Raw genomic sequence first — 51,897 nt, forward strand, 5'->3', positions numbered from 1 at the left:
AGGTTGGCCCGGCGGTTCAGTTCGCCGTAGGTCATGACGCCCCCGCGCCAGCGCAGCGCGACGGCGCCGGGGCGGCCGCGCGCCTGCCGTTCGAAGAGGAGGTGGACGGGGCCCTCGGCCGGGTAGGGGCGGGCGGTGTCGTTGGCGGCGCGCTGCAGGCGGTGGCCGGCGCCCTCCGCCGCGCCGGAGCCCGTGGCCCGGGCGGGAGTTGTGGCCCGGGCCGGGCTCTCCCCGAGATCGGCGTCCGGCTCCGTGCCGGTCTCGCGCGCCAGTGTGGTGAGCAGGTCGGTGTAGCGCTCGAACGCCTGGTCGAGCACTCCGTCCTCGAACCGCTCCTCCAGCGCGTCCCAGGCCAGGTGCAGCGCCTCCCCGTCATCGACCGTCACGCAGTCGAGTGCGACGTCCGTGGTGGCGGTACCGGCGGGGCCGGGGCGCACACCGGCGGGCAGGGGCCGGGCCGAGACGTCGAGCACGGTCGTGAAGACCACGGGCAGTTCGAAGTCCCCCTCCCTGCGGCGCCGCACGACGAGGGAGCGCATCGCGGCGAGACCGGCGCCGCCGCCGTGCTCCAGGTCGGCGGCGAGCCGGCGGTGGTAGTCGCGGGCGAGGGCGGCCGGGTCGGTGCCGGGTGCCGGTGAGCGGACCCAGGTCAGTTCGCTCTGCTCGGCGGGCCGCCGCGTGTCCGGGCCCGTGAAGCAGACCACGGCCAGCGCGAACGGCGCGTCGTGGACGGCGCCTAGGGCGAGGCAGTAGGCGGCGAGCAAGGTGGCGTCCAGGCTCACCCCGTGACGGTCCGCCCACGCCAGCAGTGCCCGGCGCTCCGGGAGAAGGCGTTCGCGGCGCCGGGGACGCGACGGCCCCCGCGCCTCGCGCAGCGGCGGCCCGGCGGGCAGCCCCGCGAGCCGGTCCCGCCAGTGCGCGCGCGCCTCCTCGGTCACCGGCCGGGGCGCGCGGGGCAGCCGGGTCGGGAGGGGCGGGGCCGCGCCGGGGCCGGCGTACCGGCGCAGCAGGTCACGGGCGAGCAGCACGATGCTGCGGGCGTCACCGACGAGGAGATCGACGGCCAGGTGCACGGTGGCGGGGCGGCCCGGTGCCCGGACCACGCGCAGGTCGGTGTGCGCGCCGCGTCCGAGCCCGAACGGCTGATGCGTCATGTCGGCGCGTACGGCGCGGTCCACCGCGTCGGCGTCCACGCCCTCCGGGACGTCCAGGACCGGTATCCGGAGGCCGGGGGCCGAGGACAGCACGCCGAGCGTGCCGTCGGCGCCGGTGCGCAGACGCAGCGCCTCGTGCGCGGTGACGAGTTCCCGCCAGCTCTCGCCCAGCCGTTCGACGTCCAGGTCGTCCACGTGGAAGCTCTGGTGGTACTGGCAGCCCCGGTCCGCCGGTCCGTCGAGCCGGGTCACCAGGTACGACTGCTGGAGTTCCCTGGCGGGCACGGCGGTGTCGGGCGCGGGTTCGCACACTCCCTGCAGCAACCGCCAGAAGCGGCCGAAGAGGGCGTCGGCCGCGCCGGGCGGGAAGAGAGCGTCGGCGACGTCCCAGCGGAAGTCCAGGCCGTCCTCGCGCTCCCGCATCTGGTGGTCGAGGGCGATGCCGGAGGTCTGGCCGACGGCATACCGCTCATGGCCGCTCATGCTGCCCTGCCCGGCACCGTCGAAACCGAGGTCGAGCAGGCTCGTGAAGACGACGGGCAGTGCGGGCGCGCCACCGCCGCGGGCGCGCAGTTCGCGCAGCACCTCGACACTGCCCGCGTGCGCGTGCGACAGCGCCTCCCACACGCGCTGGTGGACGGCGCGGGCGGCGTCGTCCGGTGCGAGCGCGGGGGTGTGCGCCTCGACGGGGAGCAGGCATCCGGAGGTGTAGGGCCCGACGAGTCCTTCGGCCGCGGGCGGCAGCCTGGGGCGGTCGGTGGTGGTCAGGACGAGGGTGAACGGCTCGTCCGCACCTGCCGGGGTGAGCGCTTCGGTGAAGGCGGTCAGCACGAGCGAGGTGGGCGAGACACGCAGTGCGGCGGCCCGCGCGCGCAGGCCCGCCCATTGGCCCGGAGTGAGCCGGCCCCGGCGCGGGGTGCGCAGGTGGCCGTCGAGGCCGGGCGGAGGCTCGGGCGGCTCGGCGCGCAGTACGGGTGGTCCGCCCGGCAGGCCCTCCAGCCGTCCGGCGGCCTGCGAGACGGCGGACCTGTGGGCGGCGGACTCGCGGTCGCGGGCGAGCGCGTCCAGGGTGTCGCGGAGGCTGAACGGCACCTCGGGCAACCGGTGCCGCTCGTCGACGCAGAGCCGCCACCAGTGGTGCAGCAGCAGTTGGGTGCCGTGGGCGTCGGTGACCGTGCCGTCGAGGCTGAGATGGACCACGGAGCGTCCGGCCGGTTCCCGGCAGATCTCGACCTGGAACGGCGGCCAGTGGCCCGGCGGGTAGCGGTGGTGGGACAGCCGGCGGCGCACGGCGCCCGCCTCGGTCTCCAGCGCCTTCGCGTCCGCCGCCTCGTGGAGGACGGGGTCGGGCACCCGCACGCTCTCCTGGACGCGCTGGCCACGCCCGACGCCGGTGAGCCGGAGGGCGTCGAAGTGCTCGACGAGCCGTCGCCAGGCGCGGGCCACCCGGCCGGGGTCCAGGCCGTCGAGCGAGAACTCGTGGTAGTGGTGGCAGCCGAAGGCGTCCGGGTCCAGTTCCGGGTACTTGCCGACGACGTACGCCTCCTGCATGGGGGTCGCCGGGACGGGTTCGTGGCGGGAGGCGGGGGCGGGGACCACGTCCAGGGGCCCGGCGGCGCCGTCGCCCTCCTCCCCGTCCGCGTGGTCGATCCGGCGGGCGAGGTCGCGCGGGGTGCGGCACTCCAGGAGCAGGGCGAGCGGAACGTCGACGCCGAACTCGCTCTCGATCTCGAGCATGAGGCGAACGGCGGGAAGCGAGGTGAGGCCGGCATCGGCCAGGTCGGTGTCCGGGCCCAGCGGCCCGGTCCGGGTGACCAGGGGCTCAAGGATGCCGAGCAGCCGTGCGCAGGTGGAGTCGGCGGTCACCTCCGCGGGTGACACGGGGACGGTCACCTCCGCGGGTGACACGGGAACGGTCTCGGCGGGCTTCAACGCTCCCCCTCGTCTCGGTGCGGTCTCGGCTGTGCCGGTTCACCACTGCCAGCGGCCCAGCACCGGGTACGGCGGCTGGAGCATGGGGTGGTCGTCCTCCTGCGAGGCCGTGGTGGTGAAGCCGGCGGCCTTCTCGACGTTGCGGGTGAACGCCGTGCGGAAGCGGTCGTCGTCGGGCAGCCCGACCTCGTCCGCCGCCCGGAGCATCAGGGCGACGAAGCGCTCGCGCTGCTCGGGCGTGATGCGCAGCCTGGTGTGGGCCCTCAACAGCGCGATGAAGCCGCCGAGTTCGTCCGTGAAGCGGGCGGGGCCGCCCAGCATCTCGGTGAGGAAGGCCGTCAGCCGGTCGGCGTGGTACGGCGATCCCGCACGGAACATGTCGCCCAGCAGGGGGTCCTCCAGCACCAGGTGGTGGAAGTGCTCCGCCAGCCGCCGCAGCGGCTTCTCCCCGCCGACGTGCTCGTACATCGTCGTCATGCGTCCGCCCTCCGGTGTGCCGCTCGACCGGCCGAGACGGTACGCCCGGACGCTCACGGCCGGCTGCTCAACTTTGTGCACGCCCCGGACGGCCGGGCCACCGGTGAGCCGCGGACACCGCCGCGCGCCCCTGCCTCGCCCGTCGCCGGTTCGTGGCCCCGTCGTCTTCGCCGCCGTCTCCGGCGACCTCGCCGTCCAGGCCATCCCCGCCCCAGGAAACAGCTGACGCTCCGTCGGGGAGGATGGTTGACCGGCCCGAGGGGGTGGGATTTCATGGCGTCCATGTCCGAGGGAACAGGAAAGTCGCCGGAGCCGGTCCTGTCGTTCGCCACGCGGGAGGAGTGGGAGGAGTGGCTGGAGGAGAACCACCAGGACTCTTCGGGGATCTGGTTCCGGATTCCCAAGAACGCCTCGGCGGCCGAGGGCGTCGGCTACGCCGAGGCGTTGGAGTCCGCCCTGTGCTACGGCTGGATCGACGGGCAGAAGAAGAAGCAGGACGAGCGGTACTGGTTGCAGCGCTTCACCCCCCGGCGAGCGGGCAGCAAGTGGTCGAAGGTGAATCGCGAGAAAGCCACCGCGCTCATCGAGGCCGGCCGGATGCGGCCCGCCGGGCAGCGCGAGGTGGACAAGGCCAAGAAGGACGGCCGCTGGGAGGCGGCGTACGCGGCGCAGAGCAAGGCGACGGTGCCCGACGACCTCCAGGCCGCCCTGGACGCCGCGCCCGAGGCGGCGCGTGACTTCTTCGCGGGCCTGGACAGCCGCAACCGCTACGCGATCCTCCACCGGGTCGAGGACGCCAAGAAGGCGGAGACCCGGGCCGCCCGCATCGAGAAGTTCGTCGCCATGCTGACGGAGGGCAAGAAGCTGTACTGAGCGGCGCGGGCGGAGGGGAGGGCGGTGCCCGACCCCGCCCTCGCGCGCCCCTCCGGACGGCGTGGGCCTCCCCGGCTCGCCCCACCTGCTCGTGGACGGCGCCGGAGCGGGGGCATCTGAGCCGCGGAGGGCGCGGCACCCTGTCCGGCCTGCTGCTCAGCGGGCCGGACCAGGGGGCGGCGGCATTCCAGGGGCCTCCGGGCTTCGGGCAGGAAACCGGCCGCACTCCACCCCGGTGCGGCGCCTCGTGCCCCACACCGCCGCCGGTGAACGGCCTCCGGCCCTTCGGTTTTCCGCGATGCCCACGGCAGAGGCCGCCGCGCCCACACCGTCACGCGCGGCCCCCTCACATCGCCGGAGGAGTCGCCGCACGGGCGGAAGGAGAGGTTCGGCGTGCGGGCCCGCTCCACCGACGCAAGGGGCCCTCGCGTCCGGGCTCACTGGGCGCGGCAGGTCCTGAGGTAGCTGAGGAACGACGCCTGGAGCCCGGTCACATGGGTCTCGTGCAGGAGGGCGCTGGTGACGGCTGCGCCGCGTGAGGTGAGGCGGTGGAGGAACGTCGCCGCGTGCTGCGCGAGATTCTGGTAGACCGCCAGGTCGCCGAGCATCTCCCGCTCGTTGAGGGTCACGTGCAGCTTGGTGTCGGGCAGGGTGTCACCCAGGGCTTCGAGCAGGGGGAAGACCTGGCTCTCCGTGTTGATGACGCCGGGGCTTCCCGCACCGACGCTCTCGAAGAAGGTGCTCCTGGTGAGCCAGGCGTAGAGGCTGAACAGGCCGCCGTAGGAATAGCCGAAGAGGCCGTGACCGCTCGGGGCCGCGCCGTAGTCGCGGGCGATCCGCGGGTGCAGGTCGTCGACGAGGAAGTCCAGGAACAAGTCCCCGCGGCCCATGCGGACCCAGCGTGAACCCCGGACAGGGGCGGGAGCCCGCGCCGCCGCGCGCACTCCTGGCGCCTCCGGACAAGCGCCGCGCCGGACTTCGGCCCGGGTCGCTGGGCGAGGGCGCGAGGTGGGGAGGAGGTCAGGTATTGGCCCCGGAGCGTGCGCGTCGGCCCTCGGTCCGGGGGCCGTGCCAGTCCAGGCACATCACCGTGGCGTCGTCCTCCAGGTGGCCCCCGCAGGCGTCGGCGACCGCGGCGGTCAGGATGCGCACGACCTCGCGGGGGTGCTCGGTCGTGGTGGCGCGCATCAGGCTCGGGAGATCGACGGATTCCGCCTGGTGCTCCTGCATGCCGTCCGTGTACAGGACGAGCCGGTCCCCGGGGCGCAGGTCGAACTCCTGTACCTGGTAGGCGCCCTGAGCGGTGACGCCGAAGGGGAGGTCGGCTTCGAGGGGGATCTCTTCGACGGTGCCCTCGCGCAGGCGCAGCGGCCAGGGGTGGCCCGCGTTGACGAGCCGGGCGCCGCTCCCGTCCAGGGCGACGCGGAGCAACTGTCCGGTGGCGAAGGTGTTCCGGCCGTGGTCGAGGAGGGCCTGGTGGGTCTCGCGGGCCTGTTCCGCGAGGCCGGCGCCCGCGCGGCGCGCTCGACGGGAGGCGTTGACGAGGACGGTGGCGATGAGGGAGGCGCCGATGTCGTGGCCCATGGCGTCGGTGATCGACAGGTGCAGGGTGTCGTGGTCGAGAGAGAAGTCATAGGTGTCGCCCGCGCAGTCGTCGGCGGGCATGAGAGCGGCCGAGAACGTGAACTGGGCCGCCTCGCACGAACGGGCCGACGGCAGGAGCTGCGTCTGGATCTCGGCGGCCAGGCTCATCGGCGTGGTGCGCTGCCCCCAGTGGTAGAGGTCGGTGAACCGGCGATCGGTGACGAGGATGTAGGCCAGCGCGTGCGCGGCCTCCTCCACCCGCTCCAGGGTGTCCTGGTCCGGCTCGGGCAGGAACACCTCCAGAACACCGATCGTGTCCCCGCGGTTGGTCACCGGCGCCAGGACCCGCTGGTCGTCTCCGCCGTCCCCGGCCCGCACCAGCTCCTGACGGCGCAGCACCTCGTCGTAGACGCTGCCCGCCAGCGGGATCTGTTCGGCCCTGCGGCCCTGTTGGGAGGCCCTCTCCTCGCTGACACGCACCATCGTCCGGCCGAGCACGTCCACGAAGAGGAACGAGACATACCGAGCGCCGAACCGCTCCCGCAGGTTCCGCGCCACGACGTCGAGGGACGACACCGGGGCGGCGTCCTCCGCGGCCGCCAGCACCTCGGCCAAGCCGCTCCGTATTCCTGTCACGCCGCCTCCCGGCCTCGCCGCTTCCGCTGACGCCGTCAGCATCACAGAAGCCGTCCCGCGCTTCCGCGAGGCTGGCGCGGCGCGAACCCGAAACGAGTAACGCCATCTCGCGGGAGCGCGGGACAGGCCGGGTGCCGTGTGCCGCTGAGGCCGGATGCCGCCTGTGCCGCCCGGTCGGCTTCCGCGTCACCGGCGGCGGAGTCGTCCCCCGGGACGACGGCGAGGCGGCGTCCCTCGCCCGGCGACGGCTGCCCCGCCGCCTTCGTCTCCACTCCGCCGCGCCGCCGTGGGAACCACCTCGCCCGTTCCCGCCGTGGGCGCGAGCGGGTGGCCCCGTGGTGACGAAAGCGCTGAGCCGCGCCGGGCGCGGTGAGCGCGAGCAGGACGGTTCGGGCCGTGCCTAGGACGAGCTGCCCGAAGGGGTGAGCGCGCGCATCCGCTGGTCCAGTTCCCGCTGGTAGAAGTCCATGAATCCGTCCGGGTCGGGGCCGGCGTTCTGCATCACCAGCCGGTCGAAGCCGGCGTCGGCGAAGGGCTGGGCGACCTCGACGTAGCGCTCCGGGTCCGCGCCGCAGGCGAACTGGGACAGGATGTCCTCCTCGCGGACGGTGGCCGTCGCGGCCTCGAAGTTGGCCGGGTTGGGCAGTTCGCTCATCACCTTCCAGCCGGTCACCGCCCACCGGGAGGTCTGGAGCGCCGCCTGCGCGGCGGTGTGCTCGTCGGCCGCCCAGGCCATGGGCACCTCGGCGTAGCGCGGGCCGTCGCCCCCGGCCGCGCGGTAGGCGTCCACCATCCCGCCCTTGGGTTCGGTCGCGAACAGGCCGTCCCCGAGTTCGGCGGCGATACGGGCCGAGAGCGGGCCGCTCGCGGCCACCGCGATCACCGGTGGCGTCCGCGGCAGGTCGAAGACCCTCGCGTCGTCCAGGCGCAGATGGCGGCCGTGGTACGACTGGTAGCCACCGCGCCACAGCAGCCGGATGATCTCCAGGGCCTCCCGCAGCCGGGCGTGGCGTTCCGGTACGGAGTTCGGGAAGCCCTCGCCGGTCACGTGCTCGTTGAGGCGTTCCCCGGCGCCGACGCCGAGGGTGAACCGGCCGTCCGAGACGAGGGCGAGGGTCGCGGCCGCCTGGGCGATGATCGCCGGGTGGTAACGCACCGTCGGGCAGGTCACGCCGGTGGCCAGCCCGATGCGCTCCGTCTTCGCCGCGATCGCGCCGAGGACCGTCCAGGTGAAGGACGAGTGCCCCTGGACGTCCAGCCACGGGTGGTAGTGGTCGCTCATCTCGACGAAGTCGAACCCGGCCTGCTCCGCGAGGACCGCCTGCCGGATCAGTTCCTCGGGCCCGAACGCCTCGGAAGCCAGCTTGTAGCCGATCAGCACCGTTTCCTCATTCCTGCCGGGGTCCGTGTCGATGCTCCGCCGGTGGAGGAGCGAGGGTCCCGGCCCCCGTGGCGCGGGCGGGAGGGGGCGAGGCCCTGTCGGCGAAGGCGCCCCACCCTGGCAACGGGGAAGGACCGGACGGCGCCGCCACTCTGCGGACGGCCAGAGATCACCGGAACGGCCTCGGCGGCCCGGCTGACGGGCCGGAAGGCGCGGCGGGACGTCACCGTCCCGCTCCGTCCGCGCCCCTCCGCCGGGCACACGGGTGTTCGTCGCGCGGTCACGGCGGGGCGAATGGCGAGGGGCCGTCGCTCCCCCGGTCGTCGGCCCGCCGGAACTCACGGAGGCGTCCGCCCGCCTCGGTCCGCGACCAGGGGGAACGGCGATCGGCTCTTCGTGACGGAGTCGCCTCTTCCGGAGGGCCCCGCCCCGGTGCCGGGACAGCGGTTGCCGCCCTCGCGGACCCGGGCCGGGGCCGGTGGCCGCGAGGGCGGGACGGGCTCACGCTCTGTCCACGCCCGTCAGGTGGGCGAAGACGACGACGTTGGCGGAGTACCCGGTCTTCCGGTGGAAGGTGCCCCCGCAGGTGAGCAGGCGCAGTTCGGGTCTGCCCGCGCTGCCGTACACCTTCTTGTCGGGGAACTCCTTCTTCGGATAGGTGCGGACGGCGTCCACGGTGAAGACCGCCGTGCTGCGGTCGGCCCGGGTGACGTCCACCGTGGCACCGGGACGCAGCGCGTTGAGGTTGAGGAAGACGGCCGGTCCCGTGTGCGTGTCGCGGTGTCCCACCATGACGGCCATCCCCGGTTGTCCCGGGCTCGGTCCGTCCCCGTACCAGCCCACGAGCTTGGGCGCGCTCATGGGCGGGGTCTCGAGTGCGCCCTTGGCGTCGACCGAGAGTTCCGTCACCGGGGCCTCGATCATGATGCCGGGGATGGACAGCTTGGTCGGTGCGGAACGGGGCAGCGGGGCGACGGCGGCGTGCCGGGGTGCGGGGTCCTCGTGCGCGACGACGGCCGGTGTGTCCGCACCGCCGCCGCACGCCCGCAGGAGGCCCACGCACAGCGAGGCCGTGACGGTGAGCGTGAGCGTGAGCCGTACGCGGCGGCTGGGGCCGCGCCGCCGGGGCCGGTACCGCTCAGGACGCGTCATGACGCCGGCGTACCCAGCGCGCGAGGACCACCCCCGCCGCACCTGCGGCCACGGCCACGAGCAGCGGGCCGCCCACACCCCCGGCGTCGTCCTCCTCGCTCGCCGTCGCGGTGGTGTCCGCGACGTTCGCCGCCGCGCCGCCGCCGGCCGCGACCGCGCCGGAGGGCTTGCGGGGGCCGTTCTCGCCGATGGGGCAGTCGATGCGGAACTGCTTCTTCTTCGGCACGCCGCCCGGGATGGTCCAGCTGAGTTCGTAGGTGCCGTTGGGCAGCGCGTAGTCGGGGGTGTGGCCGGTGCCGTTGAGCAGCGCCAACTGCCCGGTCAGGACGGGCTTGTCGGGGGACTTGGGCTGCGGAGCGACGGTCCACGTGGCCGCCTTGACCGTCTCGAAGTTGAAGGCCGCGAGCGAGAACTTGCAGACCGCCTTCTCGTCGCGGGTGTCGCTGGGCGCGGTGCCCGCCTTGTGGACGGCGATGTCGCCGCTGTCACCGGGGGCCGCGACGGCGGGAGACGCTCCGAGGCCCGCGAGGGCGAGGAAGGCCGTCGTGGCGACCGCGAGAGCGGCGCGGGGGGTGCCGGGCATGGGAACCCTTTCAGGGGAACGGAAGTGTGATTGTCGTATTAATTCAGTACGACAGTTCCTTTCCTGCCAGCCAGGACGCGGCGCCATGCCATCGCCGCGCAACACCCACCCGGACGGGCGCGGCTCATCGCGGCAGGCGGCGTGACAGGGCGCACGGGCGGGCTTCGTCCGGCCGCGTGCCGGGGCTTCGGGGTGCCTTCGGGCCGGAGTTGGGGGCTCGGATGATGACCCGCGAAACTTAGAATAGGCTTGCCTAAGTTGAACCGTCCTCGGAGGGTGCGCGGTGGGAGCAGAGGCAGTGTCGGGGCGGGATGTCCTGAGGGGCACCGTCAGGGGGCAGGGGCGTCGTGTCTCCGTGGCCGCCGTGCTCGGGTGTGTGCACCAGTTCGGCGAGGCGATGACCCCGGTGCTCATCGGGGTCGTCATCGACCAGGCGGTGGCGGGACGGGACGGGGGGCGGCTCGCGCTGTGGCTCGTGGTCCTCGCCGTCGTGTACGGGTGCCTGTCGTGGAGCTTCCGCCTCGGGGCGCTCGCCGGGGAGCGCAGCGCCGAGGAGGCCGGGCACGCGTTGCGGCTCACGGTCGTGCGGCGGGTGCTCGACGCGCGCGGGGGTGCCGGGAGCGACCGGCTCTCGGGGGAGCTGGCGAACGTGGCGACCGAGGACGCCAAGCGCGTCGGCGCCGTCACCATGGCGCTCATGAACGGCGTCTGGGCCCTCGCCGGAATCACCGTGAGCGCTGTCGCGCTGCTCCTCACCTCCGTTCCGCTCGGGCTCGTCGTACTCCTCGGCACCCCCGTGCTGCTGTGGGTGGGTCACCTGCTCAGCAAGCCCCTGGAGCGGCGCAGCGAGGCCGAGCAGGACCAGGCGGCGGCCGCCGCGGGCGTCGCCGCCGATCTCGTCGCCGGGCTGCGGGTGCTGCGCGGGCTCGGGGCGCAGGGGGCCGCCGTGGAGCGCTACCGCCGTACGAGCCGCCTCTCGCTGGTGGCGACGCTGCGCGCGGCGCGCGCGGAGTCCTGGCAGTCGGGACTCGTCCTCGCGCTCACCGGCTGCTTCCTCGCGCTGATCGCCTGGGTCGGCGGGCGCCTCGCGCTGGAGGGCTCGCTCAGTCTCGGGCAGCTCGTGTCGGCGGTGGGACTCGCGCTGTTCCTCGTGGGCCCCCTGGAGACCTTCGCGTGGGTCAACGCCGAGCTGGCGCAGGGGCGGGCCTCGGCCGCCCGGATCGCCAAGGTGCTCGGCGCGGGGCCCGCGGTCGCGGGCGGCGAGGAGCCCGTACCGGCGGAGACCCGCGGGGAGTTGCGGCTCGCCGGGGTGCGGCTGCGGGGGCTCGACGGGGTGGATCTGCGGCTGCCCGCGGGGCGGCTGACCGGGGTCGCCGTGAGTGATCCGGCGCTCGCCGACGCCCTGCTCGACTGCCTGGGCAGAGAGGCCGATCCGGAGGCGGGCGCGGTCGAGCTGGACGGGGTGCCGCTGACCCGTATCGACCCCGCCGCACTGCGCGAGGCGGTGCTCGTCGCGCGGCACGACGCCGCGCTGTTCGAGGGCTCCCTCGCCGCGAACGTCGTCGCGGCGGGCGAGGACCCGGACGGGGCGAGGACCGAGGCCGCGATGGCGGCGGCCGACGCCGACGAGGTGGCGCGGGCACTCCCCCACGGGGCGGACACCGATGTCGGCGAGGGCGGCCGGTCGCTCTCCGGCGGGCAGCGGCAACGCGTGCTGCTCGCACGGGCCTTGCGGGCCGCGCCGCCCGTGCTCGTCACGCACGACCCGACGACCGCCGTGGACGCGGCGACGGAGGCGCGGATCGCGCGCGGGCTCGCCGAGTTCCGGCGGGGCCGTACGACGGTCGTCGTGACCAACAGCCCGGCGCTGCTCGCCGTGACGGACCACGTGGTGTTCCTGGACGGCGGGCGGGTCGGGGCGGAGGGGACGCACGAGGAACTCGCGCGGACCCATGAGACGTATCGCGGGACGGTGTGGGCATGACGACCGAGGACGGCACCCGAAGGGACCTCCTGCCGACCGCCACGCCCGCGCGCACCCGCGCGGCCGTGCGCGCACTCCTGCGCCCGCACCGGGCGCTCGCGGGCGCGGCCTTCGCCGTGCTCGTCCTCGCCACGGCGGTGGGGCTGCTCACGCAGCCGCTCCTCGGGCGGATCGTCGACCTCGTGACGCAGCACCGCTCCCCCGGCGCGCTGACCTGGCCCGTGCTGGGGCTCGCCGGGATCGCGCTCGTGCAGGGCGCCTCGACGGCGTGGGGCATGGCGCTCGTCTCGCGGCTCGGCGAGACGGCGCTCGCGCGGCTGCGCGAACTCTTCGTGGAGCGGGCCCTCTCGCTACCGCTCGACCGGGTGGAGCGGGCGGGCTCGGGAGACCTCAGCGCGCGCGTGACGCGGGACGTCTCGCGGGTCGCCGAGGCGGTCCGCACGGCCCTGCCTGAGCTGGCCAGGTCCGGGCTGTCGATCGTGCTGACGCTGGGCGCGCTCGCGCTCCTCGACTGGCGGTTCCTGGTGGCCGCGCTCGTCGCCGTGCCCGTGCAGGCGTGGACGGCGCGCTGGTACGTGCGCCACGCCGTGCCCCTGTACGCGCGCGAGCGGATCGTGACGGGGGCCCAGCAGCAGCAGTTGCTCGACACGATCGGCGGGGCGCGCACCGTGCGCGCGTACGGGCTCCAGGCGGAGCACGAGCGGCGGGTCACCGCGCGTTCGCGCGCCGCCGTCGACCTGACGATGCGCGGGGTACGGCTCGTGCTGCGCTTCTACGGCCGGCTGCACGTGGCCGAGTACCTGGGCCTCGCCGCCGTGCTCCTCACCGGGTTCCTCCTGGTGCGCGACAACGCGGTGTCGGTGGGCACGGCGACGGCCGCCGCCCTCTACTTCCACAGCCTCTTCACGCCGGTCAACACGGCGCTCGTGCTCCTCGACGACGCGCAGTCGGCGACGGCGGGGCTCGCGCGGCTCGTCGGCGTGGTCGACGTACGGGCCGGACAGGACGCGGCGGACGGCCTCGCACCCGTCACGGGCCCGCCCGGGGTTGTGGTCTCGGGTGTCTCGCACGCGTACGTGCCGGGGCGGCCGGTGCTGCACGACGTGGACCTGGAGGTACGGCCCGGCGAGCGCGTCGCGCTCGTGGGGGCCAGTGGCGCGGGCAAGACGACGCTCGCCAAGCTCGTCGCGGGGCTGCACCGCGCGGAGTCCGGAAGCGTCCGCGTCGGCGGCGCGGAGCCGGACGCCTCGGGGCGGCTGGTGGGTCTCGTGACCCAGGAGGTGCACGTCTTCGCCGGGCCGCTCGCCGAGGACCTGCGGCTCGCCCGTCCGGGCGCCGGGGAGGCGGAGGTGCGGGAGGCACTCGCCGCCGTGGGGGCGCTGGAGTGGGCGGAGCGGCTGCCGGAGGGGCTGGAGACGGTCGTGGGCGAGGGCGGGCACCGGCTCACCACCGACCGCGCCCAGCAACTCGCGCTCGCCCGGCTGCTGCTGGCCGATCCCCCGCTCGTGGTGCTCGACGAGGCGACGGCGGAGGCGGGCAGTTCGGGCGCGCGGGCTCTGGACGCGGCGGCCGAACGGGCCCTGCGCGGCCGTACGGCGCTCGTCGTGGCGCACCGGCTCGGGCAGGCCGCGGCGGCCGACCGCGTCGTCGTGATGGACGCCGGGCGGATCGTGGAGCAGGGCACGCACGAGGAACTCCTCGCCGGGGGTGGTCCGTACGCGGCCCTGTGGCGGGCCTGGTCCGGCAGCCGCTCCCCGGGCGGAGACGTCCCGGCGGCGGACACCGCGACCGGGAGCGTTCCCCCGGCGCAGGACGGCACCGCGACGGGCGGTGTCCCCGCGGCGGAAGGCCGCCCCGCGCCCGTACCGCCCCCGTCCCCCTCCCCCGCGCGTCCCGAGGTTTCCGAAGCCCCCCACTGACCGAAGTCCCCCGTCTCCCAGGGCCCTTCGGGCCCTGCCGAACCGACGACCAGAAGGATCACCTGATGTCCCGCGCCCCCCGAGCCCTCCGGCTGACCGGCCTGCTCGCCTCCACCGTGCTGCTGACGGCGACGGCCGCCGCCTGCGGCTCCGACTCGGACTCCGCCGCCGGCACGAAGGGGCCGGAGGGCTCCTCCGCGTCCGGCGGTGCCTTCCCCGTGACCCTCGCGCACAAGTTCGGCAGTACGACGGTGAAGTCGGAGCCGAAGCGGATCGTCACCGTCGGGCTGACCGACCAGGACGCCGTCCTCGCGCTCGGCAAGGTGCCGGTCGGCACGACCGAGTGGCTGGGGGGCTACAAGGGCGCGATCGGGCCGTGGGCGAAGGAGGAACTCGGCGGCGCCAAGGCACCGGTCGTCCTCAAGGACAGCGGCACGGGCCCGCAGGTGGAGCGCATCGCCGCCCTCAAGCCCGACCTGATCCTCGCGGTGTACGGCGGGCTCACGAAAACGCAGTACGAGAGCCTGTCGAAGTTCGCGCCCGTCGTCGCGCAGCCGAAGGAGTTCAACGACTACGGCGTGCCGTGGCAGCGGCAGACCGAGGAGATCGGCAAGGCGCTCGGCAAGCCCGCCGAGGCGAAGAAGCTCGTGACGGGCGTCGAGGACAGGTTCGCGGCGGCGAAGAAGGAGCACCCCGAGTTCGCCGGGGCCACGGGTGTCGTGGCGACCCCGTACGAGGGCACGTTCGTCTTCGGCAGCCAGGACCCCCGCTCGCGGCTCCTGGCCGACCTCGGCTTCACCCTGCCGAAGGACCTGGACAAGGTGATCGGGGACGAGTTCGGCGCCAACATCAGCAAGGAGCGGCTCGACCTGCTCGACCAGGACGCGGCGCTGTGGATCGCGCCGGACACCACCTCCTCGGTGCGGAAGCTGCACGCCGACAAGATCTACGGGGACCTGGGCGTCGCGAAGCAGGGCCGCGAGGTCTTCGTCAAGGAGACGAGCGACTACGGCAACGCGGTGTCGCTCTCGACGGTGCTGAGCATCCCGTACGTCCTCGACCGCCTGGTGCCGCAGCTCGCGGCGGCGGTGGACGGCAAGCCGTCGACGAAGGTGGAGAACCCGGCGTCCTGAGCCCGGGGCGCGGGCACGGCGAAGGGGGCGGACACCGGGTGTCCGCCCCCTTCGCCGTGCCGGTCGGCCCGTCGGCGCGCGCCCGCCGCCGGCCGGGTACGCACCGGCGGCGGGCGCGCGCTCAGTCGCCGTCGACGAGGCTCTTGGGGCGCATGTCCGTCCAGTGCGTCTCGATGTAGTCGGTGCACTCCTGCCGGGGCGCCGGGCCGTGGACGACGCGCCATCCGGCCGGGACCTCGACGAAGTCGGGCCACAGGCTGTGCTGGTTCTCGTCGTTGACGAGGACGGAGTACTGGCCGTCGGGGTTCTCGAAGGGGTTGCTCATGGTGCTCGCTCCTTGATGGGTCGGGGTCAGGGGGTCAGTCGCGGGTCCCGGCGTGGCGCACGAGCGCTTCCAGTGCGCGGAACCACGTCTCGCCCAGGTCGCGGACGGCGTCCTCGCCGAGGAGACCGGCGGCGAAGGACCAGTGCGCGGCGAGGCGCGGTCCCTCGGGGCGGTCCTCGGTGAGGGCGTTGAGGGTGAGGGCGTGGGACATCGGCATGTCCGGGTCCGCGTCGAGGTCGGCCGCGTCCTCCTCGGGGGCGTAGGACCAGTCGGCGTCCTCGGCGTGCCCGAAGCGGCCCATGTAGTTGAACTCGATCTGCGGTTCGGCCAGTCCGGCGAGCATGGAGGCCGTGGTCGGGTTCAGGTGGCGCAGGAGCCCGTGGCCGGTGCCCGCGGCCGGGAGGGTCGTGAGGTGCGCGCGGACGCGGGCCACGGCGGCGTCGAGGTCGCCGTCCGCGAGGACGCCGGGGTCGAGGCGGACGGGGATGACCGTGGTGAACCAGCCGACCGTGCGGGAGAGGTCGGCGTCGCCCGCGATGCCCTCGTCCCTGCCGTGTCCCTCCAGGTCGACCAGGACCGGGCCGCCGGGCCCGCCCGGCGCGCCGAGCACACGCGCGCGCCAGTCGCCCACCGCGAGGGCGAAGGCCGTGAGCAGCACGTCGTTGACGCTCGCGCCGAAAGCGGCCGGGACGGAGCCGAGCAGGGGCCCCGTGAGGTGCGGGGGCAGGGTCAGGGAAAGGGAGCGGGTGGTCGCCACGGTGTCGCGCGCCGCGTCGAGCGGGCGGGACAGCGGGAGGCCCGCGCCCTCGGCGAGCACCTCGGTCCACCACGGCAGTTCGTCGGCTGTCGCGGGGTCGGCGGCGCGCGCGCCGAGCAGGCGCGACCAGCGGGCGAAGGACATCTCGACGGGGGCGAGCGCGGGCGCCCGGCCCTCCCGTACCGCCTCCCAGGCGGCGGCGAGGTCCGGGAGGAGCGCGCGCCAGGAGACGCCGTCGACGGCGAGGTGGTGGACGAGGAGGAGCAGCCGCCCCGCCCGTCCGGGCCCCGCGTCGTACCAGACCGCGCGCACCATCGCCCCGGCCTCGGGGTCGAGACCGGCCCGCGCCTCCTCGGCGTGCGCGGCGATGGCGGCGCGCAGCGCCTCCGGGTCGTCCGCCTCGGCCCGTACGTCCGCGCGGCGCAGCCAGTCGCGTACGTCGCACTCTCCCGCCGCCGGAACCGTGAGGGCGGGCCCGGGTGTGCGGACGAGGCGGGCGCGGAGCATGTCGTGGCGGGCCGCGAGGGCGCCGAGCACGGTCAGGAGGCCGTCCTCGGTGAGGTCGGCGGGGGTGCGGACCAGGGCGGCCTGGTGGTAGGCGGCCAGCGGGCCGCCGCGCGCGAGGAGGGACCGCATGATCGGGGTGAGCGGGATCGTGCCCGTGCCGTCGTCGTGCGTGGCGCCGCGCTCGCCGGGAGCGAGCGCGCGGGCGTGGGGGGCGAGCGCGGCGACGGTGCGGTGCTGGAGCAACTGGCGCGGGGTCAGGCGCAGTCCGGCGGCACGGGCGCGGGCGACGACGCGCATCGCGATGATGCTGTCCCCGCCGAAGGAGAAGAAGTCGTCGTCGGTGCCGACCGCCTCGGCGGGCAGGCCGAGCGCCTCGGCGAAGAGGTCGCGCAGGGTGTGCTCGGTGGCGTTCTCCGGGGCACGGCCGCCGCTCGCCGCGGTGAAGTCGGGGGCGGGCAGCGCGGCGCGGTCGAGCTTGCCGTTGGGGAGCAGCGGCAGGCGGTCGAGGACGACGACGGCGGCCGGGACCATGTACTCGGGGAGTGTCGCAGCGGCGTGGGCGCGCAGTTCGGCGGGCTCGGGCGCGGGGCCGTGCGCGGCGGCGTAGGCGAGGAGCTGGTGGACGCCGGGGCGGGGTTCGCGCGTGACGACGACGGTCCGCGCCACGGCGGGGTGGCTGTCGATCGCCTTCTCGATCTCGGCGAGTTCGACGCGGTAGCCGCGGATCTTGACCTGGTCGTCCGCGCGTCCCGCGAAGCGCAGCAGCCCTTCCTCGGTCCAGCGGGCGAGGTCGCCGGTGCGGTACATGCGCTCGCCCGCCGGGCCGTACGGGTCGGCGAGGAAGCGTTCGGCGGTGAGCGCGGGGCGGTCGAGGTAGCCGCGCGCGAGGCCGGGGCCCGCGAGGTACAGCTCGCCCGTGACACCCGGCGGCACGGGGCGCAGCGCGGTGTCGAGGACGTAGGCGCGCGAGCCGTGCACGGGGCGGCCCACGACGGGCTCCCCCGGGCTGTCGGCGACGCGGCCCACGAGCGCGTCGACGGTGGACTCGGTGGGCCCGTACAGGTTGACGGCCTCGGTGTCCGGGAGGGCCGCGAGCCTGCTCCACAGGGCGGGCGGCACGGCCTCGCCGCCGAAGCCGACGAGCGCGAGGGGGCAGTCCCCGTCGGGGCCGGTCAGTCCGCTGTCGGCCATTTGGGCGAGGAGGGACGGGGTGACCTCGATGAAGTCGATCGCGTGGTCGCGGACGAAGGCGGCGAGGAGTTCGGGGTCGCGGCGGGTCTCCTCGTCGGCGATGTGCAGGGCGTGGCCGTCCAGGAGCCACAACTGCGGCTGCCAGGAGGCGTCGAAGGCGAAGGACCAGGCGTGCGCGACGCGCAGGTGGCGGCGGCCGGTGCGGCGGCGCGCCCTCTCGTGGAGGTCGTGGCGGTGGCTGTGGAAGAGGCTCGTGAGGTTCCGCTGTGTGATGACGACGCCCTTGGGGCGGCCGGTGGAGCCCGAGGTGTAGATGACGTACGCGGGGTGGTGGGGCGCGGGCGGGGTGGGTTGCGCCTGGGGCAGGTCGGCGAGCGGGGTGTCGACGAGGAGGACGGGCACCCCGGTGTCCGGGAGCGCCGTCCGACGGGTGGCGAGGACGAGGACGGGGCGGGCGTCGGTGAGCTGGGCGGTGAGCCTGGCTTCGGGGAGTTCGGTGTCGAGGGGCAGGTAGGCGGCGCCCGCGCGCATGACGGCGAGGATCGCGACGAGGTGCTCGGTGGTGCGGGGCAGGGCGAGGGCGACGGTCCGCTCGGGCGCGGCGCCGTGCGCGGCGAGGACGCGGGCCAGCTCCTCGGTGCGCCGGTCGAGTTCGGCGAAGGTGAGGCTCGTGCGGCCGTCCGTGACGGCGAGGGCGTCGGGGCTCTGCGCGACCTGCGCGGCGAGGAGGGCGGGGACGGTGTGCGGGCCGACGGGTGCGGGCAGCGCGGTGTCGTTCCAGGTGGTGAGCACCTTGTGCCGCTCGGCGGGGGCGAGCAGGTCCAGCCGCCCGACAGGCAGTCCTGGCTCCTCCGCCATGCCGGTCAGCAGCTCCACGAGGGCGTCCGTGAGGCGCCGCGCGGTCGCCCCGTCGATCAGGTCGGGTCGGAACTCGGCGGTCAGCCGCAGGTGTTCGCCCGGTTCGACGGCCCACGCGAACGGGTAGTGCGTCGAGTCCCTGTGCTCGCGCACGGTGGCGCGCGGGGCGTCGCCGCGCGCGGGCTCCTCCGCGACGGGGTACGACTCGAAGACGACGAGCGTGTCGAAGAGTTCGCCGAGTCCGGCCGCGCGCTGGATGTCGGCGAGGCCGAGGTGCTGGTGCGCCAGGAGCCGGGACTGCTCGTCCTGGAGGCGCGCGAGGAGTTCGGCGGCGCTCTCGTCCTGGCGCAGGCGGACGCGCACGGGGACGGTGTTGATGAAGAGCCCGATCATCGACGCGGCGCCCGGGAGTTCGGGCGAACGACCGGCGACGGTGGCGCCGAAGACAACGTCGTCGCGCCCGGTGAGCCGGCCGAGGAGCACGCCCCAGGCGGCCTGCACGAGGGTGTTGAGGGTGACGCCCCGGGAGCGGGCGAAGGTCTCCAGCGCGGCGGTGCGGGCCCGGTCCAGTTCCCGCGTGTGGGTGTGCGGGACTGCGGCGGCCCGGTCGGGGTCGGCGGGGGCGAGGCGGGTGGGCTCGGTGAGCCCGGAGAGCGCCTCGGCCCACGCGGTCGCCGCGGCTTCCGCGTCCTGTGCCGCGAGGTGGCGCAGGTGGGCGCGGTAGGGGGTGGGCGGGGGCGGGGTGCGGCCCTCGTAGCGCTCCCAGAGTTCGGCGGTGAGCAGGGGCAGGGACCAGCCGTCGAGCAGGAGGTGCTGGTGGGACAGGACGAGGCGGTGGCGGTCCGGGCCCGTGCGGGCGAGGAGGAGACGCAGGAGCGGGGGGCGCCGGGGGTCGAAGCGGCGGCGCTCCTCGGCGAGGAGGCGGTGCCAGGTGGCCTCGGCGTTCTCGGCGGGGCCCGTCAGGTCCACGGTGCGCCACGGCAGCACCACCGTGCGCGGGACGACCGCGACGGCGTGGCCCGTGGCGAGGTGGCTGAAGCCGCTGCGGAGGTTGTCGTGGGCGTCCAGGACGTCCTGCGCGGCGGCGCGCAGGCGTGCGGCGTCCAAGGGGCCTTCGAGGTCGTACGAGACCTGCACGGTGTAGACGTCGGGGCCCTCGTCGCCGGAGTCGAGCGCGGCGTGGAAGAGGAGACCCGCCTGGAGCGGGGACACGGGCAGCACCTGCGTCCCGGCCGGAAGGCCCGCCAGCTCGGCGCGCTCGGCCTCGGTGAGGGCGAGCAGCTCCGTGTCCTCGCCCGCCTGAGCGAGGGGATCGGCCGCCGTGGCGACGGCGGCGAGTCCCGCGACGGACTTGTGGCGGAAGACGTCGCGCGGGCTGAGGGCGAGTCCGGCGGCGCGGGCGCGGGCGACGAACTGCATCGCGACGATGCTGTCGCCGCCGAGCGCGAAGAAGTCGTCGTCGACGCCGACGCGCGGCAGGCCGAGGACGTCGGCGAAGAGCGCGGCGAGGGTCTCCTCGCGCGGGGTGCGCGGGGCCGCGTCCCCGGTCCCCGCGGCGAAGTCCGGTGCGGGCAGGGCCCGGCGGTCGAGCTTCCCGTTCGGGGTGAGCGGGAGGGCGTCCAGGAGGAGGACGGCGGCGGGCACCATGTGCGCGGGGAGCGTGGCGGCGGCGTGGGCGCGCAGCGTCGCGGGCTCCACGGTGGCGCCCGGGGCGGGGACGACGTACGCGACGAGGCGCTCCTCGCGCAGGACGACGGTGGCGTGCGCGACGCCCTCGTCCGTGCTCAGGGCGGCCTCGATCTCGCCGGGCTCGACGCGGAAGCCGCGCAGCTTGACCTGCTCGTCGGTGCGGCCCAGGTACTCCAGCACGCCGTCCCGGTTCCAGCGCGCGAGGTCGCCCGTGCGGTACATCCGCGTGCCCGCCGGGCCGTACGGGTCGGCGACGAAGCGCTCGGCGGTCAGCCCGGGGCGGCCGAGGTAGCCGCGCGCGAGCTGGACGCCCGCGAGGTACAGCTCGCCCGCGACGCCCGGCGGGACCGGGCGCAGCGCCGCGTCGAGCACGTAGGTGCGGGTGTTGCGCACGGGGCGTCCGATCGGCACCGCCGCGCCGGGGGCGGCGGCCACCTCGTGCGCGGTGACGTCGACGGACGCCTCTGTGGGCCCGTACAGGTTGTGCAGGCGGCGCCCGGGCAGGACCTCGTGGAAGCGGGCCGCGAGGGGCGCGGGCAGCGCCTCGCCGCTGCACATGACCTGGCGCAGCGAGGCGCAGCCGGGCGCGGTCGGCTCGGCGAGGAAGGCGCGGAGCATCGAGGGCACGAAGTGGGCCGTCGTGACGCGTTCGCGCCGCATCAGCTCGGCGAGGTAGGCGGGGTCGCGGTGGCCGCCGGGGCGTGCGACGACGAGCGTCGCCCCGGTGACGAGCGGCCAGAAGAACTCCCAGACGGAGACGTCGAAGCCCGCGGGGGTCTTCTGGAGCACGCGGTCCCCGGCGCCGAGCCGGTAGTGGTCCTGCATCCAGCGCAGGCGGTTGGCGATGCCCGCGTGGGGCACGATGACGCCCTTGGGACGGCCGGTGGAGCCCGAGGTGTAGAGGACGTAGGCGGGGTGGCGGGGGTCGGGCGCGGGAGGAAGGGGCGCGTCGGCGGGGTGGGCGGGGACGCCGTCGAGGTCGACGCGCAGGCGCGGGACTCCGGTGGCGGGGAGCGCGACGCCGTCCGTCGTGACGAGGCACGTGGGGCGGGCGTCGTCGAGCATGTACGCGAGGCGGTCGGCGGGGTAGCCGGTGTCGAGCGGCAGGTAGGCGGCGCCCGCGCGGTGCACGGCGAGGAGGGTGACGACGAGGGCGAGGGAGCGCGGGAGGGCGACGGCGACGGTCGTCTCGGCGCCCGCGCCGTGCGCGGCGAGCGTACGGGCGAGGGCGTCCACGCGCCGGTCGAGTTCCGCGTAGGTGAGCGAGGTGTCCTCGAAGACGAGCGCGGTCGCCTCCGGGGTACGGGCCGCCTGGGCGCGGAACGCCTCGGGGAGCGGGAGGTCCCCGCCCGCTTCCCCGGTGGCGTTCCACTCGGTGAGGACGCGGGCGCGTTCGTCCTCGCGCAGGACGTCGAGCGTCGCGAGCGGGCGGTGCGGCGCGGCCGCGACCTGTTCCAGGAGGGAGACGAGGCGCGCGCCGAGGAGTGCGGCGGTGTCCGCGTCGAAGAGGTCGGCGCTGTACTCGATCCAGCCCTGGATGCCCCCGCCCTCGCCCCGCTCCACGAAGTCGAAGCTGAGGTCGAACTTCGCGGTGTCCTGGCCGACGCTCTCGCGCCGCGAGGCGAGCCCCGGCAGGAGCGGTGCCTCGGCGCCCTCGCCGGCGAGGTGCACGACCATCACCTGGAAGAGCGGGTGCCGGGCGAGCGAGCGGGCGGGGTGCAGGGCCTCCACGAGGCGTTCGAAGGGGAGGTCCTGGTGGGCGTAGGCGGCGAGGTCGGTCTCGCGGACGCGGGCGAGGAGTTCGGCGAAGGTCGGGTCGCCGGACAGGTCCGTCCGCAGCACGAGGGTGTTGACGAAGAAGCCGACGAGTTCTTCGAGCGCTTCGTCGGCGCGGCCCGAGACGGGCGCGCCGAGCGGGATGTCCTCGCCCGCGCCGAGCCGGTGCAGGAGGCTCGCGACGGCGGCCTGCGCGACCATGAACATGCTGACGCCGTGCGCGCGGGCGAGGGCGCGCAGGGCGCGCTCCAGCTCCGGCGTGACGGTGAAGCCGACGGTGCCGCCGCGCCCGCTCGACTCGGCGGGGCGGGGCCGGTCGGTGGGGAGGTCCAGTTCCTCGGGGAGCCCGGCGAGCGCGCGGGTCCAGTGGTCGAGCAGCCCGGGGCCGGTCTCGGCGAGGAGGTCCCGCTGCCACAGGGTGTAGTCGGCGTAACGGGCGGGCAGGGGCGCCCAGTCGGGGGCGCGGCCCTCGGCCCGCGCCGCGTAGGCGGTGGCCAGGTCGGCGCGCAGGGGACGGTCCGACCACTCGTCGGTGGCGATGTGGTGGAGGACGAGGAGCAGGACGTGCTCCCCGGGCCCGGTGGGCGCGAGGGCGGCGCGCAGCGGGAGGTCGCGGGCCAGGTCGAAGGGGCGGGCGGCCTCGGCCGCGAGGTCCTCGTACCGCACCGCCCTGAGCGGGACCGGGGCCTTTTCGGGTGACAGGACCCGCTGGTACGGGACGCCTTCGGCGGCCGGGAAGACCGTGCGCAGCGGGGCGTGGCGGGCCACGACGTCCTGGAGGGCGGCTTCGAGGGCGGCCCGGTCGAGGTCGCCGGTCAGGCGCCAGGCGGTGGGGAGGTGGTAGGCGGTGCCGGTCTCCTCGACCTGCTGGAGCAGCCACAGCCGCTGCTGCGCCGAGGAGAGCGGGAGGCGCGCGGGGACGGGGCGCGGTGCGGCGAGTGCGGGGCGCGCGGGGCCCGTCGCGGCGTCGATGCGGGCGGCGAGGCGCGCGGGGGTCGGCGCGTCGAAGACCGTGCGCGGGGAGAGGTCGGCGCCGAGCGCCGAGCGGACGCGGGCGACGAGGCGCATCGCGGTCAGGGAGTGGCCGCCGAGGGCGAAGAAGTCGTCGTCGGGGCCCACGTGCGCGTGGCCGAGCACGGCGGCGAACAGGCCGCACAGCAGTTCCTCGCGCGGCGTGCGGGGCAGCCTGCCGCCGCTCGCCGCCGGGGACGGCGGGGCGGGCAGCGCCGCCGTGTCGAGCTTGCCGTTGACGGTACGGGGCAGCGCGGCCAGGGGGACGAAGGCGCCGGGGACCATGTGGTCCAGGAGCGCGGCGGCGCAGTGGGCACGCAGCTCCCCGGCCTCCACCGTGGTGCCGGTCGCGGCGACCACGTAGGCGACGAGGCGGTCCTCACGGACGACGACGGCGGCGGCCGAGACGGCCGGGTGGCGCGTCAGTACGGCCTCGATCTCACCGGGTTCGACGCGGAAGCCGCGGATCTTGACCTGGTCGTCGGCGCGCCCGAGGAAGACGAGCGTGCCGTCGGCGGCCCGGCGCACGAGGTCGCCCGTGCGGTACATCCGCGTCCCCGCCGGGCCGTACGGGTCGGCGACGAAGCGCTCGGCGGTCAGCCCGGGGCGGCCGAGGTAGCCGCGCGCGAGGCCCTCGCCCGCGAGGTACAGCTCGCCGGGGACACCGGCAGGGGCCGGGCGCAGGGACGCGTCCAGGACGTGGGCGCGGGTGTTGTCGAGCGGCGCCGCCCACGCGCCCTCGGCGGTGTGGTGCCAGCCGTAGGCGTCGACGGCGCACTCGGTGGGGCCGTACAGGTCGTGCACGGCGGTGTCCGGGAGCGCGGTGAGGCGCCGCCACAGGGCGGGAGGCGTCGCCTCGCCGCCGACCGCGAGGACGGCGGGGACGTGGCGCTCGCGGTCGGCGGGGCCCGTCTCGGCGAGGAAGCCGTGGTGGAGGAGTTCGCGCAGGTACGTCGGGGTGAGGTCCGCGAAGTCGACGCGCGCGTCCGTCAGGCGGTCCAGCAGCGCCTCCGGGTCGCGCATCGTCGTCTCGTCCACGACGTGGAGCTCGTGTCCGGCGAGGAGCCAGAGCAGGGGCTCCCAGGAGCCGTCGAAGCTGAACGAGGCGGCGTGCAGGGCGCGCAGGAAGGCGCGGCCCGTGGTGCGCGCGGCGGGGGTGATGAGGTCGCGCAGGTGGGCGGCGTAGAGGTTGGACAGGCCCCGGTGGGTGCCGATGACGCCCTTGGGACGCCCGGTGGAGCCGGAGGTGTAGATGGTGTACGCGGCCTGATCGGGGTGGGGTGCGGGCGTGGGTACGAGGTCGCCGGCCTCGGCGGTCGCGGGTACGTCCAGGAACAGGCGTGGCACTCCCGGCGCCTCGGGCAGTTCCGCCGCGTGCTCCGTGGTCGTCACGAGGCACACCGGTGCCGCGTCGGCGAGCATGAACTCCAGGCGCTCGGCCGGGTGCGCCACGTCGAGCGGCAGGTAGGCGGCCCCGGCGGCGAGGACGCCGAGGAGCCCGGGGACCATCTCCTCGCGCGGCAGCGCGAGCGCGACGACGGCCCCGGGGGCGGTGACGTGCGGGCGCAGGCGGGCCGCGAGCGCGGTCACGGAGGCGTGCAGCGCGGCGAAGGTGGTCCGGCGCGGCGCGGTGCAGGGCCCGGTGACGAGGGCGGTGGCCCCGGGGACGCGGCGGGCGGTGTCGGCGAGGATCTCGGGCACGGAGCGGAACGCGACGGGGTGGGCTGTGTCGTTCCAGGTGCCCGTACCGTCCCAGGCGCCCGTCTCGTCCCGGACGCCCCCGGCCTTCGCGTGCTCCTCCGGCGTCAGGATGTCCAGCTCGCGCAGCGGCACGTCGGGGGTGCGGGCCGCGCGGTCCAGGAGGAGGACGAGGCGTTCGGCGAGGAGCGCGGCCGTCCCGGGGTCGGCGAGGTCGGTCGCGTACTCCAGGAGCAGCGTGATGCCGCCGTCCGCGTCGGAGGCGTCGACGAAGGTGAAGTCGAGGTCGAACTTGGCGGTGCCCGTGTCCATGTCGTACCACTCGGCGGGCAGTCCGAGGAGCGTGGCCGCGTCGCCCTCAGGGCGGTGGTGGTAGCCCAGCATCACCTGGAAGAGCGGGTTGCGGCCGGGGACGCGGGGCGGGTTGACGGCCTCCACGAGCCGGTCGAAGGGAAGGTCCTGGTGCTCGAAGGCGGCGAGGGACGACTCCCGTACGCGGGCGAGGAGTTCGGCGAAGGTGGGGGTGCCCGAGAGGTCGGTGCGCAGGACGAGGGTGTTGACGAAGAAGCCGACGAGGTCGTCGAGCGCGCCGTCGGTGCGCCCGGCGATGGGCGCGCCGAGCGGGATGTCCTCGCCCGCGCCGAGGCGGTGCAGGAGCGCGGCGGTCGCGGCCTGGAGGAGCATGAACATGCTCGTGCCGCTCGCGGCCGACAGCTCGCGCAGGGCGCGCCCGGTCGCGGCGGGCACCTCGCGGCGCACGACGGCGCCGTGCCCGGTGGGCTCGGCGGGGCGCGGCCTGTCCAGGGGCAGGGCGAGCTCCTCGGGGGCGCCGTCGAGTGCCCGGGTCCAGTAGGCGAGTTGCTGGTCGCCGAGCCGTTCCAGGAGCTGTTCCTGCCACAGCGTGTAGTCGGCGTACTGGACGGGGAGCGGGGCCCACCCGGGGGCTGCGCCCCGTGCCCGCGCGGCGTAGGCGGTGTCGAGGTCGGTGAGGAACGGCCGGTCGGACCACTCGTCGGTCGTGATGTGGTGCAGGACGAGCGCGAGCACGTGGTCCTCGGGGGCCAGCTCGAACACCTCCGCGCGGACGGGGAGTTCGCGCGTGAGATCGAAGGGGCGGCGCTGCGCGGCCTCGATGAGCGCGGGCAGTTCGGCCTCGGTGCGCGCGCTCACGGTGAGCGGCGGGTGTGCCTCCTCGGCGGGCACGAGGCGCTGGTAGGGCTCCCCCTCGCGCACCCCGACGAGGGTGCGAAGCGCTTCGTGGCGCACCGTGACGTCGTGGAGCGCCTGGCGCAGCGCCTCGGTGTCGAGGGCGCCGCGCAGCCGTACGACGAGCGGGAAGTTGTAGGCGGGGCTCGCGCCTTCGAGTTCCCGTACGAGCCACAGGCGGCGCTGCGCGGCGGACAGGGGGACGCGGCCGGGGCGCTCCGCGTGGGCGGTGAGCGCGGGACGGGCGGGCTTCCCGGTGTGCGCGCGGGCGGCGAGGAGTGCGGGGGTGGGGGCCTCGAAGAGGTCGCGGATGGCGAGTTCGGTGCCGAGTTCGGCGCGGGCGCGGCTGATGAGACGGGTGGCGAGCAGGGAGTGGCCGCCGAGGTCGAAGAAGTTGTCCTCGGCCCCGGCCTCCGGCAGCCCGAGCACGTCGGCGAAGAGGCGGCACAGCACCTCCTCGCGCGGGGTGCGGGGTCCGCGCCCGCCGCCGAGCGCGACGGCCGGCTCGGCCTCGGGCAGCGCGCGGACGTCGAGCTTGCCGTTGGCGTTCATGGGCAGCGCGTCGACGGTGACGAAGGCGGCGGGGACCATGTAGGCGGGCAGGGTGCGGCCCAGGTCGTCGCGCAGGCGGCGGACGAGCGCGGCGGTCCCGCGCGCGGCCGTGGGGTCGTTGGTGTACGGGGCACCGGAGCCGCGCGGGCGGTACAGGCCCCCGGCGAGCCGGGGCGCACCGCTCCCCGGGGCGAGGAACACGGCCTCGTACGCGCCGTCCCGCACCGACCAGGTGGTCAGCACGCGGCGGCCGGCGGCCTCTCCGATGCGGTGGACGGACTCGGGGGCGACGCCGTCCGCGCGGGTGCGGCCGTCCGGGATGCCGGTGAGGCGCAGGGCCTCCCCGGTTCCGCCGAGCAGCCTCGCCGCGTCCTCCTCCGTCGTCCAGGCCGTCTCCCGCACCGCGCCCAGGTCCGCGTCCGCCGGGCCCGCGTGGAGGACGACGTCGTAGCGGTACCGGGTCAGTTCGTTGTCGTGGTGACCGCGCTTGGTGCGCAGGTCGGCCGCGTAGCCGAGGCTCGTGAAGTAGTCCGGGTCGACGAGGAGTTCCTTCTCCAGGCGCAGGCCGCGCGCGACCGCGCGCTCCAGGTCCTCGGGGGCGGTGCCGCGCGCCCGCTGGACCTCGGTGTGGAAGGCGCGGGCGAGGCGCAGGTTGCGCACGTCGCCGACGAAGAGGGCGCCGCCGGGGGCGAGGAGGCCCATCGCGCCCTCGATCACGGCGGTCAGGTACTCGACGCCGGGGAAGTACTGGACGACCGAGTTGATGACGATCGTGTCGAAGTAGCCGGTGGGCAGGCCGCTCAGGTCGTCGGCGGGGCGGCAGCGCAGTTCCACCCGCGCCGCCAGCTCCGGGTCGGTGGACCGCAGTTCGGCCTCGATCTTGCGGATGACGGGCGCGGCGATGTCGGTCGCCCAGTACGCCTCCGCGTCCTTCGCGAGCCCCGAGAGGAGGAGCCCCGAGCCGACGCCGATCTCCAGGACGCGGCGCGGCTCCAGGGCGCGGACGCGGTCGAGCGTGGCCGCGCGCCACTCGCTCATCTCCGCGAAGGGGATGGGCTCGCCGTCGTAGGAGCTGTCCCAGCCGTCGTAGCGCTCGGTGGAGACGGCGGTGCCGATCTTCTCGTACTCGTCGGTGTAGATCTCGCGCCACTCGCCGACCTGCGCCTCCTGCGCGGCGGTTCGGGCGTCGGCCTCGGCGCCGGAGGGGACGACGTAGCCGACGAGGCGGTCCTCGCGGACGACGACGGCCGCCTGCGCGACGAGGGGGTGGCGGCTGAGCGCCGTCTCGATCTCGCCGGGCTCGACGCGGTAGCCGCGGATCTTGACCTGGTCGTCGGTGCGCCCGAGGTAGTCGAGGTTGCCGTCGGGGCGGCGGCGCAGGAGGTCCCCGGTGCGGTACATGCGGGCGCCCGGCGCGCCGAAGGGGTCGGCGACGAAGCGTTCGGCGGTCAGCCCCGGACGGCCCAGGTAGCCGCGCGCGAGCCCGGTGCCGGCGATGTACAGCTCACCGGGCACCCCGTCGGGCACGGGGCGCAGCCAGGCGTCCAGGAGGTGGGCGCGGGTGCCCCGAATGGGGCGGCCCACGGTGGGGGTCGCGCTGTCGGGGGTGCCGCCGCCGAGGGTGTTGATCGTGTACTCGGTGGGCCCGTACAGGTTGTAGCCGTAGGTGCCCTCGGTGTCGCGCAGGGCCGCCCACACGGTCTCGGGGACGGCTTCGCCGCCGAGCAGGACGAGCGGGGGCACGTGCCCTTCGAGCAGTCCCTGCTCGATGAGGAGGCGCGCGTAGGTGGGGGTCACGTTGACGACGTCCACGCGGTGCTCCGCGCAGTAGGCGACGAGCGCCTCGGCGTCGCGGCGCAGGTCCTCGTCGCACACGTGGACCTCGTGGCCCTCGACGAGCCAGAGCAGTTCCTCCCAGGACATGTCGAAGGCGAAGGAGACGGTGTGCGCGATGCGCAGGCGACGGCCCCCGGCGGCGGCGACGGCCGGGGCGAAGACCTCCTTCTGGTGGTTGATCTGCATGTTCGTCAGTCCCCGGTACGGGGTGACGACGCCCTTGGGGCGGCCGGTGGAGCCGGAGGTGTAGATGACGTACGCGGGGTGTTCGAGGCTGAAGCGGCGGCACACGGGGGTGTCGGGCAGCGCGGCGAGTTCGGCTTCCACGGCGGGGTCGTCGAGCAGGAGGCGCGGGGTGTCCCCGGCGAGCCTCGCGGAGACCTCCGTACGGCTGAGCAGGAGCAGCGGGCGGGCGTCGGCGAGCATGTCCGCGAGCCGGTCGGCGGGGTGGTCCAGCTCCAGGGGCAGGTACGCGGCGCCCGTGCGCAGGACGGCGAAGAGCGCCACGACCATGTCGAGCGAGCGGGGCAGCGCGAGCGCGACGACGCGCTCGGGGCCGGCGCCGCGCGCGATCAGCAGCCGTGCGGTGCGGTTGACGGCCGCGTCGAGCGCGGCGTAGGTGAGCGTGCGCGCGCCGAAGACGAGGGCCGTGGCCTCCGGGGTGCGGGCGGCCTGCTCGGCGAGGAGGTCGGCGACGGTCTTCTCGGGCACCTCGGCCTCGCTCGCGGCCCGCTCGGCGCGCAGCGCGGCGTCTTCGGCGGGCAGCAGCGCGTCGAGGGAGCCGACCGGCGCGGTGAGATCGGCGCTCAGGCGGTCCACGAGGAGCGTGAAGCGGTCGAGAAGGGCGTGCGCCCGCTCGGCGGGGATCAGGTCGGGGCGGTGGCTCAGCGAGACGGTGACGCGCTCGCCGGGGGTGACGACGAGGGTGGCCGGGTAGTGGGTCGCGTCGACGTTGGCGACGGCGCTCGCGCCGTGGCGGGTGCGGAGGGCTTCGAGGCGGTCCTCGGTGTCGTTGTCGCGCAGCACGAAGAGGGTGTCGAAGAGCTTGCGGTGCCCTGTCTCGGCCTGGAGCACGCCGAGGCTGAGGTGTTCGTACGGCATGAGGCCGAGGCGTTCGTCCTGGACGCGGCGCAGCAGGCCGAGGACGGACTCGGCGGGGTCGAGCGCCACGCGGGTGGGGACGGTGTTGAGGAAGAGGCCGATGATGCGGCCGACCTCGGGCACCTCGCTGGGGCGGCCCGCCACGGTCGTGCCGAAGACGACGTCGGTGCGCCCTGTCGCGGTGGCGAGGGTGAGTCCCCAGGCGGCGTTGAGGAAGGTGTTGAGGGTCAGCCCGTGGACGCGTCCCGCCTCGCGCAGGCGGGCACCGAGCGCGGCGGGGAGTCGCACGTCGAGCTGTTCCGGGATGACGGGTTCGAGCCCGTCCGGGGCCCCGGGCGCGAGGAGCGTCGGCTCGTCGAGCCCGGCGAGCGCGGTGCGCCAGGCGGCGGTGGCGGCGGTGTCGTCCTGGCGGGCGAGCCAGGTCAGGTAGTCCTGGTAGCTGCCGGGGGCGGGCAGCGCACGGGCGTCGCCCCCGTTCTCGTAGAGCGCGAACAGCTCGTCGAGGAAGAGCCAGGCGGACCAGCCGTCCCACAGGATGAGGTGGCGGCCGATGACGAGCCGGTCGCCGCGCGCGTCGCCGAGGCGCAGGAGGAGCAGCCGGAAGAGCGGGGGCGCGGACAGGTCGAAGCGGCGGGCGCGCTCGGCGTCGGTCAGCTCCCTGACGCGGGCGTCCTGTTCCTCGGCGGGCAGCCCGGAGAGGTCCACCTCTTCGAGCGGGACGGCCGGGGTCTCGACGATGAACTGCGCGGGCGCGTCGAGTCCTTCGCTCGTGAAGCCGGCGCGCAGGCCCGGGTTGCGGTCCAGGAGGGTGCGCACGGCGGCGCGGAGGCGGCCGGTGTCGAGGCGGGTGGCGAAGTCGAAGGTCTCGTGGACGGTGTAGACGTCGAGGGCGCCCTCGTCGTACGCGGAGTGGAAGAACAGGCCCTCCTGGAGGGGAGCCAGGGGCCACACGTCGGTGACGGCGGCGGGGGCGGCGAGCGCGCGGAGGCGGGCGAGCGCGGCCTCGGGGAGGACGAGCGACGCGGCGGGCCCGGCCGCCTCGGGGGCGGTGCGCGCCGGGGCGCAGTGCGCGGCGACGGCGGCGGGGGTGCGGTGGGTGAAGATGTCGCGCGGGCTGACGTCGAGCCCGGCGGCGCGGGCGCGGCTCGCGACGCCGATGGAGCTGATGCTGTCGCCGCCGAGCCGGAAGAAGTCGTCGTCGGGTCCGAGGTCGTCGAGGCCGAGCACGGCGGCGAAGACGGCGACGAGCGCTTCCTCCCGCGCGTTCGCGGGGGCGCGGCGCACGGCGCGCGCGGCCTCGGGCGCGGGCAGCGCGGCCTGGTCGAGCTTGCCGCTCGGGGTGAGGGGCAGGTCGGCGAGGACGACGTAGTCCTCGGGCACGAGAGCGGCGGGCAGCGCACGGGCGAGCGCGGCGCGCAGCGCCTCGGGCTCCGGCTCCGGGGTGCCGATGGCGGGGACGACGTAGGCGACGAGGCGCTGTTCGCGGACGAGCACGGCGCCGCGCGCGACCGAGGGGAGGCGTGTGAGGGCGGCTTCGATCTCGCCGGGTTCGATGCGGTTGCCGCGCAGCTTGACCTGCCGGTCGGTGCGGCCTAGGTAGTCGAGCGTGCCGTCCGGACGGCGGCGCACGAGGTCGCCGGTGCGGTACATGCGGGCGCCCGGCTCGGTGGCGTACGGGTCGGCGACGAAGCGCTCGGCGGTGAGCGCGGGGCGGCGGTGGTAGCCGCGGGCGAGCTGGACGCCGGTGAGGTACAGCTCGCCGGGGACGCCGTCGGGGACCGGGCGCAGGCAGGGGTCGAGGACGCGCAGGCCGGTGTTCCACACGGGGCGGCCGATGGGCACTGTCGTGCCGGGGGCGCCGTCGAAGGCGTGGTGCGTGACGTCGACGGCGGCCTCGGTGGGCCCGTACAGGTTGTGCGGGGGCACCCCGGTGAGCGCGGTCCAGCGGGCGGCGGTGTGCCGGGACAGGGCCTCCCCGCTGCTGAACACGAGCCGGAGCGAGGCCGCCCAGGACGGGTCGGCCGTCACCTCGTCGGAGGCGAGGAACGCCTCCAGCATCGAGGGGACGAAGTGCATCGCCGTGACGCCCTCGGCGCGCACGGTGCGGGCGAGGTAGGCGGGATCGCGGTGGCCCTCGGGCGCGGCGAGGACGACGGCCGCTCCCTCGCGCAGCGCCCAGAAGAACTCCCACACACTGACGTCGAAGCTGGCGGGGGTCTTCTGGAGCACGCGGTCGGCGGCGGTGAGGCCGTACGCGCCCTGCATCCAGGCGAGGCGGTTGGCGAGCGCCCGGTGGGTGACGACGACGCCCTTGGGGCGGCCCGTGGAGCCCGAGGTGTGGATGAGGTAGGCGGGGTGGTCGGGACCGGCCTCCGCGTACGGGGCGGCATCCACAGGCGAGGTGGCCGCCGGGTCCGGGGCGTTCGCGTCGTCGTCCGGGGCCGGGTGCCCCTCGCCGTCCACGAGGACCGTGGCGAGTCCGTGGCCGGCGGGCAGGCGTCCGGCGTCCGCCGAGGTCGTGACGACGGTGCGGGCGCCCGAGTCGGCGAGGACGTGGGCGATGCGCTCGGCGGGGTGGTCGAGGTCGATCGGCACGTACGCGGCACCGGACTTGAGGACGCCGAGCAGCGCGACCATGAGTCCGGCCGAGCGCGGCACCGCGACGGCGACGAACTCCTCGGGCCGGGCGCCCCGGGCGCGCAGCCGCCGGGCCAGCGCCTCGGCCCGGGCGTCGAGCGCGGCGTAGGTGAGACGTGTCCCCTCGTGCACGACGGCGGTCGCCTCCGGCGTGCGGGCGGTCTGCGCGGCGACGGCGGCGGGGAGCGTGAGGGGCTCCACCTCGCGGCCCTCGCCCGCGCCGAGCGCGGCGATGCGGGCGTGCTCCTCGGCGCCGAGCAGGTCCAGCGCGGCGGCGGGGCGCGCGGTGTCGTCGGCGAGCGCGTCGAGTACGCGGGTGAGGCGCTCGGCGAGCAGGCGCACCGCGTCCCCGTCGACGCGTGCGGCGTGGTGCTTGAGCCGCAGGTCGAGGCGGCGGCCCGGCTTCACGACGAGGGCGAGCGGGTAGTGCACGGCGTCGTGGAAGGTGTGCCCGGTGAGGCGGACGGTGCCGGTGGGGTCGCTCAGGCCGGTGTCGGCCGGGTAGTTCTCGAACACGACGAGGGTGTCGAAGAGTTCGCCCTCGCCCGCGTGACCGGCGAGGCGCTGGATCTCGGCGAGCCCGAGGTGCTGGTGGTCGAGGAGCGTGCCCTGCTCGCGCTGGAGGCGTTCCAGGACGGTGCCGAGCGAGTCTCCGGGGGCCCAGACGAGGCGGGTGGGCAGGGTGTTGATGAAGAGGCCCGCCATCGACTCGATCCCGTCCACGGCGGCGTCGCGCCCCGACACCGTGGTGCCGAAGACGACGTCCTGACGGCCGGTGAGCCCGGACAGGAGCAGTCCCCAGGCGGCCTGCACGACGGTGCCGAGCGTGACGCCGTGCGCGCGGGCACGGGCGGTGAGGCGCGCGGTGGTGGCCTCGGGCAGTGCGACGCGCACCTGGGCGGGCTCGATGGGCCCGGCGGGCGGGGCGGCGACGAGGCGGGTCGCCTCCTCGACCCCGGCGAGCGCGGTGCGCCAAGCGGTGCGCGCGGCCTCGCGGTCGGCGCGCGCGAGGTGGGCGAGGTGGGCGCGGTACGGGGCGACCTCGGGCAGCGCGGCGGGCTCGTCCCCGTACAGCGCGAGGAGTTCGCGGTGCAGGACGGGCAGCGACCAGCCGTCGGCGACGATGTGGTGGAAGGTGAGCACGAGCCGGCTGTGCGCCTCGTCGAGGCGGATCAGGGCGCAGCGCAGCAGGGGCGGGTGCGCGAGGTCGAAGCGGTGGGCGCGTTCGGTGGCGGCGACGGCCTCGGCGAGGGCGGGGTCGCGGCCCGTGAGGTCGGTCTCGCTCCAGGGGAGGTCGAGGCCGGTCGCGACGACCTGCGCGGGGCGGCCGTCCGGGAGCGGGCGGAAGCAGGCGCGCAGCGGTGCGTGGCGGTCGAGGAGACGCTGCGCCGCGCGGCGCAGGAGGGTCGCGTCGACGGGGCCCTCAAGGTCGATGACCTGCTGGACGACGTAGGCGTCGTGCGCGGCGCCGTCGAGCACGGCGTGGAAGTAGAAGCCCTCCTGGAGCGGCCCGAGCGGCAGGACCTCGGCGATGTCCAGTGGCCCGGGGCCCTGGAGCGCGGCGAGTTCGGCCTCGGTCGGCGGGTCCCAGGGCAGGTCTGCGGGGTCCTGCGCGGTGGCGGAGGCGGTGCGCGCGGCGGTGGCGAGCTGGGCGACCGTACGGTGCCGGAAGACGTCGCGCGGGGTCAGTTCGAGACCGGCGCGGCGGGCCCGGACGAGGAGCTGGATGGCGACGATGCTGTCCCCGCCGAGCGCGAAGAAGTCGTCGTCGGCGGTGACCGAGGCAAGGCCGAGCGTCTCCGCGTAGAGGCGGCACAGGAGGCGCTCGCGCGCGGTGCGCGGGGGCCGGCCGGTGCTGAGGAGCCCGTAGTCGGGGACGGGCAGCGCGGCGGCGTCGAGCTTGCCGCTCGGGGTGACGGGGAGGCGGTCGAGCGGGACGAAGGCGGCGGGCACCATCGAGGCGGGCAGGGCCTCGGCGGCGTGGGCGCGCAGCGCGGCCATGAGCGCGGCGACGTTGCGGAAGGGGGCGGGGCGGTTGGCGTGCGGGTGGGGGCGGCCGGGGAGGTAGAGCGGGCCCGCCGGGGGCTCGCCCGCGGGGGCACCGTCCCCCGCCTCCGGCGCGAAGACGGCGTCCACGCTGCCGTCCTCCGCGTCGGCCGCCCAGGTGAGCGCCGCGCGGTGGCCGTGGCGTACGGCGGTCTCGTGGAGGGTCTCGGGGTCGATGCCGGGGCCGCCCGTGCGGCTGCTGTCGTCGAGCCTGCCGAGGGCGGCGAGGTCGGGGGCGAGGCGGGCGTTGGGGATGCCGGTGACGCGCAGGGGCGCGGTCCGGGCGGCGAGCGCGGCGCCGAGCGCTTCGGGCGTGCCGAGCGCGGACCACGGCAGCGTCTCGGGGACGGGCGCGGCCGGAGCGGTCCCGGGCCTGAGCACGACGTCGTAGCGGTAGCGCGTCAGCTCGTTGTGGTGGGTGCCGCGCTTGACGCGTATGTCGGCGGCGAAGCCGTCGAGCGTCGCGAAGTAGTCAGGGTCGAGGAGGAGTTCGCCCTCCCAGGCCACGGCACGGTCGACGGCGGCGCGCAGTGCCTCCTTGTCGTCGGCGGGGGTGCGGCCGGCCTCGATGGCGGCGGCGAGGGTGCGGTGCAGGCGCAGGTTGCGTACGTCGCCGACGAAGAGCGCTCCGCCGGGGGCGAGGAGCCGGGCGGCCGAACGGAGCACGCCCGTCAGGTAGTCGGCGCCGGGGAAGTACTGGACGACGGAGTTGACGACGATCGTGTCGAAGTGCCCCTCGGGCAGCCCGTCCAGCTCGTGCGCGGGACGGGCGCTCAGCGTGACCCTGCCCGCGAGCGCGGGAACGGCGTCGACCTGGGCGCGCAGGGCCCGGACGGCTTCCTCGGAGAGGTCCGTGCCCCAGTACTCGGCGCAGTCGGGGGCGAGGCGGGACAGGAGCAGCCCGCTGCCGACGCCGATCTCCAGCACCCGCCGGGGGCGCAGCTCCCTGATGCGGGCGACGGTCGCGTCCCGCCACTCGCGGAGGTCGTCGAGCGGCAGCGGCCTGCCGTCGTACATGCTGTTCCAGCCCGCGAAGTTCTCCTCGAAGCCCTCCGAACCCGCAGCGGAGTAGAGGAGTTCGTGCACGTCCTTCCACTCGGCGAGGGCCTCGTCCGCCTCCGCGGCGAGCGAGGGGACGACGTAGGCGGCGAGGCGGCGGTCGCCCGGGCGGTCCTCGCGGACGACGACGGCGGCCTGGCCGACGGCGGGGTGGGCGCGGAGCACCGACTCGATCTCGCTGGGCTCGACGCGGAAGCCGCGGATCTTCGTCTGGTTGTCGGCGCGGCCGTGGAACTCCAGGCGTCCGTCCGCCTTCCAGCGCACGAGGTCGCCGGTGCGGTACAGCCGCTCGCCGGGGGCGCCGAAGGGGTCGGCGACGAAGCGTTCGGCGGTGAGCGCGGGGCGGCCGAGGTAGCCGCGCGCGAGCCCGGCTCCTCCGAGGTACAACTCGCCGACGACACCGGCGGGTACGGGGCGCAGCGCGGCGTCCAGGACGTAGGCGCGGGTGCCGGGGTCGGGGACGCCGATGGGCACGAGGGTGCCGGCGGGCGTGTCCGGGTCGCACAGGCCGAGGGTGGAGTTGGTCGTCGCCTCGGTGGGGCCGTACGCGTTGAACATCATCCGGCCGCGCGCGTAACGCCCCACGAGTTCGGGCGAGACGCGCTCGGTGCCCGCCAGGAGGGTCGCGGTGGGCGGCAGTTCGATGTCCTCGGGCATCGCGGCGAGGAGGGCGGGCGGCAGGATCATGAAGGTGATGCCGTGCGCGTGCGCGTAGTCGGCGAGCGGGGCGCCGGGGACACGGCGGTCGGCGGGGACGACCACGAGCCTGCCGCCGGAGAGCAGGCCGAGGCACAGGTCCCAGAAGGCCACGTCGAAGCTGGGCGAGGCGAACTGGAGGACGCGGCTGTGCGGCCCGGTCCCGAAGCGCTCGCGCTGTGTCGCGACGAGCTTGGCGACACCGCCGTGCGAGAGGACGACGCCCTTGGGGCGCCCGGTCGAGCCCGAGGTGTAGATGACGTAGGCGGCGTGCGCGACGGTGAGCCCGGCGGCGGAGGCGGGGTCGTGCGCGGGATGGCCCGCGAGTTCGGCGACGGTCTCCGGGGCGTCGAGCACGAGGGCCTCGGTACCGTCGGGGAGCGGGGGGAGGTCAGGGAGCGTGTCGGCGGTGGTGACGAGGCAGACGGGGCGGGCGTCTTCGAGCATGTAGGCGACGCGGTCCGCCGGGTAGTCGGTGTCGACGGGCAGGTAGGCGGCGCCCGCCTTCAGCACGGCGACCTCGGCGACGATCATGTCCGCCGAGCGCGGGACGGCGAGGGCGACGACCCGCTCGGGACCGGCGCCCCGGGCCACAAGGGCGTGGGCGAGGCGGGCCGCGCGGGCGTCGAGTTCCGCGTAGGTGAGCTGTTCTTCCTCGTGGACGAGGGCGATCTCGCCGGGGCGCGCGGCGACCTGCTCGGCGAACAGGCGCGGCCAGGTGAGCGCGGGCACGTCGTGGGCGGTGGCGTTCCACTCGACGAGCACGCGGTGGCGCTCGGCCTCGTCGAGGAGCGCGAGCGCGGCGAGCGGGGTGCCGGGCCGGGCGCTCGCGTCGGCGAGGAGGGTCGCGTAGTGGCCGAGGACGCGGTCGACGGTGGCGGGCGTGAAGAGCGCGGTGGCGTACTCGGCGCGGATCTCCTCGTCGGTCACGGTGAGGGCGAGGTCGAGCGGGCCGCCCTCGTCCCAGGCGGCGGGCCCGAAGCCGGTGGCGCACAGCACGGTGCCGCCCCGGCCCTCCTCCGGGGCGAGCAGGGCGAGGAGCGCGGCGGTGGGCAGCCGGTGGGCCTCGGCCCGCGCGCGGACCTCGGCGACGTGGGCGCGCAACTCGGCGAAGGTCAGGGCCCCGTGGACGGTGAGGCGCAGCGGCAGCCCGTCGTACGCGACCGTCAGGTCCCGCGCGCCGCCGCCGTAGCGGTGGAGGAGGGCGACGAAGGCGGCGAGGCGGGTGAGTTCGTCGGGGGCCTGGGCGGGCGCGGCCGTCCCGGCGGAAGGCGTATCCGTCCCGGAGGAAGGCGCGGCCGTCCCGGCGGACGGTGTCGCCGTCGTCCCCTCGGTGCCCGCGTCCGTCCCAAAAGCCCGCGTACGCACGGCGCGTGGGCCCCCCGTGCGCGGGTGCGGGAAGTCCTGCGGGAGGGAGATACCGGGGACCTCGGCGGCGAAGCGCCCGGTCCAGTAGTCCTCGGCCGTCGTGGACGCGGTGGCAAGGGATTCCCGGTTACGCGTGTTGCCCGACACAGCTGTGCGCGCCTCCTGATCGGTACGGAGCGGCCCAAGCGGAACCGCGACCTTCCGCATAGTAAGGTAAGGGTTGCCTAACTCAACAGGGCATCAGGGGGGCGACTCACGTCACAGCGACTGAGGTTACGCTTACCTAACCTGTGTGCGCGGGCACCGGCGTCGGCGACGCCGGCGGTCCAGGGCCACGACGGTGCCGACGGCGGAAGGCGGGAACGGCCTTGACCACGGCGGAAGGCGGACAAGGGCATGGAGACCGGCACGTGACCTCAGGCGGAAGACTTCGCACCACGGCCCTGGTGGCACTCCTCGTCGCCCTGCTCGTGGTCCTGTCGCTGCTCTCCGTGGCGCTCGGGGCGCTGAGCATCCCGCTCGGCGACGTCGTGCGCACCCTCGCCGGGCGGCCGCCCGACCGGCTCACGGACAACGTGATCTGGTCCGTGCGCGTGCCCCGCACGCTGCTCGGCCTCACAACGGGCGCGGCGCTCGGCATGGCGGGCGCGCTCATGCAGGCCCTGACGCGCAATCCGCTCGCCGATCCCGGGATTCTCGGCGTGAGCGCGGGCGCCTCCTTCGCCATCGTCGTCTCCGTCGCCGTCTTCGGGGTCGCGTCGCTGTACGGCTACGTGTGGTTCGCCTTCGGCGGTGCCCTCGTCGCCAGCGTCGTGGTCTTCCTCCTGGGACGCCTGGGACGGTCGGGGGCGACGCCGGTCAAACTGGCCCTCGCCGGAGTCGCCGTCACCTCGCTGCTCTCCTCGCTCACGAGCGCCGTCGTCCTCACCGACGAGGACGCCCTGGACCGGTACCGCTTCTGGTCGGCGGGCACGCTCGCCGACCGCGACGCGGGCGACCTCACGCGCGTCCTGCCGTTCCTCGCCGTCGGCGCGCTGCTCGCCCTCGCGTGCGCCCCCGCGCTCAACAGCCTCGCGCTCGGCGACGACGTGGCCGCCTCGCTCGGCAGGCGGCTCGGGCTCGTACGGCTCCAGGGGGTGACCGCGATCGTGCTGCTCACCGGGGCATCGGTCGCCGTCATCGGCCCCGTGGTCTTCCTCGGTCTCGTCGTCCCGCACCTCGCCCGGGTGCTCGCGCAGTGGGCCGGGACCGGCCCCGACCACCGCTGGCTGCTCCCGCTGTCGGCCGCGCTCGCGCCCGTCCTGCTCCTGTCCGCCGACCTCGTGGGGCGGATGGTGGACCGGCCCTCGGAGATCCAGGCCGGGGTCCTCGTCGCCTTCATCGGCGGGCCGTTCTTCATCGCCCTGGTCCGCCGCCGGAAGCTCGCGGAGGTATAGCCCGTGTCCGCCCCCTCCTCCTGCGCGGCGCCCCGGAGCGCCCCCGCGAAGCGCCCCGTCCTGCGCGACCGCCCCTTCCGGTGGCGCACTCCCCCCGTCTCCGGCGTGCTGCGCCCGCGCCTGCTCCTCACGGGAAGCGCGCTCGCCGTCGGCACGTTCGCGCTCTTCTGCTGGGGGCTCGCGCTCGGCGACTACCCGGTGAGCCTCACCGGGGTCGTCAAGGCCCTCTTCGGCGCGGGCGACGCGGGAACGCTCGGCGTCGTACGGGATCTGCGCCTGCCGCGCGCTCTCACCGGGCTCCTCGTCGGGCTCGCCTTCGGCGTCTCGGGCGCCGTCTTCCAGACGATGACGCGCAACCCGCTCGCGAGCCCCGACATGATCGGCCTCACGGAGGGCGCGGGCACCGCCGTGGTCGCCGCCGTCGTCCTCGGCTGGACCGGCGGCCTCGGGCTCTCCGCGCTCGGCCTGCTCGGCGCCCTCGCGACCGCGCTCCTCGTCTACGCGCTGGCCTGGAAGGGCGGGGCGACCGGCTACCGCATCATCCTCGTCGGCATCGGCGTCTCCTGGATCTGCACGAGCGCGACGGACTTCCTCGTCGCGCGCGGCAACCGCTTCGAGGCGCAGGCCGCGCTCGGCTGGCTCGTCGGCAACCTCAACGGCCGTACGTGGGGCCAGGTCGACACCCTCGCCCTCGCCCTCGTCGTGCTGCTGCCGCTCTCCCTCGGCCTCGGCCGCTGGATGCGGACGCTCCAGCTCGGCGACGACGTCGCCGCCGGGCTCGGCACGCCCGTGCAGCCGGTGCGGCTCGCCCTGCTGCTCACCGGGGTCGGTCTCGTCGCCTTCGGCACGGCGGCGGCGGGCCCGGTCGCCTTCGTGGCGCTCGCCTGTCCGCAGATCGCCCTGCGGCTCGCCGGCACCGCGGCGCCGCCCCCGCTCGTCTCCGGTCTCACCGGCGCGTTCGTCGTCCTCGGCGCCGATCTCCTCGCGCGCGAGGCGATCCCGGGGACCGAGCTGCCGGTCGGGATCGTCACCGGCGCCCTCGGCGCCCCCGTCCTGCTGTGGCTGCTCATCCGCGTCAACCGCGCGGGCTCTGGAGGCTGAACCCATGTCGCTCACCGAGCCGAAGGGACCCGAGCTGCGCGCCCGGGACCTGCACCTCTCCTACGACGGCCGCCCGGTCGTCACCGGCCTCGACCTCACCGTGCCGACCGGCAAGGTCACGGCCGTCGTGGGCGCCAACGCCTGCGGCAAGTCCACGCTCCTGCGCGCGCTCGCCCGTCTCCTCGCCCCCCGCGAGGGTGTCGTCGAACTCGACGGCGCGGCACTGCGGTCGGTGCCCACGAGGGAACTCGCCCGCAAGCTCGGCATCCTGCCGCAGTCCCCGGTCGCGCCCGAGGGCCTCACGGTCGGGGACCTCGTGGGGCGCGGCCGGGCCCCGCACCAGACGTGGTGGCGGCAGTGGTCGAAGGCGGACGAGGAGGCGGTGGAGGCGGCGCTCGCGGCGACCGGGCTCACCGAGCTGGCCGACCGCGCCGTGGACGAGCTGTCCGGCGGTCAGCGGCAGCGCGCGTGGATCGCGATGGCGGTCGCGCAGGGCACCCCCGTCCTGCTCCTGGACGAGCCCACGACGTACCTCGACCTCGCCCACCAGGTCGACGTCCTCGACCTCGTGACGGACCTCAACAGGCGCGAGGGCCGCACGATCGTGATGGTCCTGCACGACCTCGACCAGGCGTGCAGGTACGCCGACCACGTCATCGCGATGAAGAGCGGCCGGATCGTCGCGCAGGGCCCGCCCGCCGAGGTCGTCACGGAGGCGATCGTGGAGGACGTCTTCGGGCTCCGCTGCCGCGTCACCACGGACCCGGTCAGCCACACGCCGCTCGTCATCCCGCTCAGCAGGCACCACGGGAGCGGGGACGGCGGTGCGGGGCGGGAGGACGGACAGGCGGCGCGAGCCGCAAGCCAGGACGACGGCGGTGCGGGGCGCGACGCCGACGCCACGGTCCCGCCCCGCGCCCCGGAGGGCTCGGCGGTCCCGGTCGGCGCCGGGACCGCCGCCTCTCAGGGCCGCGACGTCAAGTAGCCGCCCATCGTGCGGAAGTAGTCCCGCGCCGCGTACTCCGTCCCGTCCTCCGTCCGCACCCGTCGCACGAGCAGCCCGGGGTGCCGCCCCGTGTGCGCCTCGGGCCCCGCGACGACCACCACGCCGTCGCCCTCGCGGATGAAGATCCGGCCGGGCGTGCCCCCGTAGCGACCCTCGGAGACACCCGCCGAGACGATGCGCAGGCGCTTGCCCCGGTGGAAGGCGTACGCGTTCGGGTACGGGTCCGACTGGGCCCGTACCAGGCGCTCCAAGCGCTCGGCGGGCCACTGGAAGTCGATGCGGCTGTCCTCGTCGGCGCGCTTGTGGAAGAAGCTCGCGCGGGCGCGGTCCTGCGGCACCCACTGGCCCGCGTCCCGCCCCGAGGCGATGAGGTCGAGCGATTCGCGCACGAGGGGTTCGATGAGGTCGACCGTGCGGTGGAAGAGGTCCGTCGCCGTGTCGTCGGGCCCGACGGGCACCGAGCGCTGCACGAGCACGTCGCCCGCGTCGAGTTCGGCGTTCATGCGGTGCGCCGTGACGCCGACGCGCTCCTCGCCGTTGATGAGCGCCCAGATGATCGGCGAGAAGCCCGCGTAGGCCGGGAGCAGCGAGTCGTGGATGTTGAGCGTGCCGTGCGGCGGCAGGTCGAACAGTTCGGGCGGCAGCCAGGTGCGCCAGTTGTTGGCGACGATGATGTCCGGGCGCGCTTCCCGTACGGCGGCGAGGAGTTCCTCGTCGTCGGGCCGGTTGCGCAGCAGGACGGGCACGCCGTGCTTCTCGGCGAGTTCGGCGACGTTGTCGTCCCAGATCTTCTCGTAGGCGTGCTCACTCCTCGGGTGCGTGACGACGAGCGCCACCTCGTGCCCGGAGTCGAGCAGCGCCCGCAGCGTGCGATGACCCCAGGTCTGGTAGCCGAGCATGACGACCCGCATATGTGCATCCCTCCACGACCGCATTGCTAGGTAAGCCTTACCTTATCTAACATGACGTTGCCTGAGGAGGCGATGCAAAGGTGAACGCACCGGTTACGGGTTCCGAGCCCGTCCACGACCTTGTCGGGATCGGCTTCGGCCCGTCGAATCTCGCCCTGTCCATAGCCGTTGAGGAACACAACGCGCAGCTCGCGGCGGACCGCCGCCTCGACGCGCTGTTCCTGGAACGCCAACCCCGCTTCGGCTGGCACCGGGGGATGCTGATCGACGACGCGACGATGCAGGTGTCCTTCCTCAAGGACCTCGTCACGCTGCGCAATCCGACCAGCGACTACAGCTTTCTGTGCTTCCTGCGCGAGCGAGGGCGCCTGATCGACTTCCTGAACCAGAAGACGCTCTTCCCGCTGCGCGCCGAGTTCCACGAGTACTTCGAGTGGGCGGCGGCGCGGGTGGCGCACCAGGTCTCGTACGGGAGCGAGGTCGTGGCCGTGGACCCGGTGCGCGCCGACGACGGCGAGGTGACGTGCTTCGACGTCACGAGCCGGGACGCCGGGGGCGCGCGCACGACGCACCGGGCGCGCAACATCAGCCTCGCGCTGGGCCTGGAGGCGCACGTGCCGCCGGGCCTGAGCCTCGGCGAACGCGTCTGGCACAACAGCACGCTGATCCCGCGCGCCGAGGAACTGGCGCGCTCGGGCGCCCCGGTGCGGCGCGCGGTCGTGCTCGGCGCGGGGCAGAGCGCCGCCGAGTCGGTGGACTACCTGCACCGCACGTTCCCGGACGCCGAGGTGTGCTCGGTCTTCGCCAAGTACGGGTACACGCCCGCCGACGACAGCCCCTTCGCCAACCGCGTCTTCGACCCCGACGCGGTGGACGTCTACTTCTCGGCGCCCTCGGAGGTGAAGCAGTCCCTGCTCGACTACCACCGCTCGACCAACTACTCGGTCGTCGACATGGACCTCATCGAGTCGCTCTACGCGACCGCGTACCGCGAGAAGGTCGCCGGGCGCGAGCGCCTGCGCTTCCTCAACGTCTCGCGGATCAGGGAGGTCTCCCCGGGGGCGCCCCTCGACGTCACGGTGGAGTTCCTGCCCACGGGCGAGCAGGAGGTGCTGGCGACCGACATCCTCGTCCTCGCCACCGGTTACCGCCCGCGCGACCTCGGCGCGCTGCTCGGCGACGCGGCGAAGCTGTGCCTGCGCGACGACGGCGACGCGCTGCGCGTGGACCGCGACCACCGCGTGGAGACCGCGCCCGAGGTCACGGCCGGCATCTACCTCCAGGGCGGCACGGAGCACACCCACGGCCTCACGAGCACCCTCCTGTCCACCGTGGCGGTCCGGGCGGAGGAGATCCACCGCTCGCTCCTCGACGGGCGGAAGGTGGCGGCGGCGGTCTGAGACGCGGACGGCTGCCGCGCCGGGCTCCGGCGCGGCACCCCGCCAGGCCCGGTACGGTCAGGGGCCCGGGACCGCTCCACGAGCCCCGAGGGCGGCGCCCCCCGTCGCGTGCGCCCGACGACGTTCGCTCTCTGCCCCGTGACGCCCCGGCCCGACGGCAGAGGTCGCGCTCCCCTGCGGGGCGGCCCGGTCCCTCGGTCCCCTCCGGTCTCGCGCGCTCTTCCGCCCGGCTTGCCCTCGCGGCGCCCCCGGGCGGAAGGTGGGGCGGACGAACGGGGGAGGCACATGGGCAGGCGGCCGGGCGGGCGCGTGACGTTCCGGGCCATCGCGGACGAGGCGGGCGTGTCGATCGCGACGGTCTCGCGCGTGGTCAACGGGAGCACGCGGGTCTCCGAAGGGACGCAGCGGGCGGTACGCGAGGCCGCGCAGCGGCTCGGGAGCGGCTTCGCGCGGACGCGGGGCGGCGCGCCGCCCGTGCTCGTCTACTGCCCGTACGCGCTGACCGACTACTTCGGCACGATCGTCACGTCCGTCGTGGAGACCCTGGCCCTGCACGGCCGCCGTGCGCTCGTGCTCGCGGGCGAGAGCGCGCAGGACGACACCTCGGCACTGCTCGCGCTGCCCGAGCAGCAGGGGATCGCGGGCGCCGTGCTCGTCCTGCCGCCGGGTTCGACGCACGATCTGGAGGTGCTGCACGCGCGCCGCTACCCGCTCGTCGTGGTGGACCCGCGCGCCGAACTGCCCGAGACCGTCGCCTCCGTCTCTGCGGCGCACGCGGCGGGGGCGCGGCGCGTGACGCGGCACCTGCTCGGTCTCGGCCACCGCAGGATCGGCTTCATCGGCGGCCCCGGCGACTGGCTCGCGAGCCGCAACCGCCTGGTCGGCCACACCGCCGCGCTCGGCGAGAGCGGGCTCCTGCCCGACCCCGCGCTCCTGGCCGCGATCACCGAGCCCACGACCCACGAGGGCCACACGGCGGCCCGGCTGCTCCTGTCCCGCGATCCCCGCCCGACCGCGCTCGTCGCGTTCAACGACAAGACGGCTGCGGGGGCGATCCGCGCGGCGCGCGAGGCGGGGCTCACGGTTCCCGGGGATCTCTCGGTCACGGGGTTCGACGACAGCGAGCTGGGCCAGAGCATCACGCCCGCACTCACGACGGTCCGCCAGCCCCTTGAGGAGATGGGGCGCATGGCGGTCTCGCTGCTCGTCCGCCTCGTCGCGGGCCACGCGGTCGACACGCTGCACGTCGAACTCGCCACGCCTCTCGTGGTGCGGGACTCGACGGCGCCACCCTCGGCCGCATGTCGCGTTTGAAACGGAAAACGGCGGCGGGTGCACCCTCACCGCCCCGCCCGGCTCCATCCCTTGCACGCGAGGACGGGCCGGACGAACGCCGGACGGCCTTCCAGCGGGTCCCGGCAACGCGCCTGACCTGCGGCGTTCTCAATTCCCTTGTGTGTACACGTCGTTGCTCTTGACGCTCCCCCGACGCCCCTCTAACTTCACCGGTTGTACGCAGCAGTCCGCCTCGCGCATGTAAAGGTTTCACGGCTGTTCCTCCGGCCGGTCCTCCTTCCCCACCCCCCACCGCCCCAGGAAGGACACCCCCATGTCTCCTGCCCGTACCCGACCGAGCACCCGCCGCAGACGGCGCCCCCGGACGCTCGCGACGGCCGCGACCGTCGTGCTGCTCGGCGCCGGGACCCTCGTCGCCGTGGACGGCACCGCCGCGAGCGCGGCGACACCGGGGCCGGTCGTCAACCAGGGCAACGGCAAGTGCCTCGACGTGAAGGACGGTTCGACCGCCGACGGCACCCCGGCCCAGATGTGGACCTGCTCCCCGGGCCCCAACCAGACGTGGACGCTCGACGACAACGGCTCGCTCACGGCCAAGGGGAAGTGCCTCGACCTCGTGAACGGCGGTACCGCGAACGGGACCGCCGCCCACCTGTGGACCTGCTACGACTCGCTCGCCTCGCAGAAATGGCAGTACACGGGCGGGCAGTTCGTGAACCAGGCCGCCGGGAAGTGCCTCGACATCAAGGACAACGACAACGCGAACGGCGCCGCGCTCCAGATCTGGGACTGCGCTGGGACGCCGAACCAGAAGTGGGACTACGCGGGCGGCACGACGACACCGCCGAACGGCAAGGACCCGGACCTCGGCCCCAACGTCGTCGTCTTCGACCCGTCGATGTCCGCCGCGACGATCCAGTCCCGCCTCGACTCGATCTTCGGCCGGCAGCAGAGCGACCAGTTCGGCAGCGGGCGATACGCGGTCCTCTTCAAGCCCGGCACGTACAGCGCGGACGTGAACGTCGGCTTCTACACGCAGGCCGCCGGGCTCGGCATGAGCCCCGACGACGTGACGATCAACGGGGCCGTGCACGCCGAGGCCGACTGGTTCCAGGGCAACGCGACGCAGAACTTCTGGCGCGAGGCCGACAACATGTCCGTCAACCCCACGGGCGGCTCGGACCGCTGGGCGGTCTCGCAGGCCGCCCCGTACCGCCGGATGCACGTGCGCGGGAACCTCAAGCTGGACGACGGCGGCTGGTCGAGCGGCGGCTTCATCTCGGACAGCAAGATCGACGGGCAGATCCAGTCCGGCTCGCAGCAGCAGTTCCTCACCAAGAACAGTTCGATGGGCTCCTGGTCCGGTTCCAACTGGAACATGGTCTTCGTCGGCGACCAGGGCGCACCCGCGCAGAACTTCCCGACGTACACGACGGTCGGCGCGGCCCCGGTCAACGCCGAGAAGCCCTTCCTGCACGTCGACGGCGCGGGCGCCTGGAAGGTCTACGTGCCCGGCCTCCAGACGAACGCGGCGGCGACCACCTGGAACGGCAAGACGCAGACCGGCAGGGACCTGTCCCTCGACGACTTCTACGTGGCCAGGCCCGGTGCCTCCGCCGCAGCCATGAACACGGCGCTCGCGGCGGGCAAGAACCTGCTCGTCACACCCGGCGTCTACCACCTCGACCAGACCCTCGAAGTGACCCGGCCCGGTCAGGTCGTCCTCGGCATGGGCCTCGCGACACTCGTGCCCGACAACGGGATCACCGCGCTCACCACCGCCGACGTGGACGGCGTCCGCATCGCCGGGCTCCTCATCGACGCGGGCACCACCTCCTCGCGGACCCTCATGGAGGTCGGCCCGAGCGGCGCCTCGGCGAACCACTCCGCCGACCCCACCGTCCTCAACGACGTCTTCCTGCGGATCGGCGGCGCGACCGTCGGCAAGGCCACGACCTCGCTCGTGGTCAACAGCGACCACACGGTCATCGACCACACATGGGCCTGGCGCGCCGACCACGGCAACAGCGGCACGGTCGGCTGGAACACCAACACCGCCGACACCGGCCTCGTCGTCAACGGGCAGAACGTCACCGCATACGGCCTCTTCGTCGAGCACTACAAGAAGACGCAGGTCCTCTGGAACGGCAACGGGGGACGCACGTACTTCTTCCAGAACGAGCTGCCCTACGACCCGCCGGACCAGGGCTCCTGGATGAACGGCTCGACGCAGGGCCACCCCGCCTACAAGGTGGCCGACGGGGTGACGAGCCACGAGGCGTGGGGCCTGGGCAGCTACGCCTACGCGCAGGTCAACCCGTCCGTCGTCGAGGACCACTCCTTCGAGGTCCCGCGGAGGAGCGGGGTCCGCTTCCACGACATGGTGACCACCGTCCTCGGTGGCAAGGGAACCATCAACCACATCATCAACGACGCGGGTGCCAAGGTGACGCCGAGCAACAACGTCGCCTACCTGACCTCCTACCCGTAGGCCGAGCCCGGTCCCTCCGGGTGCGGGGCGGCCCCCTCGCGCACGCGACGGAGCCGCCCCGCACCCCCCGCTCCCACCCCCCACCACGAAGGGCACCCGCATGTCTCGCAGACCCCGGCGCCGGTCCGCTCCCGGCACCCCCGCCACTCCCCCGCGCCGCCTCGTCCGCTTCCTGCTCACCGGCGCGCTCGCCGCCGCCGGGCTCGGCGCGGCGGGGACCGCCCCCGTGCACGCGGCCGGCGAGCAGGTCACCGCGTACCTCACGACGACCGACGACCCCGGCGGCCGGCACGTGACACGCGGCCTCCAGCAACAGGCCCCGTTCGCCTTCCAGTCCGGCACGGCGAACAGCGGCACGACCGTCTCCGTGGACGAGAACACGCGCTACCAGACCTTCACGGGCGGCGGCGCCTCCTTCACCGACACCGCCGCCTACCTCCTGAAGGAGAGCGGCGCGCTCTCGCAGTCCACGCTCGACCAGACGATGACGAAGCTTTTCTCGCCGACGGACGGCATCGGGCTCTCCTTCCTGCGCAACCCGATGGGCGGCTCCGACCTCGCGCGCTTCGGCTACACCTACGACGACGTGCCCGCCGGGCAGACCGACCCCTCGCTCGCGAAGTTCTCGATCGCCCACGACCAGGCCGGGGTCCTGCCGCTCACGCAGCAGGCCAAGCGCCTCAACCCGGGGCTCACCACGGTCGCCTCGCCGTGGACCGCGCCCGCCTGGATGAAGGACAACGGACAGCTCAACGGCGGCTGGCTCAAGGCCGAGAACTACGGCACGTACGCGAACTACTTCGTGAAGTACCTCCAGGCGTACCAGTCCGCCGGGGTGCCGATCGACTACGTGACCGCGCAGAACGAGCCGACGTGCTGCGACAGTTACCCCTCGATGAGCTGGAACGGCTCCGGGCTCGCGTACTTCACGAAGAGCGAGCTGCTGCCGAAACTGGCCTCGGCCGGGCTCAGGACGAAGGTGCTCGCGCACGACTGGAACTGGGACACGTACGACGCCTACGCCGCACCCACCGTGGACGACGCGGCCGTGCGCAGCCACCCGAACTTCGGCGGCATCGCCTGGCACGGCTACGGCGGCGACGTGAACAAGCAGTCGCAGATCCACGACAAGTACCCGGAGCTGGACGCCTTCCAGACCGAGCACTCGGGCGGTACCTGGATCGCCGACCAGCAGACCGAGGACATGCGCAACATCATCGACTACACCCGCAACTGGGCGAAGTCGGTGACGAAGTGGTCCCTCGCGGTCGACCAGAACAGGGGCCCGCACAACGGCGGTTGCGGCACCTGTGACGGGCTGGTCACCGTGCACGACGGGGACGGCCGCAGCGGGCAGGTCGACTACACCATCGAGTACTACACGATGGGCCACCTCACCAAGTTCGTGCGGCCGGGCGCGAGCCGCATCGCGTCCACGGCGAGCGGCGACGTGCCGAACGTCGCGTGGCGCAACACGGACGGCTCGAAGGCACTCCTCGCCTACAACGAGTCCTCCTCCGCGCGCTCCTTCACCGTCAACTGGGGTGGACAGCACTTCACTTATCAGCTTCCGGGCAAGACGTCCGCGACCTTCACGTGGGACGGGACGCAGAGCGGCGGGCCGGGCGGCGGGACCGAGCGCACGGGGACACTCGCGGGCCTCGGCGGCAAGTGCCTCGACGCCTCGGGAACCGCGAACGGCTCGGCCGTGCAGACCTGGTCGTGCACGGGAGCCGCGAACCAGCGCTGGACGCTCGGCACCGACGGCACGGTCCGGACGAACGGCAAGTGCCTCGACGTGAGCGGGGGTTCGACCGCGAACGGCGCCAAGGTGCAGCTCTACGACTGCAACGGGACGGGCGCCCAGCGGTGGACGTACGACGCGACGAGCCACGACGTCGTCAATACGACGGCGGACAAGTGCCTCGACGTGACCGACGGTTCGACCGCGAACGGGGCGAGAGCGCAGATCTGGACGTGCACGGGCGCGTCCCACCAGAAGTGGACGCTGAACGGCTGACGCCGCCGAAGGGCCCGCCGCGGTCGCGGCGGGCCCTTCGGCGTGCCGGGGCGGCGCGGCCCTCGCCCGGCTCCTCGCGGGAAGGCGCTCAGGGCCCTCACACGAAGGCGCTCAGGCCCGTCGCCGCGCGGCCCACGATGAGCGAGTTCATCTCGCGCGTGCCCTCGTACGAGTACAGCGCCTCCGCGTCGGCGAAGAAGCGGGCCGCGTCGTGGTCGAGGAGGATGCCGTTGCCGCCGAGGATCTCGCGGGCGCGGGCGACGGTCTCGCGCATCCGGGTCGTGCAGAACATCTTGGCCAGCGCGGCCTGCGCGTCGCTCAGTTCGTCCTTCTCCTCCAGCGCGGCGAGCCGCACGGCGAGCGTCTGGCAGGCGGTGATGTCGGCGAGCATGCGGGCGAGGAGGTCCTGCACGAGCTGGAAGGCGCCGATGGGGCGGCCGAACTGCTCGCGCTCCACGGCGTACGCGCGCGCCGCCTCGTACGCGCCGAGCGCGCAGCCCGTCGCCGTCCAGGCCACGGCCGCGCGCGTCACGCGCAGCACGCGGTTCGTGTCGGCGAAGGACTCCGCGCGCTGGAGCCGGTCGGTCTCGGGGACCCGGACGCCTTCGAGGACGAGGTGGGCGTTCTGCACGCCGCGCAGCGCGATCTTGTGCGGGATGACCTCGGCGCTCAGGCCCCTGGCGCCGTGCTCGACGACGAAGCCCTTGACCTGGTCGTCGGCCACGTCCCTCGCCCAGACGACGAGGAGGTCGGCGAAGGAGCCGTTGCCGATCCACTTCTTCTCGCCGTCGAGCACCCACGTGTCGCCCTCGCGGCGCGCGGTCGTGGTGAGCCCGGCGGCGGTGCCCGAGCCGACGAGGGGTTCGGTGAGGGCGAAGGCGCCGAGCTTGTCCCAGCGGGTCATCGCGGGCAGCCAGCGCGCCTTCTGCTCCTCCGAGCCGCAGGCGCGCACCGAGCCCATCGCCAGCTCGGCGTGCACCCCGAAGAACGTGGCGAACGACGGGTCGACGCGGGCCATCTCCATCCCGAGCAGCCCCCGGAAGAGACTGCTGCGGGCCGGTACGCCGACGTCGTCGCCCTCCTCGCCGGTGATCCCCAGCTCGGCGATACGCCCGCGCAGGCTCACCGGGCTGCGCCCGGCCTCCCACAGTTCGTTGGCGTGCGGCGCGACCTCGGCGCGCAGGAACTCGCGTACGCGCTCCAGGAGTTTGCGCTCCTCGTCGGCCAGCAGGTCCACGACCCCGAAGAAATCGCCCTCGACCGCGCCCGCTTCGCTTCCGTGCCGCCGCTCCGCCATGGTCCGCACCGCCTTCGTCCCGCCGTGCCGCCGTACGGCACGGACTTGATCGTTACTGGCGGGTACCCCGTGGAAGGCGGGAGCAGTCGTGGCCCCGCGCCCGGCCACCTGAATGCCCGGGGCGGCCCCCCGCGAGCACCTTCCCCGGCCACGAAGGGACCCGGTCACCGGCCGGGAGTGCCCCGTCCGGAGAGTTCCCCCGCGCCGAGAGGCCGCGGCGGGGCGGCCCGGTCGTCACGCGGCCCGGCGCTCCCGCGAGGGCTCCGCGTCCTGGGCCCCCTCGGTCCGGGTCCAGTGCTCGCGCGTTCCGTCCGTCGCCTTTCCGGCCGGTTCTTCGCTGTGGACGAGTCGGAGGTGCCGCGTGCGGGGGCTCCGCGGCCCCCGGGCGCCACCCCGCGTGCCCGGCGGTGCGGCCGACCCCATCCAGTCCTCGACCCGGTCCATGGCGAACAGCAGGACGGCGACGAACGGCAGCAGCAAAGACGCGACAAGCACCACGGTGACGCACTCCCTCGCACAGGCGGTCCCTCCCGGGTGCCCCCGCGCGCGCCGGGGATCGCGCGCGGGTGTGAAAATCCGGTGACGCCGGGGTCACCCGCCCGCCGCGTACAACTCCAGGAGTGGGTGGGCCGAGTCCAGGCCGTCGCGGCCGAACGGCGCGTCGAAGCTCCAGACGAGGAAGAGCAGGAAGACGACGAGCGCGCTGAACGTCGTGGCGAGCACGACCTCGCGGGTGGTGCGGCGGATCTGGAGCGTGTAGAGCAGGCCGAGGGTCACGACGCCGCCCGCGACGAGACCGAACCAGACGCTGCCGGGGAGCGTGGACCCGGCGGAGTCGATGCGCTGGTGCCGCGCGTCATCGGCGGCGGCGACCTGGTCGAGGAGCGGCTGGTACGCCTGTGCCTGGAGTTCGTCGGCGGGCTCGCGGTGGGCGAGGTCGGCGCGGATCTTGCCGAGCAGCGCCGCGCCCCTCGCGTCAGGTTCGCGCCCCGCCTCCATCTCGGGCCACTCCGCGGTGACGGTGTGCCGCGCGTAGGCGTCGATGTGGGAGCGCACCTGCTCGCGGAAGGCCGCGGGGTAGACGTCGAGGCGCTGGTCGATCTCGTAGAGCGACTGCGCCTCGCGCTGCACGGTGTCGTCGGCGGCCTGGCGGGCCTCCCAGACACCGGCGATGGCGAGGCCGAGGACGATGGCGTACACGACGCCCACCATCATCACCATGTACTCCAGGACGTCGGGCGTCTCGGAGGTGTCCTCGTTGATGACGCGCCGCTGTCTGAGCGCGGCGGCACCGACGACGAGCGCGCAGACGAGCACGGTGGCGAGGGTGTAGATCAGCCATTGGGGCACAGCGAGCCTCCTGAGGGCAGGCCGAAGGGAACGGGGGCTACGGGTACGGGGTGACCGCGCGCCCGCGACGGGGCCCGCGAGGGCGGGAACGAGGAAGGGCGCGGCGGGGACGAGGGGCCGGGCGCGGGCTCAGCGCCTGCGTCGGCCGCCCGGACGGAGGGCCACGGCGGTGAGCACCGCGGGGAGCATCACGACGACGGTCGTGGTGGTGACGGGCATCCCCGCGGGCTTCGGGCGCTGGGCGACCGGGCGGCGTGTGCGGGGCTCCCAGTGGAAGCCGGCCGGCGCGGGCTGCGGGGCCGGGACCGCCTCGGGCGGGGGCGGTTTCGGCGGCGCGGGGCGCGGACGCGGGCTCGGTGGCGGGGCCGGACGCGCGGCGGGCGGCGGCGCGACCACGGCGGGGCGGGGCCTCGGGGGTGGTGACGGCGCGGGGCTCGGCGGGGGGGGCGGGGGGGGGGCCGGGGGGTC

At 74.8% G+C, this 51,897-nt stretch carries 25 protein-coding genes (1 of these 25 running past the window's edge); 12 read left to right on the forward strand and 13 right to left on the reverse strand.

Annotated elements, in window-relative coordinates; all coding sequences use genetic code 11:
• Together IF99_RS0100335 and IF99_RS0100340 are read right to left on the reverse strand one after the other, a co-directional pair.
• A protein-coding gene (locus tag IF99_RS0100335) for a non-ribosomal peptide synthetase (protein ID WP_037826233.1) crosses the window boundary here: on the reverse strand, positions 1 to 3,035 show its beginning. Its footprint begins 4,087 nt before the window's first position; 3,035 of the gene's 7,122 nt are visible here — the first part of the coding sequence; its start codon is at positions 3,033 to 3,035; its stop codon lies off the left edge, out of view.
• A gap of 90 nt (positions 3,036 to 3,125) precedes the next feature.
• Positions 3,126 to 3,563 (reverse strand): group II truncated hemoglobin, encoded by a 438-nt coding sequence (locus tag IF99_RS0100340; protein ID WP_030994228.1) that lies wholly within the window; start codon positions 3,561 to 3,563, stop codon positions 3,126 to 3,128.
• 273 nt (positions 3,564 to 3,836) lie between these two features.
• Between IF99_RS0100340 and IF99_RS0100345 the strand changes: the two genes are divergently transcribed.
• Positions 3,837 to 4,436: a YdeI/OmpD-associated family protein gene (locus IF99_RS0100345; RefSeq protein WP_420705635.1), complete on the forward strand. Its 600-nt coding sequence runs from the start codon at positions 3,837 to 3,839 to the stop codon at positions 4,434 to 4,436.
• A 437-nt stretch (positions 4,437 to 4,873) separates the two neighbouring features.
• Here the strand turns inward: IF99_RS0100345 and IF99_RS0100350 are convergent, their stop codons facing one another.
• The 5 genes from IF99_RS0100350 to IF99_RS0100370 form a co-directional block, all read right to left on the reverse strand.
• The gene (locus IF99_RS0100350; RefSeq protein WP_234340527.1) at positions 4,874 to 5,326 is read right to left on the reverse strand and encodes an alpha/beta hydrolase-fold protein; all 453 of its coding nucleotides are present in this window, start codon (positions 5,324 to 5,326) and stop codon (positions 4,874 to 4,876) included.
• A gap of 130 nt (positions 5,327 to 5,456) precedes the next feature.
• Positions 5,457 to 6,656 carry a PP2C family protein-serine/threonine phosphatase gene (locus IF99_RS0100355; protein ID WP_030994231.1) on the reverse strand — a complete coding sequence of 400 codons (1,200 nt, stop codon included), beginning with the start codon at positions 6,654 to 6,656 and terminating at the stop codon, positions 5,457 to 5,459.
• Between the two features lie 400 nt (positions 6,657 to 7,056).
• On the reverse strand, positions 7,057 to 8,037 hold the full coding sequence (locus IF99_RS0100360) for a TIGR03557 family F420-dependent LLM class oxidoreductase (RefSeq protein ID WP_030994232.1): 981 nt from the start codon (positions 8,035 to 8,037) through the stop codon (positions 7,057 to 7,059).
• Positions 8,038 to 8,538: 501 nt separating this feature from the next.
• On the reverse strand, positions 8,539 to 9,189 hold the full coding sequence (locus tag IF99_RS0100365) for a class F sortase (protein WP_199806431.1): 651 nt from the start codon (positions 9,187 to 9,189) through the stop codon (positions 8,539 to 8,541).
• On the reverse strand, positions 9,176 to 9,772 hold the full coding sequence (locus IF99_RS0100370) for a hypothetical protein (protein ID WP_030994234.1): 597 nt from the start codon (positions 9,770 to 9,772) through the stop codon (positions 9,176 to 9,178). The genes IF99_RS0100365 and IF99_RS0100370 overlap by 14 nt, the downstream gene beginning before the upstream one ends.
• 283 nt (positions 9,773 to 10,055) lie before the next feature.
• On the opposite strand from IF99_RS0100370, the gene IF99_RS0100375 reads away from it, so the two are divergent.
• The 3 genes from IF99_RS0100375 (at position 10,056) to IF99_RS0100385 (ending at position 14,808) form a co-directional block, all read left to right on the forward strand.
• Entirely contained in the window at positions 10,056 to 11,756 is a 1,701-nt protein-coding gene (locus tag IF99_RS0100375; RefSeq protein ID WP_199806432.1) for an ABC transporter ATP-binding protein, read from the forward strand.
• A complete protein-coding gene (locus IF99_RS0100380) occupies positions 11,753 to 13,675 on the forward strand; it encodes an ABC transporter ATP-binding protein (RefSeq protein WP_234340528.1) in 1,923 nt (640 codons plus the stop codon). The genes IF99_RS0100375 and IF99_RS0100380 overlap by 4 nt, the downstream gene beginning before the upstream one ends.
• A 65-nt stretch (positions 13,676 to 13,740) precedes the next feature.
• The gene (locus tag IF99_RS0100385; protein ID WP_030994237.1) at positions 13,741 to 14,808 is read left to right on the forward strand and encodes an iron-siderophore ABC transporter substrate-binding protein; all 1,068 of its coding nucleotides are present in this window, start codon (positions 13,741 to 13,743) and stop codon (positions 14,806 to 14,808) included.
• A 121-nt stretch (positions 14,809 to 14,929) separates the two neighbouring features.
• On the opposite strand, the gene IF99_RS0100390 is transcribed toward IF99_RS0100385, so the two are convergent.
• The gene (locus IF99_RS0100390) at positions 14,930 to 15,133 is read right to left on the reverse strand and encodes an MbtH family protein (RefSeq protein ID WP_030994238.1); all 204 of its coding nucleotides are present in this window, start codon (positions 15,131 to 15,133) and stop codon (positions 14,930 to 14,932) included.
• Between the two features lie 34 nt (positions 15,134 to 15,167).
• Positions 15,168 to 37,268 carry a non-ribosomal peptide synthase/polyketide synthase gene (locus tag IF99_RS0100395; protein ID WP_030994239.1) on the reverse strand — a complete coding sequence of 7,367 codons (22,101 nt, stop codon included), beginning with the start codon at positions 37,266 to 37,268 and terminating at the stop codon, positions 15,168 to 15,170.
• Between the two features lie 299 nt (positions 37,269 to 37,567).
• Here IF99_RS0100395 and IF99_RS0100400 point away from each other — a divergent pair, with 299 nt between their 5' ends.
• The 3 genes from IF99_RS0100400 to IF99_RS0100410 are packed head-to-tail and all read left to right on the forward strand — an operon-like array spanning position 37,568 to position 40,643.
• Positions 37,568 to 38,557: an iron ABC transporter permease gene (locus IF99_RS0100400; protein ID WP_037826205.1), complete on the forward strand. Its 990-nt coding sequence runs from the start codon at positions 37,568 to 37,570 to the stop codon at positions 38,555 to 38,557.
• A gap of 3 nt (positions 38,558 to 38,560) precedes the next feature.
• Entirely contained in the window at positions 38,561 to 39,658 is a 1,098-nt protein-coding gene (locus tag IF99_RS0100405) for a FecCD family ABC transporter permease (protein WP_030994241.1), read from the forward strand.
• Positions 39,659 to 39,662: 4 nt separating this feature from the next.
• A complete protein-coding gene (locus IF99_RS0100410) occupies positions 39,663 to 40,643 on the forward strand; it encodes an ABC transporter ATP-binding protein (RefSeq protein WP_030994242.1) in 981 nt (326 codons plus the stop codon).
• Here the strand turns inward: IF99_RS0100410 and IF99_RS0100415 are convergent.
• Positions 40,622 to 41,575, reverse strand: a complete 954-nt coding sequence (locus tag IF99_RS0100415; RefSeq protein ID WP_030994243.1) for a methionyl-tRNA formyltransferase — start codon at positions 41,573 to 41,575, stop codon at positions 40,622 to 40,624. The genes IF99_RS0100410 and IF99_RS0100415 overlap by 22 nt on opposite strands.
• A gap of 80 nt (positions 41,576 to 41,655) precedes the next feature.
• On the opposite strand from IF99_RS0100415, the gene IF99_RS0100420 reads away from it, so the two are divergent.
• From IF99_RS0100420 to IF99_RS0100435, 4 genes are all read left to right on the forward strand, one after another.
• Complete coding sequence (locus tag IF99_RS0100420) at positions 41,656 to 42,975, forward strand: lysine N(6)-hydroxylase/L-ornithine N(5)-oxygenase family protein (RefSeq protein ID WP_030994244.1); 1,320 nt, start codon at positions 41,656 to 41,658, stop codon at positions 42,973 to 42,975.
• 285 nt (positions 42,976 to 43,260) lie between these two features.
• The gene (locus IF99_RS0100425) at positions 43,261 to 44,289 is read left to right on the forward strand and encodes a LacI family DNA-binding transcriptional regulator (protein WP_030994245.1); all 1,029 of its coding nucleotides are present in this window, start codon (positions 43,261 to 43,263) and stop codon (positions 44,287 to 44,289) included.
• 295 nt (positions 44,290 to 44,584) lie between these two features.
• On the forward strand, positions 44,585 to 46,762 hold the full coding sequence (locus tag IF99_RS0100430) for an RICIN domain-containing protein (protein WP_234340529.1): 2,178 nt from the start codon (positions 44,585 to 44,587) through the stop codon (positions 46,760 to 46,762).
• Positions 46,763 to 46,862: 100 nt separating this feature from the next.
• Complete coding sequence (locus IF99_RS0100435) at positions 46,863 to 48,782, forward strand: ricin-type beta-trefoil lectin domain protein (RefSeq protein ID WP_107048908.1); 1,920 nt, start codon at positions 46,863 to 46,865, stop codon at positions 48,780 to 48,782.
• Between the two features lie 97 nt (positions 48,783 to 48,879).
• Here the strand turns inward: IF99_RS0100435 and IF99_RS0100440 are convergent, their stop codons facing one another.
• The 3 genes from IF99_RS0100440 to IF99_RS0100450 all read right to left on the reverse strand — a co-directional run bounded on the left by IF99_RS0100440 (position 48,880) and on the right by IF99_RS0100450 (position 51,429).
• Entirely contained in the window at positions 48,880 to 50,079 is a 1,200-nt protein-coding gene (locus IF99_RS0100440; protein WP_030994248.1) for an acyl-CoA dehydrogenase family protein, read from the reverse strand.
• A gap of 234 nt (positions 50,080 to 50,313) precedes the next feature.
• The gene (locus IF99_RS0100445; protein WP_051703311.1) at positions 50,314 to 50,577 is read right to left on the reverse strand and encodes a hypothetical protein; all 264 of its coding nucleotides are present in this window, start codon (positions 50,575 to 50,577) and stop codon (positions 50,314 to 50,316) included.
• 93 nt (positions 50,578 to 50,670) lie between these two features.
• Positions 50,671 to 51,429 carry a DUF4239 domain-containing protein gene (locus IF99_RS0100450; RefSeq protein ID WP_030994250.1) on the reverse strand — a complete coding sequence of 253 codons (759 nt, stop codon included), beginning with the start codon at positions 51,427 to 51,429 and terminating at the stop codon, positions 50,671 to 50,673.
• A gap of 169 nt (positions 51,430 to 51,598) precedes the next feature.
• On the opposite strand from IF99_RS0100450, the gene IF99_RS34590 reads away from it, so the two are divergent.
• Positions 51,599 to 51,897, forward strand: a 299-nt coding sequence (locus tag IF99_RS34590) for a hypothetical protein (RefSeq protein ID WP_234340530.1), incomplete at its 3' end; no start/stop codon positions are given.

This window comes from Streptomyces sp. NRRL F-5630 (assembly GCF_000719475.1).
Lineage (GTDB): Bacteria > Actinomycetota > Actinomycetes > Streptomycetales > Streptomycetaceae > Streptomyces.

What these genes read in the sequence shown, in the direction of transcription:
- IF99_RS0100435 (WP_107048908.1), top strand. Translation starts at nt 46,863, where the DNA reads ATGTCTCGCAGACCCCGGCGCCGGTCCGCTCCCGGCACCCCCGCCACT.
- IF99_RS0100390 (WP_030994238.1), bottom strand. Translation starts at nt 15,133, where the DNA reads ATGAGCAACCCCTTCGAGAACCCCGACGGCCAGTACTCCGTCCTCGTC.
- IF99_RS0100350 (WP_234340527.1), bottom strand. Translation starts at nt 5,326, where the DNA reads ATGGGCCGCGGGGACTTGTTCCTGGACTTCCTCGTCGACGACCTGCAC.
- IF99_RS0100410 (WP_030994242.1), top strand. Translation starts at nt 39,663, where the DNA reads ATGTCGCTCACCGAGCCGAAGGGACCCGAGCTGCGCGCCCGGGACCTG.
- IF99_RS0100365 (WP_199806431.1), bottom strand. Translation starts at nt 9,189, where the DNA reads ATGACGCGTCCTGAGCGGTACCGGCCCCGGCGGCGCGGCCCCAGCCGC.
- IF99_RS0100425 (WP_030994245.1), top strand. Translation starts at nt 43,261, where the DNA reads ATGGGCAGGCGGCCGGGCGGGCGCGTGACGTTCCGGGCCATCGCGGAC.
- IF99_RS0100430 (WP_234340529.1), top strand. Translation starts at nt 44,585, where the DNA reads ATGTCTCCTGCCCGTACCCGACCGAGCACCCGCCGCAGACGGCGCCCC.
- IF99_RS0100385 (WP_030994237.1), top strand. Translation starts at nt 13,741, where the DNA reads ATGTCCCGCGCCCCCCGAGCCCTCCGGCTGACCGGCCTGCTCGCCTCC.
- IF99_RS0100370 (WP_030994234.1), bottom strand. Translation starts at nt 9,772, where the DNA reads ATGCCCGGCACCCCCCGCGCCGCTCTCGCGGTCGCCACGACGGCCTTC.
- IF99_RS0100415 (WP_030994243.1), bottom strand. Translation starts at nt 41,575, where the DNA reads ATGCGGGTCGTCATGCTCGGCTACCAGACCTGGGGTCATCGCACGCTG.
- IF99_RS0100380 (WP_234340528.1), top strand. Translation starts at nt 11,753, where the DNA reads ATGACGACCGAGGACGGCACCCGAAGGGACCTCCTGCCGACCGCCACG.
- IF99_RS0100340 (WP_030994228.1), bottom strand. Translation starts at nt 3,563, where the DNA reads ATGACGACGATGTACGAGCACGTCGGCGGGGAGAAGCCGCTGCGGCGG.
- IF99_RS0100440 (WP_030994248.1), bottom strand. Translation starts at nt 50,079, where the DNA reads ATGGCGGAGCGGCGGCACGGAAGCGAAGCGGGCGCGGTCGAGGGCGAT.
- IF99_RS0100345 (WP_420705635.1), top strand. Translation starts at nt 3,837, where the DNA reads ATGGCGTCCATGTCCGAGGGAACAGGAAAGTCGCCGGAGCCGGTCCTG.